The following is a 57,671-nucleotide window of genomic DNA, read 5'->3' as shown; positions in this document are numbered from 1 at the left end:
GCTGGCAGTACTGCGGGTGCTGCAGCACCTGTGCGCACTGGAAGTACCGGTTGCTGTGCTTCCCGGAGGTTAATTTAAAGTGTCCCTCAAGCATGGCATTGGTTTTTTCGAATATCTCGTATATTTGTTCCTGACTTAACATTATTTCGCTCCCCCGTTTATATGGATTCAATTTCTTTCACAATGGCCCTGGCAGCTTCCGCCGGGTTTTCCGCGGCGGTGATGGGCCTGCCCACCACCAGATATGTGGCCCCCAGCTTAACTGCCTCCGCCGGCGTCATAACCCGCCGCTGGTCGTTTTTCTCGCTGCCCGCGGGGCGGATGCCCGGAGTAACAATGGTGAAATTGGGGCCGCAGGTCTCTCTGATGGTTTTTATTTCCAGGGGTGAACAAACGACGCCGTGCAGGCCGGCCTGTTGGGCCAGCTTGGTCCAGCGCAGCACCTGTTCCTCCACCGTACCGGGAATATTCAGCTGGGTGTTTAATGTAATCTCATCCATACTGGTGAGTACAGTTACAGCAATAACCTGGGGCGGTTCTATACCCTGCACCGCCGCTTCATCCTGTACCGCGCTGGCCGCTGCCTGCATCATGGCCAGTCCCCCACCGGCATGGATATTTAAAATAGATACCCCCAACCTGGTCAGCACCCTGGTTGTCCTGGCCACAGTGGTGGGAATATCGTGCAGCTTCAGGTCCAGGAACACCCTGCCCCCCCGCCGGCGTATCTGCCGTACCACCTCCGGCCCGGCAGCATTGTAGAGTTCCATCCCCACTTTAAACATGCCCACATGGGAGGCCAGCTGATCTACCAGTGAAAGGGCCTTATCAAGGGAATCAACGTCCAAGGCCGCAATTAGTTTTCTCTTACCCATAAATTCCTCCTATTCTATTTGATAACCTGCGTGCACTTAATTAATAATTATTTACTGCGGTATTTAATTACCGTGTGCCGCTCCCACCAGCTCATTGACATCTTTAACACCATTATCAATTAAATACCGTTCTATTCCCGCTATTATATCCATGGTGGCCCTGGGATTGACAAAGTTAGCCGTACCCACCGCCACCGCACTGGCACCGGCCAAAATAAATTCCAGCGCATCTTCGGCGGTGCTGATACCGCCCATACCGATAATGGGCAGCTGTACTGCTTTGTAAACCTGCCATACCGCCCGCACAGCCACCGGTTTTACTGCCGGGCCGGAAAGTCCCCCCATTACGCTGCCCAGAATGGGGCGGCGGGAATTTATGTCTATGGCCATGCCCAGCAGCGTGTTAATCAGCGATAAGCCATCGGCTCCGGCTTCGGCCACCGCTTCCGCCACCGCTGTTATGTCCGTGACATTGGGAGACAGCTTTACCACCACCGGCAGTTTGGCTGCCGACTTAACCGCTGCCGTCACTTCCGCGGCCATGGCCGGGTCGCTGCCAAAGGCCATTCCGCCCTTTTTTACATTGGGACAGGATATATTCACTTCTAAGCCGGCTATTCCTCCTGCTGCGTCTAATTTTTCTGCTACTTTAGCGTAATCCTCTACTGTATCTCCCGATATATTTACAATTACCGGTACCCGCAGCGTTTTAAAGTAAGGCACGTAATGCTCTATCACGTAATCCACACCGGGGTTCTGCAGCCCGATGGAGTTCAGTATCCCCGACGGGGTTTCCACAATTCTGGGGGTGGCATTCCCCTCCCGGGGATGCAGTGTGGTGCCTTTGACAACCACAGCTCCCAGCTCATTGATGTCTATATACCGGCTGTACTCCGGGCCGAAACCAAAGGTACCCGATGCGGTGGTAACCGGGTTTTGCATGTCAACTCCCCCGATATTTACCGCCAGGTTAGGTTTGTTCATTCCCAGGCCACCTCCTGTGCATTAAATACCGGGCCGTCGGCACACACACGCTTGTAGCTGCTGCCCCCCGGGGTTTTTATTTTACAGGTGCAGGCCAGGCATGCCCCCACCCCGCAGCCCATGCGTTCTTCCAATGATACCTGGGTGGGAATATTATATTCCCGGGCCAGCCCGGCCACCGCTTTCATCATTGCCGCGGGGCCGCAGGTGTAAATCCGGTCTATATTTTTTAAACCCCGGGCCAGCAGTTCGGTAACCGGTCCCCGGTGCCCGGCACTGCCGTCATCGGTGGCCAGCTGAATCTCAACCCCCAGCCCTTTAATATCATCCACCGCCAGCAAATCCCGGCAGCTGCGGGCCCCGACAAACACTTTGACATCATTTCCCGCCGCTGCCACCTGCCGGAGAAGGAAAAACAGCGGGGCCACGCCGATTCCACCGGCCACCACAGCCACCTTTTCCCCCGGGTCGGGCAGTTGAAACCCGTTCCCCAGCGGTCCCATCACATCCAGCCGTTCCCCCGGTTCCTTGACCGACAGCAGTTCGGTTCCCCTGCCGGCCACCCGGTACAGCAGGCGCACCGTTCCCCGGTCTTTGTTTACGTCATGGATGGATACCGGCCGCCTTAAAAGGGGGTCGGTGGTGCGGCTGCACTTAACATGTACAAACTGCCCCGGGCGGGCGGTTTCAGCCAGTTCAGCCCCGCTGAATTCCAGTAAATAATAACCGCTGGATATCTGCCGGTGGGTTGTTACTTTAGCTTTTAATAATTGCGACATAGCATTTATCCTTTCGTATTACTTCAGAGTAAGCTATCCTCGAAACTCCTGCAGCGGTATAACATTGAATTCCCCACCTTCTTTAATCAGGCGCAGCACTTCAATTAACGCCCAGGTGGTGTCCAGCGACGTTAAACAAGGTATGCCGTGTTCCACCGCCGCCCTGCGGATGCGGAACCCGTCCCGCCGGGGTGCTTTGCCCCTGGTCATGGTGTTAATCACCAGCTGTATTTTGCCCGCTTTTATCAAGTCCGCGATATCCGGGCTGCCGGCACCAATCTTGTTTACCCGCTGCACCTCAAAGCCGTACCTGCTCAAGTAAGCAGCGGTACCGGAGGTGGCGCAGATGCTGTAACCCTGCTCCACCAGCTCCCTGGCCACCGCCAGCACCTCGGCCTTGTCCTTATCAGCCACTGTCAGCAGCACCGTACCCTGTTTGGGAAAGTTACTGCCGGCGGCAACCAGTGCCTTGTACAGGGCCAGGTTGTAATTGTAATCCACACCCATAACTTCACCGGTGGACTTCATTTCCGGTCCCAGGGATACATCCACATCCAGCAGTTTGGCAAAGGAAAACACCGGCGCTTTCACGCCCACCACTTTGGGCTCGGGCGCCAGCCCGCCTTTATACCCCATATCGGTGAGCCTGTACCCCAGGGCACACCTGGTGGCCAGTTTAACCATCGGTATGCCGGTGATTTTGCTTAAAAAGGGTACGGTGCGGCTGGACCGGGGATTTACCTCCAGTACATACAACTTACCGTTGTGCAGCACATACTGAATATTAATCATGCCTTTAACATTCAGCTTTTTGGCCAGCCTGGTGGTGTAATCCACAATCAAGCACTTAATGCGGTAGCTGATGGTTTGCGGTGGGTACACCGCTATACTGTCGCCGGAATGAACCCCGGCCCGCTCCACATGCTCCATGATACCCGGTATCAGCACCGTTTCACCGTCACATATGGCATCCACTTCCAGTTCCTGGCCCAGCAGGTACTTGTCTATCAGCACCGGGTGTTCCGGTGTCACCTTTACCGCATTGGCCATGTAGTTTAATAAATCTTCCCGGTTAAACACTATTTCCATCGCTCGCCCGCCCAGCACGTAGGATGGACGAACCAGTACCGGAAAACCGATCTCCCCGGCTATTTGTTCCGCCTCTTCCACCGAAAACGCGGTACGCCCCGGCGGTTTGGGGATGTCCAGCTCGGTGAGCAGCCGGTCAAAACGTTCCCGGTCCTCAGCGGCATCTATATCCTCCACACCGGTGCCGATAATGCTGTAACCGGCATCGGCCAGCGGCCGGGCCAGGTTGATGGCCGTCTGCCCGCCAAACTGCACCATAATCCCCTCCGGTTTTTCTTTATCCAGTATATTTAACACATCCCCCGGCACCAGCGGTTCAAAATACAGCCGATCCGCCGTGTCAAAGTCGGTACTGACCGTTTCCGGGTTGTTATTGATAATAACTGTTTCCACTCCCTCTTCCCTCAGTGCCCATACGGAGTGCACCGAGCAGTAGTCAAACTCAATTCCCTGGCCGATGCGTATCGGCCCGGAACCCAGCACCACAATTTTCCGGTTACCGCTTACCGCCACCTCGTCTTCTCCCTCAAAGGTGGAGTAATAATAGGGCGTGGTGGCTTCAAACTCCGCAGCGCAGGTATCCACCATTTTGTAAGTGGGCAGCACACCGTGCTCCCGCCGCAGTTTTCTTAATTCCGGCAGCGAAAGGCCGGTTATTTGGGCCAGCTGTTCGTCTGCCAGGCCAAATTTTTTGGCCCGGGCCAGCATTTCCCCATCCAAGCGGCCCTCTCTTTTCACCGCATCAGCCAGAAGTTTTTCCCAGCTTACTATTCTGCCCACAGCTTCCAAAAACCAGGGGTCTATCTTAGTCAATTGATGCAGCTTATCCGTGGATACCCCCCGGCGGATTGCCTCAGCCAGGGCAAACAACCGCTCATCATCCATGCGTAAAATTTTGTCTTCCAGTTCTTCAGCAGTTAAATTTTTCAATTCCGGCAGTTCCAGTGCCACCGGTCCAATGTCCAGTGAGCGCACCGCCTTTAACAGAGCGGCTTCAAAAGTCCTGTCAATGGCCATCACCTCTCCGGTGGCCTTCATCTGCGTGCCCAGACGGCGGTCTGCCATGCTGAATTTATCAAAAGGCCAGCGGGGAAACTTCACCACCACGTAATCCAACGCAGGCTCGAAGCAGGCATAGGTTTTTCCCGTTACGGCATTTTTAATTTCATCCATGGTTAAACCGCAGGCAATTTTTGCTGCCACCTTGGCAATGGGATAACCGGTGGCCTTAGATGCCAGGGCAGATGAACGGCTGACCCGGGGGTTGACTTCAATCACGTAGTATTTGAAGCTGTGGGGGTCCAGGGCAAATTGAACGTTGCAGCCCCCTTCAATTTGCAGTGCCCGGATGATTTTTAACGAAGCACTGCGCAGCATTTGGTACTCTTTATCGCTGAGAGTTTGGGAGGGGGCCACCACTATACTGTCCCCGGTGTGCACCCCGATGGGATCTATGTTTTCCATGTTGCACACTGTAATGCAGTTGTCCGCCCCGTCGCGGATTACTTCGTACTCAATTTCCTTCCAGCCGGCCACACTGCGCTCAATCAGCACCTGGCCGATGAGGCTGTATTTTAATCCCCGCAAAGTAGTGGCCCGCAGTTCCTCGTAATTGTGCACTATACCCCCGCCGGTGCCGCCTAAAGTGTATGCCGGCCGCACAATCAGCGGGAAGCCCGTTTTTTCGGCAAAGGCCAGCGCCTCCTCCAGTGATTCCACAATGGCGCTTTCCGGTACCGGTTCGTTAAGTTCAGCCATTAAAGCCCGGAACAATTCCCGGTCTTCAGCCTTTTTAATAGCCGTCAGCTGGGTGCCCAAAAGCTTTACCCCGCACCGTTCCAGCACTCCCTCTTCAGCCAACTGCATGGCTGTATTTAAGCCCACCTGACCGCCCAGGGTGGGCAGTAAACCGTCCGGTTTTTCTTTTTCAATTACTTTGGTTACAAATTCCGTGGTAATGGGTTCAATGTACACTTTATCCGCCATATTGGCGTCGGTCATGATGGTGGCGGGATTGGAATTTACCAGCACCACTTCCAAGCCCTCTTCTTTCAGTGCCCGGCAGGCCTGGGTACCGGCATAGTCAAACTCCGCCGCCTGACCGATGACAATTGGTCCGGAACCAATCACCAAAACTTTGCTGATATCATTACGCCGTGGCATTGACGTCCTCCTATCTGTAAATGAAATGTTCCGCTGTTATGCTCAATTCGCCTGCGCCCCCCTGCCGGAGATACTTAACGTTCCAGCAGTTCCATAAAAACATCAAAAAGATACTCCGAATCCTCCGGTCCCGGGGCCGCTTCCGGGTGATACTGTACAGAATACACCGGCAGGTGTTTATGTCTTAACCCTTCCACCGTATTGTCATTAAGGTTGATGTGGGACACTTCCACATCTCCGGGCAGGGAACCGGCATCCACCGCAAACCCGTGGTTCTGGGAGGTAATGTAAACCCGCCCCGTGGCTAAATCCTTCACCGGGTGGTTGGCACCCCGGTGCCCGAACTTCAGCTTATAGGTCTTACCCCCCAGGGCCAGACCCAGCACCTGGTGCCCCAGGCAGATACCGAAAATGGGCAGTTTATCAATTAGTTTTTTCACCGTTTCCACCGCATACGGTACATCCACCGGATCTCCCGGGCCGTTGGACAGCATCAACCCGGCGGGGTTTAACGACAGTATATCTTCCGCCGCTGTATCCGGCGGCAGCACCACCACTTCGCATCCCCTGTTATTCAAACAGCGGATAATATTCTGCTTGGCCCCGAAGTCCACCAGCGCCACCCTGGGTCCTTCCCCCGGCACGGTATAAATTTCCCTGGTGGCCACGGTGGGTACCAACCTTTGCCCGGTTAAATGGGGTGCTGCCTTAGCTTCTGCCACCAGCACTGCCGGGTCCTGTTCCTCGGTGCTGATAATACCCCGCATGGTGCCGTGATTTCTTAGTATTTTAGTCAGCTGCCTGGTATCTATGCCGGAGATACCAATCACCCCTTCCCGGGCCAGAAACTCATCTATTCTGCTGCTTACCCGCCAGTTGCTGGGTTTATCACAGTTTTCCCGCACCACAAAGCCGCGAACGTAAGACTTTTTAGCTTCAAAGTCCTCTTTATTTATACCGTAATTTCCAATCAGCGGGTAAGTCATTACCACAATCTGCCCGCAGTAAGACGGATCGGTTAAAATTTCCTGGTAACCGGTCATGCCGGTGTTAAAAACCACTTCGCCAAAGCGCTGCCCGGTGGCACCAAACGCTTTACCTTTAAAAACAGAACCATCTTCTAAAACAAGTAATGCTTGCATAGCAGAGACCTCCGTTTATTTATACAAATTTATAAATAATTATACACTCGATACTGTTACCCGTCTATCCTTCATTACAATTTTTCCTTTTACAATGGTCATCACCGGAAGTCCCTTTAACTTTCTGCCGGCAAAAGGAGTGTTTTTGCCCTTACCTGCAAAGCTACCGGGATCTACTTTTTCCAATGCTTCGGGGTCTATTATCGTTATGTCAGCCTGCTCGCCCACCGCCAGCCTTCCCCCCGGCACAGCCATTATCCGGGCCGGGTTGGTGCTCAACTTGGCCACAGCTTCCGGCACGGTAAGTATTCCCGTGTCCACCAGTTCGGTAAATACCAGGCCCACCGCCGTTTCCAGGCCCACCAACCCGAAGGGGGCATACTGGTATTCCACTTCTTTTTCATCCACCGTATGGGGGGCATGGTCAGTGGCAATTACATCGATGGTTCCATCCGCCAATCCCTGTTTAACCGCTGCCACATCCGCTGCAGTTCTCAGCGGTGGGTTTACTTTGGTATTTGTATCATATCCATTCACCGCTTGATCGGTAAGGGTGAAGTGGTGGGGGGTCACCTCACAGGTTACCTTTACGCCCCTCTTTTTAGCCTGACGCACCAGTTCCACCGCACCGGCGGTACTGATGTGAGCAATGTGCACCCGGCAGCCGGTGGCCTCGGCCAGTATTATATCCCTGGCCACCATCACCTCTTCTGCCTCCGCCGGCATTCCCGGCAGACCCAGCACTGTACTTTGATAACCCTGGTGCATTACTCCCTCCGCCACCAGGCTTTTATCTTCACAGTGGGAAATTACCGTCAAACCCAGCATGGAGGCATACTGCATGGCCCGGCGCATCACCCCGGCATCGTGCACCGGGACACCGTCATCGGACACAGCCACCGCCCCCGCTGCCTTTAAATCTGCCATTTCGGTTATTTCTTTCCCCTTGGAACCCTTGGTAATGGCCCCAATGGGATAGACCTTTACCGTTCCCTCCGCTGCCGCCCGGTCTAAAATAAAGCGTATCACCGGGGCATTGTCAGCAACCGGGTTAGTGTTGGGCATGCAGGCCACCGCGGTAAAACCGCCCCTGGCCGCCGCCATGGTGCCGGTGGCAATGGTTTCTTTATGTTCAAATCCCGGCTCCCTCAAATGAACGTGCATATCTATCAACCCCGGGCACACCAGTTTACCCCCTGCTTCCACCACTTCAGCATCACGCTCAGACAAACTGCTCTCCATGGCTGTAATTACTCCGTTTTCCACCAGCACATCAGCCTTTTCCAGCAATTGTTTTTCCGGGTTTACCAGTTTACCGCCTTTAATCAGCAGTTTCAACAGCTTCACCTCCGGTTAGTAGGTACAACAGGGCCATGCGCACCGCCACCCCGTTGGTTACCTGTTCATTTATTACCGACCGGGCACTGTCTGCCACCTCTTTGACAATTTCCACTCCCCGGTTTAACGGCCCGGGATGCATCACAATGGCATCCTCCTTGGCCAGGCCCAACCGCTCCCTGTTAATACCGTACAACCGGGAGTATTCCCGCAGGCTGGGAAAAAGCGCCTGCTTTTGTCTTTCCAGCTGTATGCGCAGCACATTCACCACATCTGCACCTGCCAGCGCCTCTTCCACCCTGGTACAAACCTTTACACCCATCTTTTCTATTTCCGGCGGCAGCAGTGTGGCCGGTCCTGCCACAGACACCTCTGCTCCCAATTTGGTCAGCCCCCAAATATTTGACCGGGCCACCCGGCTGTGCAAAATGTCACCGATAATTGCTGCTTTTAAACCGGAAAAATCACCCTTGTATTCTCTAATGGTGAACATATCCAGCAGGGCCTGGGTGGGGTGCTCATGAATACCATCCCCGGCATTAATAACCGAACACCGCACGTTATCGGCCACTATTTCCGCCGCCCCGGCGGCGGGATGCCTGATTACCAGCACATCCGCACCCATCGCTTCCACCGTGCGGGCGGTATCTATCAAACTTTCCCCCTTCCGGACACTGCTGCTGGAGGCACTTAACCCCACTGTGTCCGCACTTAAATATTTACCCGCCAAATCAAAGGATGTTTTAGTGCGGGTGCTGTTTTCGTAAAACAACGTCACCACTGTACGCCCCCGCAGGGTGGGTACTTTCTTAATGTCCCGGCGGATTATGTCCTTCATGGCACCGGCGGTATCCAGTATGGTCAGAATATCCTGTGCTGGGGTATGCTGTAAGCCCAGCATGTGTTTGCTCTGCAGACCCAAAATTATCCCCCCTTACATTTAAAGTAAACTGCCCTGAAAAATGCTGCGGTTCAAAGCCGGCGGCTTTTGCAACGTTCGCTTAAATTCCTTCGCCGGCCAAACTCAGCGCTCGGTCTGCCGGCTCCGGCTCAACCATAAACGATCACTTCTGCAAAAGGCCGCCTGCTTTTTATCCCCTGATGGTGCCGCACGGCGGCATTAAAAAAACCTCGTCCCGGATTAATCCGAAACGAGGCCAGCAAAAAAGAGCCAAAAATTTCAACCCTTCCTTTGCCGGCCTCACGGGACCGAATTAAAAGGAAGCTGCATCATTCTGGCAGTTCCATTATTACAACCCTATCCTCATTGTCAACTTCTTTCAGCCGTACCGAAACCACTTCTTTTTTAGAAGTGGGCAAATTTTTACCCACAAAGTCTGCCCTGATGGGCAGTTCCCGGTGTCCACGATCCACAAGCACCATCAGCTGTATTGCTTTCGGCCGCCCCAAATCCATCAGGGCATCAAGGGCCGCCCTTACAGTTCGCCCGGTAAACAGCACATCATCCACCAGCACGATGACCTTTCCTGCCACCGGGAATCCCACCTTGGTTTGGTGTACCTGCGGCTGCTGGGACAAAGTGGTCAGATCATCACGGTACAGCGTTATATCCAAGGTGCCCACCGGCACCTCCGCACCTTCAATTTCTTTAATCCGCCGGGCCAATCGCTCAGCCAGCGGTACGCCCCGGCGGCGAATGCCCACCAAAGCAACGTTTTCCACACCTTTATTTTTTTCAATAATTTCATGGGCTATCCGTGTCAGTGCCCGACGTATTCCGCTTTCATCAAGTATCTGTGCTTTTTCTTTGCCTATATGCACCGGATTCACCTCCGACAGTAAAAAACCTATTACCTGCTGGTAATAGGCATAGTTTGACCTGAAAAACCGTACTATGTTCCCTTACCAGCCTCACAGGACCGATTTCAAGGTAATTTTCATTAACTATTTTACAGCACCCCCACCGTGCTGTCAAGGAAAAACATATCATAATAACCATGCCCTTCTTAAAAATTACATAAAACGACAAGTTTGATATAGCAATATGTGGTTATATAATTTATAATATTAGGTACATTCAGGAACAATTGTAATTTGGGCCTAAAGTTTATTAAATATTTAAAATAATCAAAAGCAGCCGTGCTTGTCAAACATTTACCTAGTTTAATAAATTGTGAGGGGGTTATCATGTCAGAAAAAAACTGCTGGGAAGTACTTAATTGTCCCGAAGAACACATGAAAGACTGTCCCGCCTATACTGAAAACCGGGGAACTGAATGCTGGAAGGTTACCGGTACCCACTGCGGCGGCAAAGTCCAGGGCACCATGGCCCAAAAAATTACTCACTGCCGCAGGTGCGATTATTATAAAACCACGGCGGACAAAATTACAGTGAGCATTAAAACCAAAATCCGTGGAGCCTTTATTGCAGTGGTAATTCCAATGTTTATTACCTCGTTACTGGGAATTCATCACGCCTTTGAAATGGAAGATACCCAGGGAGCCATGATAATGATTTCCGGCGGGGCTTTAAGCTTTATACTTGCCTTCGCCGCTGCATATTGGCTGCGCAGAACCGTTGAAAACCCGGTTAAACAGCTGCAGAACTCCGCTGTACGTATTGCCGAGGGCGACCTGTCAGTGGAAGAACTGAAGATTATTCACCGGGACGAGCTGGGTGTGCTCACCAATGCCTTTAATCAGATGGTCATCACCATGCAGGATGTGGTACAGCAGCTGGCGGACAAATCCCAAAAGGTGGCCGAAGCAACGGAACGGCTCAATGCCACCTGCGAGCAGACTGCCGCCGGTACCGCTGATACCGCCAGCACCCTTTCCGAAGTTTCCGCCACGGTGGAGCAGGTGGCCCAAAACACTCAGGTGGTTTCGGCAGCCGCAGATCAAGCAAGTTCCCTTGCCGATGAAGGGCAGCAGGGCGTACAGCAGCTGCAGAATCAAATGACCGGCATTCATTCCGCCAGCAGTCAAGCAAGTACGGCCATAAATACATTAAGCAAAATTTCCAGCCAAATCACTCAAATAGTAGAACTGATCACCACCATAGCCGAGCAGACAAACCTGCTCGCGCTGAACGCCGCCATTGAAGCGGCCCGGGCGGGAGAGCACGGCAAAGGCTTTGCAGTGGTAGCCGACGAAGTTCGCCAGCTGGCAGAACAGTCATCCTCTGCGGCCAAAGAAATCCACGGGTTAATAAACAGCATTCAGCAGGAGGCCAATGCCGCCGTACTGGTGATGGAAAAGAGCTCGCAGGAGGTTGAAGAGGGCACGAAAATAGTCAGCCAGGTGGGCGACACCTTTAAACAAATCATCAGTACGGTACACAACCTGGCCGGGCAGATAAACGACGTAGCTGCCGCCAGCCAGCAGATGAGCGCCGGTGTTCAAAATATCACCGCCAGCGCGGAAGAACAATCCTCTTCCATGGATGAAATCAGCACAGCCCTCAATTCTTTAGCTGAAATAGCTGAAGAATTAAAAGCAGCGGCAGACAGATTCAAGCTGCGCTAAAACTAAAAAACTGATCTTCCGGGGCGTTTTAACGCCCTTTTTTATGTCTTGTTAACCCCAATAAAAATCAGCGCCACCCCGGCCGCAATGCATATCATTTTGCTGACCGGTATTTTCCCCGCCAAACCAATCAGTCCCAAAGAAGTTACAATTATCAATACGCTGGGGCCGATTAACGCCAGTAAGGCATTAATTTTAAATGCCGTTTCCACCCGGTTAAACTTTAACATTAACATCGCCGCTGAAAATTCAATTAATGACGATAAAAAACGCATGGCCGCCATGCCGAAAACAATTTTATCAAAAACGTGAAACAAAGCAGCATCATCCCTTTCCGGTTACCGATACATATTTTACCTACTCCATTTCTTATGCTGTCTTTGTTTCTTTAATGAATACCTTAACACCCAGAGAGGAAAAATACACTCGTCTGGTTATGAAAGGACGTGAAGGACGTGAAAGTTAAAAAATTCACTTTACCCGCACTGGCCGGGGTTCCTCTGATTATGGTGCTGGGCAACTCCCTGCTGATACCGGTACTGCCGGCAGTACAAAAGGCGTTAAATATATCTAATGTACAGGTTAGTTTAATTATTACTTTATTCTCGGTGCCCGCCGGGATAGTAATTCCCCTGGCCGGCTTTTTATCCGACCGTTTTGGGCGTAAAAAAGTGATTATACCCTCACTGGTACTTTACGGCCTGGGTGGCGTGGTGGCAGCACTGGCCGCCTTCTTTTTGAAAGAAAAAGCTTTTGCTGTTATCCTCGCCGGCCGGGTAATACAGGGAATCGGTGCCGCCGGCACCGCCCCCATTGCCATGGCGCTGTGCGGCGATTTATGGCAGGGTAAGCAGAGGGCCAAATCCCTGGGGGTAATAGAAGCATCCAACGGCATGGGCAAAGTCATCAGCCCCGTTTTAGGTGCCGTGCTGGGTACAATCCTTTGGTATGCTGCCTTTGTATTTTTCCCCGCCATTGTTATTCCCGTGGTTTTGGCCATGTGGATATTGGTCAAAGAACCGAAACAGCAGAGGGAACCTCCCCTGTTGAAAGAATATGCCCGGACCATTAAACAGATATTTAAAAATAAGTCCCCCTTACTGCTGTCCTGTTTTTTTGCCGGAGCCACAGCACTGTTTTTACTTTTCGGGGTATTGTTCTTTCTATCGGATTACCTGGAAAAAGTTCTGGTGTTAAACGGTGTAATTAAAGGCCTGGCACTGGCCGTACCGGTGCTTTTTATGAGTACCACCTCTTACATCACCGGTGCCTTTATCAAAAAACAGGTTGCCTTGATGAAAATACTGGTTGTAACCGGTTTAATTTTATTATCTGTATCCCTGGGTTTGCTGCCGCTGCTTAAAGGTGTGTACATGTTCTTTGCTGCCATTTCTGCAGCCGGCATTGGTACCGGATTGATTTTACCGTGTTTAAACATGCTGATTACCAGTACCACCGCCACCGAAGAGCGGGGCATGGTAACTTCCCTTTACGGCAGTGTGCGTTTTTTTGGAGTGGCCTTTGGACCGCCGGTTTTCGGATGGCTGATGAATTTCGGACAGCCGGTAATGTTTTGGAGTGCCGCAGCCCTGGCCGGAGCTGCTGCCGCTGTTTCATTTTTCTTTATCCGCATTAAGGCCATTAAAAACGCGCCTAATAAACACCGGGAAAAGGAGCAGTTAAAGAACAAAAGATACAGCGGATATTTGGCCCCAACCCCTGAACCAGCCAGAAAACCCCTCAATAACCATCATTATAAAGACCAGGTAAATAATGGTCAAAGAAATAACCGGTAACCAATAATAGTTGTTGCGAATACACTACACCTAGAGATGGAATCACGGGCAGCAGAACGGGAGGTGCCAGAAATCACCTTATTCAATGGTGATTATACCCGTGAAAGGAGTTGTGACAATGGCCCAACGCCATTCCGGCAGTAATTGGATGAGTATTTTAAAATTTCCACTGGGCAGCCGTACCAGCAAACCCAGAAAATCCGGCCTTACCATGGTTATTGACAAGGGGCTGGGACTGGGTGAAACCAGGGACCTGCTCAACCTGGCCGGGGATTATATCGATTACTTAAAACTGGGGTTTGGCACTTCTGCCTTTTATGCCACCGAGATTTTAGAGGAAAAAATCAATCTGGTGCGCTCTTATAACGTTGATATATACCCGGGAGGCACTTTTTTAGAAGTGGCCATACTGCAGGATAAACTGGAAGAATACCTGAATATGGTCAAACAGCTGGGATTTACAGCGGTAGAAATCTCCGACGGTACAATTACATTTGACAGTACCATGCGGGCCAACGCCATCAACATGGCGGCAGAAAAGGGGTTAATTGTCCTGTCAGAAGTGGGAAAAAAAGACACCGAAAGGCGGGCCCCATTAAGTCAACTAATTAAACAGGTTTTGTCAGATCTGAAATACGGTGCTCAAAAGGTCATTGTGGAAGGTAGAGAATCGGGCAAGGGTGTAGGCTTGTATGATTCCACAGGAAAAATAATCCAAACGGAAATGGAGGAACTTGTATCCGCCCTACCCGACCCGTCAGTGCTGATATGGGAGGCACCATTAAAAGACCAGCAGCAGGATTTAATCCTGCGTTTCGGTCCCAATGTAAACTTTGGCAACATCAATGCCCACGAAGTGCTGGCAGTGGAAGCACTGCGCGTGGGCCTGCGGGCGGACACCCTTAAATCTGTATGTGATTAAAGCATAAGCAAATTGTATACACAAAAACGGCTGCCGGCAGCCGATGACAGACCGCCCTGGCCAGGCGGTTTGTCTCTTTTTAGTTATCCCTTTGAGATAGCCTGCATATAAATTAGACAAACTTTTTTGAGAGGCGAAGTGATTTGAAGGCCGAAATGATGCTGGTAGCCCTGCTGCTGGTGGGGCTTATCTCCCGTTCCAACCTTATAGCCACCGCAGCTTGTGTACTGCTGATATTGAAACTAACTAACCTGAACTTTGTATTTCCCCTGCTGGAAAGACGGGGGTTGGAACTAGGTTTACTTTTTTTACTGCTTTCCATTCTGGTGCCAATGGCCAGCGGCAGGGTAACAGAAAAAGATTTAATCTATAACCTTACCTCAGTGCCCGGTATTATGGCCATCATCGGCGGAACGCTGGCCACCCATTTAAACCAGCAGGGTCTAAGATTATTACAGCTTGATCCGGAAATTATTTTTGGCCTGGTGCTGGGCTGCATCATCGGCATAGTGTTCTTTAACGGGCAGCCGGTGGGACCCTTAATGGCCGCGGGAATCGCGGCACTGTTTCTGGAGATATTCAGTTATTTTAAGTAGTTAATTTATTCAGCACCGCCTGAAAATGCCGGGGCAGCGGCGCTTCAAAGCACATGTATTCACCGCTGCCGGGATGTTTAAAACCCAGCACCGCAGCATGAAGCAGCTGGCCCGCCAGTTTAAACTCCCTGGTTTGACCGCCGTACTTGGCATCCCCCACCACCGGGTGCTTAATATAAGCCATGTGTACCCGGATTTGGTGGGTACGGCCGGTTTCCAACCGGCATTCCACCAAGCTGTACCGGCCGAACCTTTCTTTGACGGTAAAATGGGTGACAGCCGGCTTTGAGTTTTTATCGGTTACTGCCATTTTCTGCCTGTCCCTGGGGTCCCGGCCGATGGGTGCATCTATGACCGCACTGTCAACTTTTATATTCCCATGTACCAGGGCCAGGTAACGCCTGGTTACACTGTGCTCTTTCAGCTGCCGGGCCAAATCTAAATGGGCAGCGTCATTTTTAGCCACCATCAGCAAGCCGCTGGTATCTTTATCTATACGGTGAACGATACCGGGCCTCAATACACCGTTAATACCGGACAGGTCACGGCAGTGATACAGCAGGGCATTTACCAGGGTACCGGAGTAATTACCGTCGGCGGGATGCACCACCATTCCCTGGGGCTTGTTGACAATAATAATGTCCTCATCTTCATAGTATATATCCAGGGGAATATTTTCCGGCTCAACGGAAAGTTCCACCGGATCAGGCTGTTCCAGTTCAACGTTGTCACCGGGCTGCAGTTTATAACTGGCTTTAACCTTTTTCCCGTTCACACGGGCCATATTTTCATGCAGTAATTTTTGGATATAGGAACGGGTTAAATCATCTATTTCCCGGGCTAAAAATTTATCCAACCTCATGCCAGCATCATCTTTTGTCACCTGAAAACTGTGTATCTCCGGCATATTACTTTTCCCCCTCCATGTCCTGCTGTTCCGGCCGTCTCATTATCTCCAGTATCAGTAAACCCACGCCTATTACTATGGCTGTATCGGCCAGGTTAAATACCGGCCAAACGCGAAAATCTAAGAAATCTACCACCTTCCCGTACCTTATTCTATCAATCAAGTTGCCAACTGCCCCCCCGGCCACCATGCCCAGGGACAATTTCACCAGCAGTGTCTCCCGGGCAATACGCCGGTAAAAGAATACCACCCCTAAAATTAGTGCCGCGCTTACAGCCACAAAAAAAGAAGTTTTGTAAGCCAGCATACCAAAGGCAGCCCCGGGATTTAATATATACGTAATGTGAAAGATATTTTCTACCACCGGTATGGACTGGTACAATTCCATATTAGACTGCACGATATATTTAGATAACAAATCAATAGTTAAAACAACCAGCGCTGTAAAAATCAACGGCATCATTAACCCCCCCAGTATGTATATATTACCAAATAATATTAATATAGCATATTTGCACAAAAATACAAAGCCAGGGGGCATAAACACTGTCCCCCTGGCCCTTTGCTTTACACATAAACAATCTGCCAGCTCTTTTAATTCAGCTTAATCTGCAGCTGCATCAATATCATTATCCCCTCTATCTTCCTTCCGGTTCTGAGCCAAATTCTTTAACGGGAGAAAAGCTTTTATACAGCACCCCATCGTCCACTTCATAGGGTATATTTTCCACCGCTTCCACCGCCCCCTGAAGCTGTCTTTTATCTCCCTCCGGGTCTATGCTGTCCACTTCATATTCCGGGTCTGTTTCATAACTGGTGCTGTGCCTGGCCGCTTCCTGCCAGGTGTCTTCCCCGTCGTAGAAGTTTTTACCGCTGTTGTCATTGAATGTTCGTTCAAAGGGAGGCATCAATACATCCTCTTCCACCGGGCGGGGATGCCTCGGCGGTATGCTTTCCTCCGCCGCCTTACATTCCCTGCATATGGTGGTGTAGGGAACGGCCTCTAATCTCTGATAGGGAATCTCTCTGCCGCATACTTCACACCGGCCGTAAGTACCCTGTTTCATGGCTTTTAAAGCATTATCTATGGCCTGTATTATCACCCGGGCCTGTTCCTTTAATGCTGAATCTTTACTGCGTTCAAACATCTCAGTGCCCACATCACCGGGGTGATTGTCTATGGTGGAAAGCTCTCCAAAGGAGGTATCCATTGATTCACCCAAGCCGCCTTCATCTATATTTCTGATATTCTGCAGCTGCTGCTCCCGTTCTTCCAACATGCGCTGCTTCAAATACTCCATCTGCCTGGACCGCACCTTATCTCCTCCTGCTCATTTTAATGATTACTTTAATATGTACCCAGTCTGATCTGAACTATTTCTACTATTTGAGCAATAACGCTGCCAATCACCGGAATTGTAACCATGGATTTCAATATATAAATTATAACGGCACTTAAAACAGCAAAACCGACACCGATACCCAAACCCCTGGCCACACCGCTGATAAAATTGACATATAACAAACGCCAGGGACTTTCCAGCAGCCGCACGTACTCGGCCAGTTTCATTTTTTCCATGTTGGTGGCTAATTTATGAACCCGCTCTTCCAGGGCTTTTAAACTCTTGTCTGTCACTTCGGCCATGTTAAATTCTCCTGTGCTTGATATATTTACAAATTTAATTTACCCTGCCGGGCTGTTTTTTATTTAGTATTTAAAAGCCCGGGCAGCAGCAAAGGGGCCTGATAAAAATCAAGCCCCTTTTGTTATTAAAATTTTTAGTTTTTCAAGCTGTTTATCGGTGCCGGAATTCTGCCGCCTCTTTTTACAAAGTGGGCCGGTGAAGGCTGCTTTACCGGTATAATTGGCGCGTGCCCCAGCAGGCCGCCGAACTCCACCCTGTCACCCACTTTTTTGCCCGGCGCGGGAATTATTCTCACCGCCGTGGTTTTTTGGTTAATCATGCCGATGGCGGCTTCATCTGCAATTATGGCTGCTATCGTTTCCGCCGGGGTGTCACCCGGTACTGCTATCATGTCCAGGCCCACAGAGCATACACAGGTCATGGCTTCTAATTTTTCCAAGGTTAAAACGCCTTCTTGGGCTGCTCTAATCATACCCGCGTCTTCACTTACCGGAATAAAGGCCCCGGATAAGCCGCCCACGTAACTGGAGGCCATGGCCCCGCCCTTTTTCACCGCATCGTTAAGCAGCGCCAGCGCCGCTGTGGTACCGTGGGTGCCGCAGCGCTCCAAACCCATTGCCTCCAGCACCTCGGCCACACTGTCTCCCACCGCCGGGGTGGGTGCCAGTGAGAGGTCCACAATGCCAAAGGGCACATTTAATTTTTTAGCCGCTGCCCGTCCCACCAGTTCACCCATGCGGGTGATTTTAAAGGCGGTATTTTTTACCGTTTCCGCCAGTGTACCAAAATCTTCATCCTTTACCTTTTCCACTGCATTTTTTACCACCCCGGGACCGCTTACACCAACGTTTATTACACATTCCGGCTCACCTACCCCGTGAAAGGCCCCGGCCATAAATGGATTGTCCTCGGGTACGTTGGCAAATACCACCAGTTTGGCACATCCCAGTCCATCCCGGTCGGCGGTGCGCTTGGCTGTTTCCACTATCACCTGGCCCATGCGGTAAACGGCATCCATGTTGATCCCGTCTTTGGTGGTGGCCACGTTAACCGATGAGCACACCCGTTCGGTAACATCCAGTGCCTCGGGAATGGAGTGAATTAGTTTTTCATCCCCCGTGGTGGCACCCTTATGTACCAGGGCAGAAAAACCGCCGATAAAGTTAACTCCCACCTGGGCTGCAGCCTTATCCATAGCTTGGGCAAACATTACGTAGTTATCTGTGCTGCTGGCTTCAGCCACCAGGGAAATGGGGGTAACAGAAATGCGTTTATTTACAATGGGAATACCGTATTCCCGTTCAATTTCTTCTCCAACGGCCACTAATTTTTCCGCCCGGGTGGTAATTTTATCATATATTTTCCTGCAGGCCGCTTTGGGGTCAGCGTGAACGCAGTCCCGCAGGCTGATGCCCATGGTAATGGTACGAATATCCAGTTTTTCTTTTTGTACCATGCGGATGGTTTCTAATATTTCATTCATTGTAAGCATGGCTTATTGCCCCCTATCCTGAAAAATGTTATCTTCCTGAGCCGGTGGCTTTTCATCCCCTGATGGTACCGCAATGCGGCACGGTTACTGTATCCTGTGCATATATCGAAAAACATCTTCATGCTGGACATCAATGCGCACACCCAGTTCCTCGGCCTGCTCGTTTAAACGGTCTTTTAACGCGGCCAAATCCAAACTGCTTGCGGTCATATCTCCCACCAGTATCATGGTGAACAAATCCTGCATGATGGTCTGGCTGATATCTAAAATGTTAACGTTGGCATCTTTTAAAACACCGGATACGCCAGCAATGATGCCCACCCGGTCCTTACCGATGACAGAAATTATTACCCGGCTGCCGCCGCCGTCATCATTCTTAATGTGATTCATTGTTTAAGTCCCTCCTTGTTTTTCCAGTTAAATTAATTAAAAAAATCACGCGGGTTTTCCCGCGCAATCCCTGTATTATTAAGCTGTCGGCTTAACTGCCTTTTGGCGGCGTTTTTTATCCAGCATATCATACCACAAGGGGCTGGCAGTAAAGATGGACGAGTATGCCCCGCTGGTAACACCGATAATCAGGGCCAGCACAAAGTTGTTAATGGTTGTACCGCCGAAGAAGTAAAGAGCAGCCAGCACGAACAGCACAGTACCTGTGGTGTTGATGGAGCGGGCCATGGTCTGCCACAGGCTGATGTTAATTACGTCGGCAATCTTCATCCCTTTTTTCAGGGCCAGGTTCTCTCTTATGCGGTCAAATATTACAATGGTATCATTAATAGAATAACCAATTATGGTTAAAATAGCTGCCACAAAGGCACTGTTTATCTCCACCTGCATTATGGACAGCAGGCCCACTGTCACCAGTACGTCGTGTAATATGGCCGCAATGGCCGCAATGCCCTGTTTAAATTCAAAGCGCCAGGTAATGTATAGCACCATCAGTACCGAAGCCACTGCCAGGGCAAGCAGCGCCTGCCGGGTTAGTTCCGCACCAATGGTGGGGCCCACCTTGTTATTGCGCAGCAAAGTCATGCCGCCCAGTTCTTCATCCAGGGCTTTCAGCATCTTTTCATTTTCTTCCTCTGTCAGCACTTCGGTGCGGATTAAAAATACGCCTCCGGTACTTTTTTGAATGTATTTATCCGTTAAACCCTGCTCTTTAACAACTTCCCGTACTTGGGCAGTGGTTACATCCTTCTTGAATTTTACCTCGGTAATGTTACCACCCGTAAAGTCAATGCCCAGGTTCAGGCCCTGGATAAACAGGGAAATAAGGCCGGGGATGATAATTGCTGCCGAGATAATATACCACAGTTTGCGTTTATGAATTATATGAAACATTTACATTCTCCCCCTTATGCCCCGTAAAACTTGGTGTTTTTAATAATACGGGTATCTGCCGTCAGCTTTAACATCCACCGGGTTAGAGTAATGGCAGTAAACATGCTGGATAAAATACCGATGGACAGGGTTAGGGCAAATCCCCTGACCATGCTGGCACCGAAGTAGTACAGCACCACAGCGGCAATCAATGTGGTTACGTTAGAATCCAGCACCGCCACAAAGGCCCGTTTAAAACCGGCATCAATGGCCGAACGCAGGCTCTTGCCGTTTTTCAGTTCCTCTTTTATCCGTTCAAAAATGATAATATTAGCATCCACCGCTATACCCAGCGACAGAATGAATCCGGCAATGCCGGGCAGCGTCAGTACAACATCAAAGACCACAAATAACCCTAACACAATAATTGAGTAAATTAACAGCGCTATATTGGCAACCAACCCCGGCACACGGTAGTAGGTTACCATAAAGGCCAAAATCAAGGCCAGACCTATAATACCAGCCTTAATGGAGCGATCCAGCGAATCCTTACCCAGTGTGGGGCCAACGGTACGTTTTTCCATTACTTCCACTTTCACCGGCAGCGCCCCGGAACGCAGCAGCACGCCAATTTCATGAGCCTCTTCAAAACTGGCATAGCCATCTATGAATGCCTTCCCGTCTAAAATGGGATCTTTAACATACGGGTTCTGCAGCAGCTGCCCGTCCAGCACAATGGCTATGTTCTGATGCAGGTATTTTTTTGTGGCCTCGGCAAATTTTTTAGTCCCTTCCGGTGTAAATTCCAAATTAACTATGGCCTGATTGGTGTCCTGCCGTATTGATTCCACGGCATTCTCCAAATCGGCACCGGTAAGTATCACCTTCCCGTCGGGAGCAATAAATTCCAGGTAGGCAGTTTTAACAATAGAATCTACCGCCGCTTCAGGATCATCTATGCCGGCCAGCTCTACAACAATACGGCGCTCACCTTCCCTCTGTACAACCGGTTCCGATACACCAAAACCGTTTACCCGCCGTTCAATGGTAGCCAGCAGCTGATCCATTTTTTGGTCGTCTACTTTAATATCTTCTGTGTCCTTGGCTTCTAATACCACATGTACCCCGCCCTGCAAATCAAGCCCCAGGTCAATATCCCTGGTCAGCGGCAGCCAGGGTACTTTTCCCTCCGGAAACACCGGTTTAACAGCCAGCACCGCTATTACGGCCACCAGTACCAGCAGGCCGGCCAGTTTTATTGTACTGCCCCATCTCATTTTTTAATTTCCCCCTTTAAAACCAAAAAAAGATTACCTATTACCTCCGAAGACATGCCGGTCCAAAAACTGAACAAGCCTATTTACTTTCGGTGCCTGTACAATTTTTTCCCACAGGCCCGGCACTTTTCAGCCCAGCTGCTTTTTGAATCGGCAAAGCAGCATTTTCAGAGGTCAAAATACTTTTGATACACTGAACAAAAGTAATTATATACCTGTGGAGCGGGGCATGTCAATTAACAAACCTTAACATGAATTTTTAAAGTAATTTGGCACCGTTTATAACCAGTTCAAAGTTGCACCCCAGGTGATTGGCGGCCCGGCGGCATAAAATCATTCGATCCAGGAATATTTCAAAGTACTCCATCACCGGGGTAATGGATATGTCAATGGACAGTTCCATTGTGATAATACGATTTTTTTCATTTACATAGACAAAGGCATGTTCCGCCGCATAATTTACCCGGTCATGTATATCAAAGGTGGCAAAATCTGTATTGCGCACCCGCGACCGGTGCACATCGGATTTATCGGCAAGAATTAAAGCAGCGGCAATGTGATTCACCGGTTGGCCGTACTGCTCTTCGTGATTGGCGATGGCTGATACTACGGTACAAACTTCCTCCGGCGGCATACCCATCTGCAGCAGGATGGGAAAGGCAATGTGGGCACCGGAAATACCGTGATCATTGCGGCTTACCACATTGCCAATGTCATGCAGGTAACCGGCTATGGCTGCCAGCTGGGCGTCACGCTCCGGGTAGCCCAGCTTCCTAATAATACTTTCGGCAATGCTTGATACCAGGTTGACATGCCGGTAGCTGTGCTCTGTAAAACCCATGGAACCCAAAAATTCATTTCCTTTTCTGATACAGGTATCTATAACCGGGTTTGCTTTTACATCATCTAAGGTAACCAAAATCAATACGCCCTCCCTCGTAAATTAACAATTTAATTTAGAAAAAAGAGTAGACTGCGTCTACTCTTTTTTCTCATTATTTGACCCGTTTGCTTTTTTGCGTACCTGGCCAATAGCATTCTTTAAAAACTCCACCTTTACGTTGTCCCCCAGCCGCAGCACCACCGTTTCTTCTTTTATTCTTACCACGGTGCCGATAATACCGCCAACTGTGGCCACCTCATCGTGAACTTTCAGCTCGTTTATCATTTTTTGATGTTCTTTTTGACGCTTTTGCTGAGGCCTGATAAACAAAAAATAAAGCAACGCAAATAACGCCACTACGTAAATAACTGACACCACTTGTGGATTCAAAACAAAACCTCCCTTCAGTCAAGCAAAATTAATAAAAATGCTACTACCAGTTTCTGCTTAATAAGGTTTTTTTCCTGCTTTTATGCGGGTAAATTTTTTTATTTTTCCTGATATTGATCAAAAAAACGGTTGCGAAATTCCGGCAGCCGGTCATTTCTAATTGCTTCTCTTATTTTTTCCATTAATCCAAGGATAAAATACAGGTTATGCCAGGTTGTCAGGCGAATACCCAGCACTTCTCCCGCTTTTAACAGGTGCCTGATGTAGGCCCGGGTGTAGTTGCGGCATACGTAGCAGCCGCAGTCTTCATCAATGGGTCTGAAGTCCCGGGCATAACGGGCATTGCGTATATTTAGTTTGCCGTACTGTGTAAATACCGTACCTGTACGGGCGGTACGGGTGGGCAGCACGCAGTCAAACATGTCTACCCCGCGCATAACCCCTTCTATCAAACAGTCCGGTGACCCCACGCCCATTAAGTAGCGGGGCTTCTCCACCGGTATAAGGGGAATGGTATATTCCAGCATTTCGTACATCAGCGGCTTTGGTTCTCCCACCGAAAGGCCCCCGATACCGTAGCCGGGGAAGTCCATTTCAATAAGCTCTTTGGCACTTTGTTCCCGCAGGTCTTTATATACCGACCCTTGAATAATACCAAACAGCGCCTGATCCTCTTTATGATGGGCTTTTTGGCAGCGCTTGGCCCAGCGGGTGGTTAACTCCAGGGATTTCTTGGCATAACTGTAATCACAGGGGTAAGGGGCACACTCATCAAAGACCATTGCTATGTCTGCCCCCAGGGCCATTTCTATCTCCATCACCTTTTCCGGTGTAAAAATATGCTTTGAACCATCTATGTGGGAACGGAATTCAACCCCTTCTTCAGTAATTTTGCGCAGTTCCCCCAGGCTGAAAACTTGAAACCCCCCGCTGTCTGTAAGAATTGGGCCGTTCCAATTCATAAAACGATGCAGTCCCCCGGCCTGCTGTACCAAATGGTGGCCGGGGCGCAGGTACAGGTGGTAGGTATTGCTCAGCACCAGGCGCCCACCCACCTCTCGCACTTCATCCGGTGTCATGGTTTTTACTGTAGCTCGGGTTCCCACCGGCATGAAAATGGGTGTTTCCACCTCCCCGTGGGGAGTATATAAACGGCCCAGCCTGGCCCTGGTTCTGGTGTCCTGTTTTATGATTTCAAATCTTACCGGTGATTTCATAACGCCCTCCATATCAAATTATCAGCATAGCATCGCCAAAACTAAAAAACCTGTATTCTTTTTTTACTGCCTCCTGGTAGGCGGCCATGATTTTTTCTCTGCCTGCAAAGGCTGATACCAGCATCAGCAGTGTTGATTTTGGCAGGTGAAAATTGGTAATTAACCCGTCAATACATTTAAATTTATATCCCGGGTAGATAAATATATCCGTCCATCCTTTGGCCGGGTGAATTTCGCCATCTTCACCGGCCGCCGTTTCCAAAGTTCGCACACTGGTGGTACCCACTGCTATAACCCGTCCGCCCCGTTCTTTGGTTTTGTTTATTATCCCGGCAGTTTCCGGTGTAATTTCGTAATACTCCCGGTGCATTTTATGTTCCCTGATATCCTCCACCTTTACCGGTCGGAAGGTGCCAAGGCCCACATGCAGCAGCACCCTGGCCACGTTTATTCCCTGCTGCTGCAATTGCTGCAGCAGTTCACGGGTAAAGTGCAGCCCGGCAGTGGGGGCCGCCGCCGAACCCTCCCGCTGTGCATAAACTGTCTGGTAACGCTGTTTATCCTGCAGTTCTTTTTTTATATAGGGCGGAAGGGGCATTGTGCCGATGCGATCCAGCAGTTCCAAAAACTGCCCGCTGTAGGTAAACTCCAGTACCCTTCCACCGGTATCGGTACTGTCTATTATATCGGCTTCCATTAAAACCCGCCGGCCGTCATCAAATACAATGGTATCGCCCACTTTAGCCCGCCGGCCGGGTTTCACCAGTACTTCCCATCGGCTGCCTTCCAGCTGTTCAAGCAGCAGCACTTCTATTTTGGCCCCGGTATTTTTGCGCCGGCCGTATAACCTGGCCGGCAGCACCTTGGTATCGTTAATAACCAGCGTATCTCCCGGCCGCAGGTACTCTCCAATGTGATTAAACTGCCGGTGTTCAATTAACCCGCTTTCCCTGTGCAGCACCAGCAGTCTTGACCGGTCGCGTTTACTAAGGGGTTCCTGGGCTATTAGTTCTTCCGGCAGGTGATAATCATAGTCTGTGGTTTTATACATACGCTCTTTTACACTCCATAGTTGTATTCTAAATTTACACCACTGTAGTAGTATTGCAAAATATCCTGGTAACTATAACCTTCCAGCGCCATTGCCCTGGCACCATATTGACTCATTCCCAATCCATGGCCCCAGCCGCTGCCGGTAAATGTAACTGACCTGAGGTTTTTATCCTGGTCATACTGCTTATCCATGGTAAAAATGCTGCTTTTCAGCCCCAGCAGGTAGCGTACCCGGTCGGCATTATAGATCTCTTCTTCTTTTATTTTTCCCTCCCGGTCGATGCCTTTAACGCGCATCACTTTAACCCTTGCTCCCACTTTATCCCGCTGCACTTCTTCTATGTCCAGCACTTTAGTGTAAGGATATCCCTTGGCAGTAAACCGTTCAGCCAGTTGTTCGGCAGTTAAGTTAACTGACCAGTTGTAGTGTTTTTCGTTATAATCATAGGGGTCTTTTTTCGCCTTTAAATAGGGAATGTCTTCTTTCCAAACTTCAGCACAATTACCTGTATAGCCCCCACTGCTGGAGTGAAACACAGCCAGTATTAACCGGCCTTCGTAGGTAAGAACTTGTCCCCTGGTTTGCTGCACTGCCATTGTGGTTTCCGGTGTTTCGTGGTCATAGCCATGGTACACCTGGTTGTACTGGTTGGCCAGAATGTCAAACCCGTACGCCAGGTACTGTCCCCTGGAATATAGGGCGTAGGTGCGGGCCACCACCGCCTGGGCCTTCAGCGCTTCCTCCGGCCACTTATGGGGCATCTCGCTGGGCACCACACCGTAAAGGTATTCCTCAAAGGGCAGGTCATTAATGGCTGTGATGCCCTTTTCTCCCAATCGAAAATCGAAATCACCCCGGTAGCGCCCTGCTTTATCCCCTGTATATAATGTAACCAATTGTAATTCATCGTTAACCCGCAGGCTGCTCAAACCGCCGGCAGACAGCAGCGTATATTTGGACATATCTTCAGGCAGCGGGGTTATTTCCCCGCTGGCGTCGATAACGGTTAAGCCCCTGCCGCCGGTTCTTTTGGCCAGCGCCCCGCTGCCGCTAAGAATACTGGCTTCCCGGTTTATTTTCTGCACCACCAGCGGGCCGCTGTAAACACCTATCTGCCGGCCATCACAGCTTAATTTAATCAGCGGTTCTCCACCCCGGTCAATCATTTCCACCGTGTAACGCCTGTTAGGTTCTGCCAGTGCAATCATTTCACCATTGTAGCCGTTTAACAGCCTGTATTTGCCCTGTACGGCAAACTGCAGTTTCTCTGCTTCCCGCACTATTCCTATGCGAATGGTTTTAGGAATTACTGACACCCCCCGGCCCTCGGCGGCGGGTTCTTCCCTGGTTAAATAAATAACTGACAAAGCTGTGATTATCACAAATAGACCTATATATGTAAAAAAATTTCTTTTCATTTTTCTACCCCCATTTGATAATGCTGGCATTTAAAGCATAAGCTTAATACTTCGACAAATGTTTCCTGTTTCCTTGCAGAGGTAGAAAAATCAAGGCTGCAAACCGCCATGGAAAAATTATCCTGCTTAAGCCCGTCTTTATTCCGTTCGGCAGCTGCGCACTGAAAAATGCTCGCTTGGCGCTGTGAATATTATCTTGTGAATATTATCTTCTAAAAAATATATTTGCCAAAAAGGTAAGCAGCAGGCTTAGAAGTATCATGCTCACTACCGGAAAATAAAAAGTAAAGTTTCCTTTTTGTACGTAAATGTCTCCCGGCAGCCGGCCGAAGTTTAAAAACTTCCCCGCTCCCATCATCAGCCCGCCAATAATTATTAGAAACAGCCCCAACACCAGTACCATTTTACCCATAGACTGAAGGGGATCCAAGCTGCTTCTCTCCCTTCTTTTTCTTATTCTTAGGCATGTAGCGCTCCTTTTCGCTGTATATGCAGCCGCAGTACTGCTGGGTATAGTGTCCCGTTTCCTTGGCTTTCATATAGGCCTCTTTGAACCCGGGTCTAAAATCCACGTAGTAAAAGGGTACGCCATATTTTTCGCCCACCGCTTCGCCTATCTCTTTCAGCATTTGGTGTTTTTGAAAGGGACTTACCAAAAGGGTGGTGGTAAAGGCATCAAACTTACCCCTGCGGGCGATTTGCGCTGCCCGGTTCAGGCGCATGCTGTAGCAGTACCGGCAGCGATTGGCTTCCCGGTGCACCACGTTTTGCAGAAAACCTTCTAAATCGTAGTCATCTTCAATAATGCTTTTTATTCCCTCTTTTTCCATAAACCACTGGTAGTTGTCTTTTCTTTTCTGCCATTCTGTATATGGATGGATATTGGGATTGTAAAAATGTCCTACAATGTCAAAGTTTTCGTTACGCAAATATTCCAGCGGGTAAATGGAACAAGGCCCGCAACAGCTGTGCAGTAGAATTTTAGGCATGATGGAATCACCTTTCTTTTTTACATTTGCACACCGCTTAATCCCACAATTTACGCTGCCCGTCATGCTGCTTGGGCAGCGGTATCCCCAACTGGCGGTAGGCATTTGGAGTGGCCACCCTGCCCCTGGGAGTTCTGGCCAGCATTCCCACCTGTAACAGGTAAGGCTCCAGCACATCTTCCACAGTGCCCGGTTCTTCGCTTATTGACGCGGCCAGGGTATCCAGTCCCACCGGCCCGCCGCCAAATTTTTCTATTATCGCCCTCAGCAGCCGGCGGTCAGATTTGTCCAAACCTAAAGAATCCACTTCTAAAAACCGCAGCGCTTCATCCGCCACTTCTGCAGTTATCACTCCACCGGCCCTAACTTCCGCGTAATCACGAACACGTTTCAACAGCCTGTTGGCTATTCTGGGAGTGCCGCGGGACCGGCGGGCTATTTGTTCCACCCCGCCGTCACCTAATTTAATATTTAAAATACCTGCCGACCGGCGCAGTATCTCAGCCAGTTCTTCCGGCCGGTAAAAATCCAACCTGCTGATTACCCCAAACCGGTCTCTGAGGGGCGAAGTTAACAACCCGGCTCTGGTGGTGGCTCCCACCAGTGTAAACCTGGGCAGATCCAGGCGGATGGAACGGGCACTGGGTCCTTTCCCAATGATTATGTCCAGGGCAAAATCTTCCATGGCCGGGTATAAAACTTCTTCCACCGAACGGCTCAACCGGTGAATCTCATCTATAAACAGCACATCCCCGGGATTAAGGTTGGTTAAAATAGCAGCCAAATCACCGGGCCGTTCTATGGCCGGGCCGGAGGTGGTGCGCATACTTACCCCCATCTCGTTGGCTATAATGCCTGCCAGTGTGGTTTTCCCCAAACCCGGGGGACCAAACAGCAAAACGTGATCCAGCGTTTCCCCCCGCCCCAGGGCAGCCTTTATAAATATATCTATGGTTTCTTTAACCTTTTGCTGTCCTATATATTCCCCCAGCCGCCGGGGCCTTAACCCGTTTTCTATTTCTTTGTCTTCGCCCCCCGCTGTCGGGGATACCAGGCGCTCATCCCTTTCAATCATTAAATTATCACCTACTCCGGAAAGGTTAATTTTACCGCTGCTCCTTCATCAAATATTTAAGGGCTGATTTAACCAGCGCTGAAACATCAGGCGGATTGCTGCTGTCAGCGCAGGCCAATTTTACCGCCTCCGCCGCTTCAGATTGGCTGTAACCCAGGGCCATCAAGGCAAATTCCGCATCTCTGTGCATTGAACCCTGATGTTTTATGTTTGGTGCTGTCTTTTTCGCCGCCGCTGGTATGCTGCCCAGTTTATCCTTCAGCTCTAAAATAAGCCGCTGGGCAGTTTTTTTACCGATGCCGGAAACTTTGGTCAGAGCGGTTACATCTTCATTAGCCATAATTTCTCTTATACTGCCCGGTTGATACGTTGAAAGCAGCGACAGTGCCCCTTTGGGGCCCACCCCGGAAACCCCCAGCACCGCGGTAAAAATGAATAACTCTTCCTCTGTTTTAAAACCGTACAGCTGCATACTGTCCTCCCGCACCACCATATGCGTATGCAGAAAAACTTCCTCCCCCACCGGAGGCATGTCGGCCAGGGTGGCGCTGGAAACCAGCAGCTGGTATCCCACACCGTTAACATCCAGCACCACTTTCCCCGTTGACTCTGCTGCCAGCTTACCGCGCAGAAAAGCAATCATAACGACACTCTCCCCACATTTTTAGCATGGTGAGCATGACAAACGGCCACCGCCAGGGCATCTGCCACGTCGTCGGGTTTTGGCACCACAGCCAGGTTGAGCAGTGTTTTAATCATGTATTGAACCTGTTTTTTGTCAGCACGCCCATACCCCACCACCGATTGTTTCACCTGCAGCGGTGTGTACTCAAAAACCTTTAACCCGGCATTGGCACCGGCTAAAAGCGCCACTCCCCGGGCATGCCCCACCGCCATGGCGGTACGGGTATTTTTATTAAAAAACAATTCCTCCACCGCATATTGATCCGGTTTATGCCGCTTTATCAGTTCAGTTAAATCGCTGTACAGCGTATGTAAACGGTCATATAACGGCAGCCCCGCCTTGGTGCGAACAGCACCGCATTCCACCAGCTTAAAACTGTTACCGCAATAATACACCAGCCCGTAACCGGTAATGGCGGTGCCCGGGTCAACTCCCATAATTAACATCAAACACATTCCTCCATCAGTCAGTTAAAAAGAACAGTTGTTCAGGTACATTATACCACCTGCCGGGAAACACTGCCACCAATCATTTTACGGCCGTCAGCTCAGCTCATCAATATTTTCTAAAACGGCATACAGTTCTTTATCCCCTGCAAATTCCAGCTCCTGTTTTAATTTAGCCTGCAGCTCCGGTTTCTGTTTGTCAAATTCCATACCCTGTTTAAGCTTTTGGTATAATGGCCGGGAAAGTTTTTCCACCGGTTTGTTTTCAACCACATTTATCAACAGGGTATTAACCCCCAGCGGCCCTTGAAATACCGCCAGTTTGCCGTTGTAAATGCCCAGATGGCGGTAGTGCCGGTGCCGGGGACAAAGTGCATTAACCTTTCTGGCCAGCACCAACTGGTACGGGGAATCAAAGCGCACCTGCCAACCGTCGGCAGCAGAAAACATGTTTAACAAATCATCTTTCCCCATGCCCACCAGTGCATCTCCGGATTCAACCGACAGCTCTGCCGCATCGCCGCACAAATAAATATTTTGTTTATAAACTTTTGTTCTTTTTGTTACCACCAGGTTTTCCAACGCCGCTTCCTCGGTGGCCCAGGATGGATTCACCACAGTATTATTTGTCCAGTTAAATATCGCGTTGGTTGCCAGGTAGGCCGAGGTTACCATTACCCCCACTAAAAAAGCACTGACCGCAGCCAAAATTAACCTACGCCACAACACGGCTGAATACCCCCTAAGAATGCCATTTATCTAATTAGGTATTATTATTTCCAAATATCTTAGGGTTGATACAGTTCTTTAAAATCCCTTAACATAGTACAGGTTGTTAGAATACAGTAATTAAAAATCAGCACTTTGTGGGGGAAAAGAACATGCTTAAATTCATTTTTAAGTTCCCACCTCTCACCATTCTGGCCTGGCATATTAAACAAGTTTTTAGAAAAAAATAAGGGCTCGCCATCTTTGAGCCCTTATTAATTCTTATTTTTCCATTTCAAAGTTGGAGTACACGTCATCCACATCATCGTGCTCCTCCAGCACTTCCAACAGCTTCATCATTTTTTCCGCCTCTTCACCCTGCAGTTTGACGGTGGTTTGAGGTATCATGGTTATTTCCGCTTCAGCCACCGGTATATTTTTAGCTTCCAGGTTTTTATATACCTCGGTAAAATCATCCGCTGCGGTATAAATCTCGTAAACGTCATCTTCAACCTTCATGTCTTCCGCCCCGGCTTCCAGCACCATCATCATCAAATCATCTTCTTCTATTCCGGCATTTTCTTTTTCCACCACCAGCAGACCCTTGCGGTCAAACATCCAGGATACACAGCCGCTTTCACCAAGGTTGCCGTTATGCTTGGAAAAAATATGACGTATTTCACCGGCAGTGCGGTTGCGGTTATCGGTGGTGATATTCATCAGCACCGCCACGCCGCCCGGACCGTAACCTTCGTATACAATTTGTTCCAAATTGGAAGCACTGAGCTGGCCAGTACCTTTTAAAATAGCTCTCTCTATCTTATCTTTTGGCAAATTGGCCTCTTTAGCCTTTTCCAACGCTGCCTTTAATCTCATGTTTCCGGCGGGGTCGCCTCCACCCAATTTAGCTGCCAAAATAATTTCTTTAGTTAACCTGGTAAATATTTTGCCTCGTTGAGCATCTACTTTGGCCTTTTTACGTTTAATATTAGCCCATTTAGAATGGCCGGCCATAGCAACCTCATCTCCCTACTTTGTGAAAATTTTTTCTTTCCTATTTATATATACATTACTGCATATCTATATTTTATTTTATTATAGATAACTAAGTAACTCTGTAATTCTAATTTGCTGTAACCGGCAGAAACAAAAATGCCGTTACAAAAATGTATTTATGGCTATTAGGGTTTAAAATTCCGGTGGAATGGGGGGCATATGTCTTTTATGCTCACTTTGACGGTGCAGTTGGTCCACTATTCTTTTTACCCTTGGTTCCGCTTCACCGGTGAGAATATAGCGGTCCAATTCACGGTAAGTTACACCCATCTCTTCCTCATCGTCATGTCCATGCCATAAACCGGCAGAGGGTTTTTTATCTATAATTGGCTGCGGCACTCCCAAGTACCTGGCCAGTTCGTACACCTGGGCCTTTACCAAATTGGCTATCGGTAAAAGATCGCATCCTCCGTCACCGTACTTGGTATAAAATCCAACGGTGATTTCCGCCTTGTTGCCCGTTCCCACCACCAGACCTTTATATTTTGATGCATAAAAGTACAGGGTAGTCATGCGCAGGCGCGGTTTAATATTAGCAAAGGCCAGATTTTGTTTGTTTTTTTCATAAGGTTCATCGGTTAATCTTGCCACCAATGCATCAAAAACCTCATCCAGTACAACCTCTTTAACCGGTATGTTAAAAGCCTCAGCAACCATTCTGCCGTATTTGGCATCATCCGGATTGCTGTGACAGGGCATAATTACACCATAAGTGTCATTTGGTCTAACACGCTGACAAAGCCCCGCAACCACGGCAGAATCAACCCCACCGCTTAACCCTACTATAAAACTCTTGGTACCCGATTCCTTCAGCTTGGCCTCCAGCCATGCCGAAAGCTTGTCTGCCACTTCATTTACTACCAAGGCAAACCCCTCCACCATTTTTCGATTTACAAAGATAATCTTAACACAGCCCGTACTTTAAGTGCAATTAAAAATAATTATATTTGTATTTAGTATGTGACATTGTGCCAAGCGCTAATTCACAGCATGCTAAATACCATTTTCTTTACAAGCCAAATTACGCTAAAAAAAGGGGTTGCTTAAACTCTTAACTAGCAGTACAATAATACTAAATTGGGAACTGTTTGAAAATTTAAATTTAATTTAATTTGTTGAAAATTGTTTTCCATTTGACATTTCGGCATCTCTATATCTGCATCGATTTTTTGACAGCGGCTGTCCCTGGAAGCATGTACATCTTACCCTCCTCAATTTAAAACATCCAGTTAGCCAGAGGGTTGCATTAAATTTTGTCATGAAAGGTGGTGTGAACCGGCTGGAAGTTAATTAGTCAACCAGTAACAAGTAGTGTACCAGCACTAATTTAAATTTAAGCGGAAGATGCAAGAAAGGGGGATCTGACTGCATGGGTGCAGAATGCAACTGCAATTGTCAGGCTGATTCCAACAAAAAAATTGATGAACTGATTTTAAAATACCGTGGTAATCCCAATGGCCTGATTGTGGTATTGGCAGCCATTCAACAGGAAATGGGTTATCTGCCAAAGGATTTAATGATTAAAGTAGCTGAAGAATTAAATGTCCCGCTTACCGATGTTTACGGCGTTGCCACTTTCTATGCCGCTTTCACCTTAAGACCCAGGGGTAGGCACAGCATTAACCTCTGTTTGGGAACGGCATGTTACGTAAAAGGTGCCCCTGAAGTACAGGCAGCCATTGAAAAGGAACTTAAAATTAAAGCGGGTGAAACCACTGAAGACCGTCGTTTTACCTTTGATGTTGTCCGCTGCCTTGGTGCGTGCGGTATCGCTCCGGTAATGACAGTGGACGGCGAAGTACACCCGCGTATGACTCCGGAAAAAGTTTCCGAAGTGCTATCAAAATACGAATAAAACCTCCAGGGAGGTGAAGATATACAAATGACATTTCAAGAACTGGAAGAAATTAGAATTAAAGCCAAAAAAGCTTTAGCCGCTCGTTTAGGTGAAGAACCTACCGATGAATACAAGTATCATGTACTGGTTTGCGGTGGTACGGGTTGTCACTCCTCCGGTTGTCAAGCAGTGGCGGATGCGCTGGAAAAAGCCCTGGCAGATGAAGGTTTGAAAAACTCTGTCAAGCTGATTCAAACCGGTTGTATGGGGGCTTGTCAATTGGGACCTGTTGTAATGGTATACCCCGGTGCATACCATTACTGCAGTGTTAAGCCGGAAGATGTGGCAGACATAGTTAATGAACACTTGAAAAACGGCAGGTTTGTTGAGCGCCTCTGCTACCGTAACAGCAAAGGCGAGCTGCAGGCAACCATGCCGGAAATGGATTTCTTTAAAAAGCAGCATAAGATTGCCCTGCGCAACTGCGGTTTAATTGATCCCGTTTCAATAGAAGAATATATCGGCATGGATGGTTTTGCCGCCCTGGCCAAAGTTCTGAAAGAAATGAGCCCGCAGCAGGTTATTGACGAAGTGAAAAAATCCGGCTTACGCGGCCGCGGAGGTGCCGGTTTCCCCACCGGTTTGAAGTGGCAGTTCATGGCCGATCAGCAGGCCGATCAAAAATATGTAATCTGTAACGGTGACGAAGGTGACCCCGGTGCCTTTATGGACAATGCGGTACTTACCGGCGACCCCTACTCCGTAATAGAAGCGATGACCATTTGCGGTTATGCCACCGGCGCCACCAAGGGCTACGCTTATATCCGTTTAGAATACCCGCTGGCCATTAGGAATTTCAAAAAGGCCTTGGAAGTTTGCCGTCAAAAGGGACTGCTGGGCAAAAACATTTTAGGCACTGACTTCAGCTTTGATATTGAAATTCGCGAAGGTGCCGGGGCCTTTGTATGCGGTGAAGAAACCGCTTTAATGGCCTCCACCGAAGGTAAACGCGGTGAGCCCAGACCCCGTCCGCCGTTCCCCGCCGTTTCAGGTTTATTTGGCAAGCCTTCCAATATAAACAACGTGGAAACTTGGGCCAATATCTGCCCCATTATTTTAAAGGGTGCTGACTGGTACTCCGGTATCGGCGTGGGCAAGTCCAAGGGTACTAAGGTATTTGCCTTGGCTGGTAAAGTTGTTAACTCCGGCCTGGTGGAAGTTCCCATGGGAATTAAACTGCGGGAGGTCGTAGAAGAAATCGGCGGCGGTATAGCCAGCGGTAAGAAATTTAAAGCAGCCCAAACCGGCGGACCCTCCGGCGGCTGCATCCCGGCTGAGCATTTTGATACCCCGCTGGACTACGAAACTCTGGCCTCACTGGGTTCCATAGTTGGATCCGGCGGACTGATCATCACCGACGAAGACACCTGCATGGTAGACCTGGCCAAGTTTTATCTCGGTTTTACCCAGGATGAATCCTGCGGTAAGTGTACACCCTGCCGCATCGGTACCAAGCGGATGTTGGAAATTATGGAACGCATATCCAAAGGGCTGGGACGTGAAGGCGATATTGAACTGCTGGAAGAACTGGCATATATGATTAAACAATCTGCACTTTGCGGGTTAGGTCAAACAGCCCCCAATCCCATTCTCAGCACTTTGAAATACTACCGGGATGAGTATGAAGCTCACATTAAAGATAAAACCTGCCCGGCTGGCGTGTGTAAAATTAGAGGCGCTAAAAAAGCCACCTCGTAGGATAGGAGGGAAAACTAGGCATGGCAACAGTAACTTTAACCATTGATAACCAGAAGGTGGAAGTTGAACAGGGTACTACCATCCTGGAAGCGGCCAAAAAAGTCGGCATCGAAATACCCACCCTCTGCTACATGAAGGACATCAACGCCATCGGTGCCTGCCGCATCTGCGTGGTGGAAGTGGAAGGTGCCCGCGCACTGCAGGCTGCCTGCGTAACCCCGGTAGCTGAGGGTATGGTAGTGAAAACCAATTCCGAACTGGTTCGGAAATCACGTAAAATGACGCTGGAACTGATTCTTTCCGACCACCCTGCCGAGTGCCTTACCTGCTTAAGAAACACAAACTGCGAACTACAGGCCCTGGCAGAAGCCTTTGGAATAAAAGAAGTGCGCTTTACCCGCGGCGCTGCTAAAAGTGCCAAAATCGAGGATATTGACGACTCTTCACCTTCAATTGTTCGCGATCCGCGCAAGTGTATACTTTGCCGCCGCTGTGTTGCCGTCTGTGAAAAGGTACAGGGCGTTAAAGCCATCGGACCGGTTAACCGCGGCTTTGAAACGATAATTGCCCCGCCCTTCGGACAGGGGCTGATGGATGTTAACTGTACTATGTGCGGGCAGTGCTCGCTGGTGTGCCCCACCGGTGCCATCACCGAAAAAGACGACACCGACAAAGTATGGGCCGCCTTATCCGATCCCAATAAACACGTTGTGGTACAAACAGCCCCTGCTACCCGTGTTGCCATTGCGGAGGAATTCGGTAAGGAACCCGGCACCATCAGCACCGGCAAAATGGTGGCCGCATTGAGACGCCTGGGCTTCGACAAGGTATTTGACACCGACTTTTCCGCCGACCTGACTATTATGGAAGAGGGTACGGAGTTAATCCAGCGCATCACCACCGGCGGTACATTACCGATGATTACCTCCTGCAGTCCCGGTTGGATTAAATACATTGAGCATTACTACCCAGACCTGCTCCCCCACCTCTCCACCTGTAAGTCACCGCAGCAAATGCTGGGAGCACTAATTAAGGACTATTATCCCAAACATGCTGGTATTGCCGCTGAAAACATTTACAGTGTGTCCATTATGCCCTGCACCGCCAAAAAATTCGAAGCCCAGCGGGATGAAATGGCAGACAGCGGGTACCAGGATGTTGATGTAGTTCTCACCACCCGGGAACTGGCCCGCATGTGCCGCAACGCGGGTATCGATTGGGATTCCCTGCCGGAGGAAAACTACGATGACCCGCTGGGCATATCCACCGGTGCCGCAGTTATCTTCGGGGTTACCGGCGGTGTTATGGAGGCCGCCCTGCGCACCGCTTACGAGTTAATTACCAAAGAAGAACTGCCTGACATTAACTTCACTGCTGTACGCGGTATGGAAGGTATTAAAGAAGCCACCGTTAAAATTGGCGACCTGGATGTTAAAGTGGCGGTGGCTCACACCCTGGGCAACGCCCGCAAGCTGCTGGATCTGATTAGAGAGGGCAAGGCCGATTACCACTTCATCGAAGTTATGTGCTGCCCCGGCGGTTGTATCGGCGGCGGCGGCCAGCCCATTCCCACCAACCTGGAGGTTAGGTTGGCCCGTATCGCCGGAACTTACAAGATAGATGAAGACCTGCCTATCCGCAAGTCCCATGAAAACCCGGCCATCACCGCCCTCTATAAAAACTACCTGGGTGAGCCGCTGGGCGAACTGTCCCACAAACTGCTGCATACCCACTATGTACCCCGGGGTGTATATCGCAAGCCGGAAGGAATACCGGAAGGCAGCGATCACTAACCGGTCAGCTGTAAATAAAGTGTTTAAAAGCCCGCCATCATCCGGCGGGCTTTTACATCAGCAGCTCATCCACAAACTGTCAATTATTTAAACACCTAAATTGAAAGGAATTTTTTTAATTCTATCGAATAATGTAGTCAATTTATTTTTTATAAACACTTGTCCACTCATCAAGGAGGTGGTTCTCTACAGGCTCTATTTATCACTTTAATATAATAAATATAAGAGTTATATAATGAGGAGGTATTTTAATTGGCAAAACGTGAACAATGGGGTACCCGGGCCGGGTTTGTTCTGGCTGCAGTGGGTTCTGCCATCGGTTTGGGCAACATCTGGCGCTTTCCCTACATGGCAGCGGAAAATGGCGGTGGAGCGTTCTTTATTCCTTACTTATTTGCCCTGTTAACCGCGGGAATTCCTATTTTAGTGCTCGAATTTGGTATCGGTCATAAATTCCGCGGCTCTGCTCCTCTCACCTTAGCCAAGTTAAACCGCAGGTGGGAATGGCTCGGTTGGTGGCAGGTTTTGGTATGTTTCTTTATTGCGGTCTATTACGTAGTTATTATTGCCTGGGCTATTTCCTACGTGGGCTACTCTTTATCCCAGGCTTGGGGAGATGACCCGGGAGGTTTCTTCTTCGGTCAATTCCTTGGTTTAACCGAAGGGCCCTTTGATCTGGGCGGACTGCGCACTAATATTTTATTACCCCTGTTAATAGCGTGGGGTGTTACCTTCTTGGCCCTGTTTGGCGGCGTAAAAGGCGGTATTGAAAAGGCAAATAAAATTTTAATGCCCGTTCTTTTCATCATGACCATATTAATGGCCGTTCGCGGCGTTACACTGCCCGGTGCTGCGGAAGGTTTGAATTACTTATTCCAGCCGGATTTCAGTAAAATTTTAGATTATAAAATTTGGACCGCAGCTTATGGACAAATTTTCTTTACCCTAAGTATTGCTTTTGGTATTATGATCGCTTATTCCAGTTACCTGCCCAAGAAATCCGACATTGTCAACAACGCGTTTATGACCGCATTCATTAACTGCGGTTTCAGTCTGCTGGCCGGTATTGCCGTATTTGGTGTTGTTGGACATATGGCCCTTATCCAGGGAAAACCGGTGGCAGAAGTAGCAGGCAGCGGCGGTGTTGGTATGGCATTTATCTCGTTCCCTGCCGCCATTAGCACCCTGGGCAGCTTGGCACCGTTATTCGGTATTTTATTCTTCCTGTCTTTAACCTTTGCCGGCTTGTCTTCGTTAATATCCATTAATGAAGCTGCCATAGCCGCTTTTATGGACAAGTTTAACTTAGCCCGCAAACCAGCTGTAATTATTTATACCGCAGTGGCCACTACCTGCAGCCTGCTGTTTGCCACCGGAGCGGGGCTGTACATTCTGGACATTGTAGACCACTTTATCAACAGTTTCGGCATTGTATTTGGCGGCTTAATCGAAGTTATTCTCATCGGCTGGTTGTTTAATTTGAAGTCCATTCAAGATCATGTCAACCCCATTTCCGAACTCAAGGTGGGCAGCTGGTGGCAGTTTGCCCTGAAAATTATTACACCGGTGGTACTGGGTTACATGGCAGTTATGAACCTAAAGGGAGATTTAACCACCCCCTACGGCGATTATCCCCAAGATGCCCTGTTATGGTTCGGTTGGGTTGTAATGGTTGTTGTAATAGTTGGTGGTTTCCTCCTGTCTGCCTTGAAGTGGAAAGACGAGCAGTCTTTAATTAAGGAGGTAGAATAATATGTCCGGTAGTGCCATCGTCATGATGATATTTGCCATGGTTATGCTGTGGGGTGGTGCCGCGTACTGTATCAACGTGGCTATGAAAAACAGACATAACTAGTAATCGAAACCCTGATCAGTAATTTGATCAGGGTTTTTGATATTATTAAAATTATTTTTCCAGCATTGTTTCACTTAAACTGCCGCCCCCAAGCAAACCACCCGGTATGCTGACCCAGGTTTCCGGCACATCACCCACAATAATACTTTCGGTCAGGGGAACAACGGTATGTACATTAATGTCCCTTTGGTAAAAGGGAACGGCAATTGCTACTCTAGTTTTTAAATCCAATGTTATTTGATGCCTGGTCTGGTTAATACCGGTGGAATCAAATTTATCTGATACAAGAACATTAACACTTCCCACGGGCAAAATGCTGACATTAATGCGCGGGCCAAAGTCTGCTAAAAAGTGGCTGCCCATGGTTTGGCCCAATGATATTTCTATGTTTTCATGTTCAATCTGCCGCAGTGCCTTGTCCACTTCCAGCGTTATGTCGGTGGCCAGCTGGTTTATTCGTATCGTGTTGGCCTGCATCATTACAATTTTGCCGCTGCTGTCTTTATGTAAATTGATTAAATCTTCATAGCACACATTTTCTTCCGCCACTTTTTGCTGCACCGCTTCACTTACCACATCATTAACCATCAGGTTGGCTCTGGATTCAGCAATGGCAATGATGCTGGGGCGCAGATTTTTATCCACATACCAGTATATCAACCCAACGGAAACTATCAGCAGGACAATAAAAAAGGTTGTACCGGAGATCCGCCGCCTTCTTTTAAACATGCACTCACCTCCAGTTTATATATATGTGCGTTTAGTTCTTAACGTGATAGTTTTGCGGCATAAAAAATAAGGAGTTGTGAGCTGCCGCGGGCACAAGGCTGCGCGGCTTCCAGTGGTAACTCCAAGCCTTCTGTATGAAACAGCGGCTTCTCGTTTATTGACATTTAAGATGGCGATAGTATAATAAAGGCAAACCTAAAATAATACATGGAGGTTTACCTTTATGGAAAAAATAATCGGAATTAACGAGGCTCGACCTAAATTATCGTCATTAATTGAAACTTTGGATAAACCAGTAATAATAACGGTAAATTCGGAACCTAAAAGTGTTCTCTTGCGATATGACGAATACATCAGGCTTTACAAGGCAGAAAAAGAGAATAAACAGTTAGTTTTGAAGTTAGCCGTTGAAAAGGCTAGGGGGCAAGCTGAAGATGCCGGATTAACCGAATGTGATGTAGCAAAAGAGATAGCGAACTATAGAAAGGCAAAAAGAGGTAAGAATGAATGAAGGTTGTAATTGATACCAACGTACTAATTTCAGGACTTATTTCTTCTAAAAGCCATCCTGCCCAAATTTTGGATTTATGGATGTCTAATTGTATTATTGTATGTATAACTGCAGAAATAGTTGAAGAATACATTTCGGTTTTATTAAGACCAAAGTTTAAAGGCATAGGCTCGCCGCAAGAAAGGTACGAAATAATATCCGGATTAGTTGAGTTGGAGCACACCAGCGTAGTTAATCCTGATTTTCGTATAAAAGCTATTGTTGAAGACCCGGATGATAATATTTTCTTAGAGTGTGCGTTAGAGGCCAAAGCAGAAGTAATTATTTCTGGCGATGAGCATTTGTTGAATTTGAAAGAGTTTGAAGGCATAAAAATACTTAAGCCAATCGAATTTTTATCCAAATTTTGTTAGTTTTAGCCAGATAACGGCCTCAAACCATTAATATACCTGCATTTTTGCGAAGAGTAAAGGGGGGGTTAGGGGAAAAACCCCCCGGCGGTGCGAAAAAAACGCTTGTCAATGCAGGTTAATTTGGGTAAAACTATTGTATATATTTAACACATGCAAAGTCACGTGCCTTAGTAATCCTTATACCAATTTAACAAACTTCCTCTTCCCTACTTTGATAACGGTTCCCGGTTCCGGGGTGAATCTCAGGTTGGGATCCGTTACCAACTGCCCGTTTATCTTAACCGCATTTTGCTTAACCATTCTTCTGGCCTCGCTGCTGCTTACCACCAACTTGGCCTGCACCAGCAGTTTGGGCAGCACTACCTGGTCACCTTCTTTTACCTCACCTGTTACTTTAAACTGCGGAATTTCTTCCGGCAGTTCCCTCTTTTGGAACACCCGCTTGAAGGCTTCTTCTGCCTGCCGGGCTTCTTCTTCTCCATGGTAAATGGTAACTATCTCCCTGGCCAGGCGCATTTTTACATCCCTGGGATGCAGGCGTCCATCTTTTAAACCCGCTTCTATCTCCCGTACCTCTTCCACCGGCACCCGGGTCACCAGTTCAAAATAACGCACCAGCAGTTCATCGGGCATAGACATAACTTTACCGTACATTTCGCCGGGGGCTTCATTAATACCGACATAGTTGTTCAAACTTTTACTCATTTTATTGACGCCGTCTAAACCTTCCAGTATCGGCATCATTAAGGCCACCTGCGGTTCCTGCCCATATTCCTTCTGCAGGTGCCTGCCCATCAGCAGGTTAAATTTTTGATCCGTTCCCCCCAGCTCCACATCCGCTTCCAAAGCCACCGAGTCGTAACCCTGCATTAACGGGTAGAAAAACTCGTGAATACTGATGGGCAAATTATTCTTATAACGCTTGTGAAAGTCATCCCGCTCCAGCATCCGGGCCACGGTATATTTGGCAGACAAATTAATTACATCCGCAAAGGTTAACGGTGCCAACCATTTGCTGTTGAATTCCACGCGGGTTTTCTCCGCATCAAGAATTTTAAATATCTGTTCTTTATAAGTACGGGCATTGGCCAGCACCTCTTCTTCCGTCAACTGCTTTCTGGTTTCAGACTTACCGGTGGGATCACCAATGCGACCGGTGTAATCACCAAGGATGATAATCACCTGGTGGCCAAAGTCCTGAAATTGACGCAGTTTCTGCAGCACCACCGTATGTCCCAGGTGAATATCCGGTGCAGTGGGATCCAAGCCCAGTTTTATTTTCAGCGGCTTATTGTCCCGGATAGACTTCTTTAACTTTTCCACCAGCTCATTTTCCGGTATAATCTCCACCGCCCCACGGCGAATTTCTTTTAACTGTTTTTCTAAATCCTGTTCTATGTTAGGCATAACAGCACCGGCTCCTTTCAGATTAACATTGCCAAAATGCTAAACATAAAACATTATACCAAAATGTTACAAGCCGTGACAAGGCAGGTAAAAATTATCTACAAAATATTTGTACCGCTGTGTTATAATCGATTATGAACGATACCAGGCCGAAGGAGGATTTACCTTGGCTAAGAAAAAACGCCGTAAAAAACTCAACGTCATGCGTTTGGCCTTATTAATTTTATTTTTAGTTATTATGGCCGCCAGTGGTGCCGCTGCTGCCCTGGTCTACAGCAGTGTAACCGATATGCCCACCTTTAATCCTGAAGATATAAACTTTTCTGCTTCCACTGACATTTACGATGAAAACGATAATTTCGTGGCCAGAGTGGGTGTGGAAAACCGCGAACCGGTGGACATCGACGATGTGCCGGAAATAGTTAAGCAGGCTTTTTTAGCCGTAGAAGACAATCGTTTTTATAAGCATCACGGTATAGATCCATACCGCATCCTGGGTGCAGCTTGGGCTGACATTAAGTCCGGCAGTCTTAAAGAAGGAGCCAGTACCATCACCCAGCAGTTAGTTCGCCAATCCATTGACATCGGCAACGCTAAAAGTTTTAAACGCAAAATCCAAGAAGCTATCTTAGCAGTGCAAATGGAACGGCATTTTACCAAAGATGAAATACTGGAGAAATATCTCAACGGTATTTACTTGGGTGAAGGGGCCTACGGCATTCAAGCCGCCGCGCAAACCTACTTCAGCAAGGACGTAGGCCAGTTAACACTGGAAGAAGCGGCGCTGCTGGCCGGTCTGCCCCAGGCCCCCAGTGCATATAACCCTTTCCAAAACCCTGAAGACGCCAAAAAACGGCGCAATATTGTACTGAATCAAATGGTAAAATGCGGCTATATCACCGCCAGTGAGGCCGAAGAGGCCAAGAAGAAAGAAATTGTATTAAATGAAGGTAAGGTTTCCCCGGTTAATTATCCATACCCTTATTTTATTGATTACGTTATCGATGTGCTAACAGATCCCAACGGGAAATTTAAACTGAATGCCAATGAAGTGTATAAAGGCGGCCTGCGGGTTTATACCACTTTAAATCCTAAAATGCAGGAAGCAGCTGAACAGGCCATGGCTAATGACAACAACTTCCCGCCGGCATACGAAAAAAATGGTGAACTTATCAAACCAAACGGTGCCGCCGTAATTTTTGAACCCAAAACAGGTTATGTTAAAGCCCTGGTGGGCGGCAGGGAGCATCAGAACCGGCGGGCTTGGAACAGGGCCACTAAAGAACAGCGCCGCCCGGGCTCCATCTTTAAGCCCATTATCTCTTACAGTCCGGCCATTGAATTTTTAGGCAAAGGACCGGCTTCCATTATTGACGACGCGCCGTTAACAGGAAAATATGCTCCGCCAAACTACGATAGGCGCTACCGCGGGCTGATTACAATGCGTAAAGCATTAACCAAGTCCATCAACGTGGTATCGGTAAAATTATTGAAAGAAGTGGGCACGCAAAGGGCCTTTTCCTACGCCCAGGGCCTGGGCTTTGGTAAAGAACACTTTGCACAGGCGGGCTTATCTGCCGCGCTGGGCGGTTTAACCCACGGGGTAACACCGCTGCAGATGGCTGCTGCCTATGGCGCCTTTGCAAACAACGGTATTTATACCGAACCCATCGTAATAAGACGGGTGGAAAAATTAGATGGCACGGTGCTGTTTGAAAATAAACCGGAAAAACACTGGGCCATGAAGCCAACCACCGCTTGGTTAATCACCGACATGTTAAAAGATGTTGTCCGGTACGGCACCGGCACCGGGGCCCGTATAAACGGACGCATCATGGCCGGTAAAACAGGTACCGTTGATGACGGTAGAAGAGGTACTTCCGACATCTGGTTTGCCGGGTATACCCCGGATCTGGTAGGGGTCACCTGGATAGGTAATAAGGATCAGAGAAATCCCTTAAGAAGAGGGAAGTTTACACCCTTTGGCGGTACTTATACCGCATTTTTATGGAAGGAAATGATGACCAAGGCGTTGGAAGGAATCCCCAACCGGGACTTCCCCATGCCCCAGGGATTGGTTAGAGCAACGGTGGACAGCAAATCAGGTAAGCTGCCCGGTCCCCATACCCCGGATGAGCACAAGGTTACCGATTGGTTTGTCAAGGGCACCGTACCCACCGAGATAGATGATACCCATGTATTAATGGAGGTTTGTGCCGAAACCGGCAAGCTGCCCAATGAATTCTGTCCCGACAGGATAACCAAAGTATTTGTTAAGCTGCCTTATACAGTCAGTGAAAAGGTAGAAGATTATGCGCTGCGGGCTCCCACTGAAATGTGCGATGTTCATACGGCAGAAAATTCAGCAGGCTGGCTGCCGGGTTTAGATAACCCGTGGGCCCCACCGGCAGATGAATTGGAAACATCAAAGGGGCACAGCAGCCAGGCAGTAGAAAATCCTGCTTTCCAAAATAAAAAGAACCGCGGTAAAGATAAAGATATAAATACAGAATAAAGGCAGGCCTTAAGGGCCTGCCTTTATTCTGTATTTATATTTTGAAAAGGTTATCTTACTGAGCCGCCTGCTTTTCATCCCCTGGTGGTGCCATCTATAGCATGAATGTCTGCCCTGAAAAATGCTGCGGTTCTAAGCCGGTGACTTTTGCAAAATCGGCGAATAAAAAAGCCGGCACAAGAAATCTAACGTGCCGGCTTTTTTATTCACGGTAATTATCCTCTAAGTCAGCCAGGATGCCAGTTTATCCGGATCAGCGATGATAATATTCCTGTTCTCCAGTACAATGCTCTTTTCCCTTTTGAAGGTATTGAGCAGGCTGGTTACAGTTTGCCTGGAGGCGCCAATCATACTGGCGATTTCCTCATGGGTAAGGGGCAGGTTGATTTGAATACCATTCTTGGTTCGTACCCCCGCCCGTTCTCCCATTTTCAACAGCATCAGGGCCAATCTGCCGGGAGTCTGCCAGGCCACCATTTCGTGAATGATGCCTTCGGCATCCCTCATTCTGGCTGCCAGCAGTTTGGATATTTTTATTCCCAGAAAAGGCTGCCGGGCTAACAGTTCTTCAAATTTATTCTTGTGCAGTACCACCAGGGATGAATTTGTAATCGCCCCGGCAAAGCACGTTCTTTCCGTTCCCAGCAGCGTTTCTGCCAGTCCCATCAGTTCCCCGGGACTGCGCATGCTGCCCACCGTTACCCTTTTGCCGTCTGCAGACAGCCTGTAAATTTTCACATAACCGCTCTCTATCAAATATACACGGTCGGAAACTTCCCCGGCTGAAAAAATATTATGGCCTTTAGAATAATATACCGTTGTACCTGCTTCCCGAATCATCATTTTTTCTACATCGGTTAAATCCGGTGGTGCTTCTACGATACTGCTGCCGTTAATGCTCATTTTGTCAACATCCTCCCGTGATTTTCCTTACAAGTAAATTAATGTCATATAATACACCTTAAATTATTATAGCACATTGTTTACTTTTTACCTCCAAAATATAAAAACCCGGTTGTTAACAACCGGGAACTGGTTATTTCATTTGCCTTAATCTTCTCACCCGATCTTCAATTGGCGGGTGGGTACTGAACAGCCTGGCCACTGAAGCACCAGACAGCGGGTTGACAATAAATAAATGTGAGGAAGCGGGGTTAACCTGCATTGGTACACTGTGAGCAGCCCGCTCCAGCTTCAGCAGGGCATCGGCTAAGCCATCGGGACTGCCGGCAATTTGGGCTCCGGTGGCATCGGCACCATATTCCCGGGAACGGGATATGGCCAGCTGGATTATCGTAGCTGCAATGGGGGCTAAAATAGCCAGCACCAGCGCGGCAATACCTCCCACGCCTCCTTCTTCTTCATCATCGCTGCTCATCCCGCCAAATATAGCCGTCCACTGCAGCATGTTGCCGATCATAGTGATAGCCCCGGCAAAACTTGCAGCAATGGTGCCCACCAGCACGTCGCGATTTTTAATGTGGGCCAGCTCGTGGGCGATAACTCCCTCCAGCTCTTCCTTATCCAGCATTCTCAATAATCCTTCAGTTATGGCCACAGCGGAATGTTCCGGGTTGCGGCCGGTGGCAAAGGCGTTGGGCTGCTGGGAAGGGGTGAGGTAGAGCCTGGGCATGGGCAAACCCGCCCGGTTTGCCAACCTGCGCACCATGGCATAAAGTTCCGGCGCCTGCTGTTCGGAAATGGGCTGTGATCCGGTCATTTTAATAGCCACTTTGTCGCTGTTAAAATAACCGAAGAAATTAATTCCCAAAGAAATTAGGAAAAACAGAAGCGCCCCTGACTTCCCCCCAATGGTATTCCCCAGCAGAACCAAAAGAATGCTCAATGCACCCATTAAAATGAATGCTTTAGCGTTGTTTATGACAGCTCCCTCCTTAATAAAATATTTAAAATTTAATTATTTACACAACTTCACATATTAATTGTACCATAAAAATTTAAAAATAAAATCCCTAATTAATATTTTTTAATAACAATTCCGGGGTTATATTGTTCATATACCGGCGGTAGGCGCTGCTCTCTGCCAGCATGTCTTTTATTTCCACCGGCGGAGCAGTTTTCAAGCCCGCCCCCCGTTTTAATTTAACAGACAGTCTACCCTTTTCCATTATCCCCACCTCCAGCAGGCCGTTATCCCTTAATAATCTTATTACCGCCATCACCAGCAGTTCCGTCTGCCCGGTGATTGCTGCCAGTTCAAAAACAGTGGTTTTGCCGCCCAGTTTTTTATCCACGTATTTAATATAGCTCATAACCCGCTTGATACACTCTGCCGGTGAGAGGTCGGGCAGTGGTGAATAGGCCAAAACTAAATTTTCAGCCCCGGAAAGGGCAATAATTTCTTTAAAAATTTGATTACTAGGCGGGCAGCTCAACAGGACCAGATGCCCGGCCCTTGTTATTGAATAACGATCAGCGGTGGGATGGGGAAAATCCTTTAACGGCAGACCTTCATAAAAGTATACCGCGCCGGCAAACTGAGGCGGTTTCTCCCCCAGTTCCCGCCACCGCCGGCAATCCAGTACCCGTTGAATAAATATAGTTTTTCTCTCGTTTACCGGGGGTGCCGCCGGTGTTATAAGTTCATTCACCACTAACTGCACCTTTTCTTCTCCCCGCCAGCGGTTAACAGCAATGCTGTACAGCAGATCTCCCTGCTGCACACCGCTGTCCGCACCCCACCAGTGAATGGCCGGCACCCTTTGCCCCCGGTGTTCCAGTACCAGCCGCAGGTGTTTTTTACCGGTGGTAAAGCGGGCAGACAGTACATTAACACCGGGGCAGTACAAAAGGGGCTGGGGCCACCCTTCTCCATAGGGGGCTAAAGTTTGCAGTTGGTAGAAAAGTTCAGCGGTTGCCTGGGCCAAAGGCATTTCTAAATCATACTTTATTTTCCCCTTCCCTTTTATTCCCGCCAGTTTTTCAGTTAGTATCCTCTTACATATCTTGGTAAAGGCCGGCAGTTTATCCCGGTGCAGAGATAATCCCGCCGCCCCGGCGTGTCCACCGTACCTGTCCAAATAATCTCCACACTGCTGCAGCACCTCAAAGATGTGGATACCCTCCACCGACCTGGCGGAACCCACCACTGTTTGGCCGTCTTCCTTCCGACCCATCAATATCACCGGCACCCGGTATTTCTCACAAAGCCTGCCGGCGGTAATACCGATAATACCGTGATGCCAGTGCGGTTGGAAAAGTACAATGGGCCCCGTCTCCTCACCCTGCAGCATGGCTTCCGCCTCTTCCAGCATCCGGTGGCCTATCTGCTTTCTTGCTTGATTTAGTTCATCCAGTATGCCGGCCCATTTTTTGGCCCCGTCAATACCGGTACTTAAAAGCAGTTCCACTGCATACCGGGCTGTTTTCATGCGCCCGGCGGCGTTAAGACGGGGAACCATCTGAAAACCGATATCTTCTTCCGTTATGTTCTCCCGATCCAGACCGGCCACTTCTATTAACGCGGCAATACCCGGCCTCCCGGCCCGGCGTATTTCCGGCAGCCCCCTTTGTACAAAATAACGGTTTTCCCCTTTTAAGGGCACCACATCGGCAATTACACCCAACGCCACCAGGTCTATAAACTGCTCTGCTTCCCGCCGGCGATGATACCGTTCCAGCAGCGCTTGAGCCAAAAAGTAAGCCACCGCTACCCCGGGCATATATTTGGCCCGGTGACCGTCGGGCAGCATTTGTGAGTTTACAATGGCATCGGCGCCGGGCAGTTCCGGCGGTAAATGGTGGTGATCGGTAACCACCACCTGCATGCCCAGGTCCCTGGCCAGTGCAATTTCATCACCATTAGCAATGCCGCAGTCACAGGTAATAATCAGGTTAACCCCCCGGTCCCAAAGCTTTTTAATTACCCCGGCATTTAACCCGTAGCCCTCTTTAAACCGGTCAGGAACCTTATAAATCACATCGGCATTTAAGAGTTTTAACACCGACACCAGCAAAACGGTGGAAGTAACTCCATCCACATCGTAATCCCCGTATACACAAATTTTTTGCCCTTTATCCAGGGCCTGCTTAACAATATCCACCGCCCGGCTTAAACCCGGTAATTCTTCCGGCCCGGTGGGGGTATATTTTTCCCAGTTTAAAAATCCTTCCAGTTCCCCGGGAGTAATACCCCGCTTTAATAATATCCGGGCTAAAATTTCACTGCCGCCCACAGCATGCAAATATTCAGCCGGTATGTGCCGTTTATTCAAAGAGCATTTCATCAATGTCATCCCAATCTATATCCAATTCTTCTTCAACTTCTTCAGATAAGTCGGCAGCCATGGGCCTGCCGTGGCAGATGGGCGAATACTCACAATGCCGGCATTTTTTTTGATCACCGGTGGCATAAAACTGATCATAGTCCCTGCTCTCAATTTCTTTAATCTTCTTCTCAATCATATCCGCATCCCTCTGGTATTTGTCCTCTGAATAGGCCAGCGGCTCCACCAGCCTGGGATAGCGGGGATTCCAGTAAATCATAGAAATGTCTGCAGGAGAAAACGCCCCCCGGGGGGAAAGAAAACCGCCGGCTTTAACCAGCAAATAGCGGTAAACAATGGTTTGAATATGCTGCCGATAATACTGGCTTTTGGGCCTGCCCAGGGCAGTCTTCCAATCATATATCACCGCCCGGCCGTCGGGCAGTACCATCAGCAGGTCGAACTTAGCCACCAGCCTAATCCCATCCTGGTGGCAGCGCAGTTCCTGCTCCGGCAGAAATACCGCCCCAGCGGTGAGCGGGCGAAAATTCTGCAATTCCTTAAACCAGCTGCTCACCGGTTCCGTTAAATACCTTTCCAACTCCCCCATTGCTATGCCGCAGTAGTAACGATGGGCCAGCAGGTGAAAAAGCTGCCCCTGTTCCACCATCTCCCTCTTTTCGTTATCTGTTACCCAGCTGCCCGGCCAGTACAACCCATCAATATAGCGGCGGCGGAATTTAAGGCTGCAAAAGTCATAAGTGCTGAAAGAGTTCTGGCTGAAATACATTTCTTTAACGTCACACGTTATCATTGGCTGCACGCTCCTTTGATATATGATCCATCAGTGCTTTCAGGACCAGGCTGGGGCCAATCCGCTGGTTAAAAACATTTTTATCGTGATAGGTTATTAAAAGATTTTTCTTTGCCCTGGTGACAGCCACATAGAGCAGTCTCAAGCGTTCGCATATTTCATCAATTTTAAACTGGTACAGCGGGTCAGTTACCCTTTCACCGGTTAAAGACTTCAGCTCTGCTTTAATTAACGCCAAGGGATTGTTTAAATCTTCCTTCAAGTACCACATCTCACTTTTAAACCTGTCTGTTCTTGAAGAAGGATATTCCGCCGCAGTAACTCCGGTCAAATAAACGGTATCCCATTCCAACCCCTTGGACTTGTGGGCAGTAATCAGCGATATCACCCCCGGGGTGGGTTCAAACCCCTGCTGTTCATTGACCACCCGCAAAAAATGACGCACCGAACTTTTTAGGCTCGGTAAATCCAAAGCAATGTCGTACAGCCGCCAGTGGGGATGCTGGTACATTTTTTGCCTGATTAACAAGGCTAAATTATGGGCAATGCCCAGCTGTTCCATATCTAAATCCATATCCTCCGCCAGGTACAGCACCAATTCATCGGGCGGCAGCTGTACACTGGCCGCCAGCCATTTTTGTATGGTTTTTAACCCCTCCACAAAACCGGTGTAAATGGCCGGGTCTGACAGCTCATCGGGCATCTCCAGCCACGGCAGCTGACCGCCAATGGGATAAAGCACCTGCTGCAGGGTATATTTTTGAAACAATTTAGTTAAAAATTTGCCTTCCTCTGCACTTAACTGGCTGAGAAATACGTTTTTAACCAGCGCCACCAGCAAATTGACCCGGTGCGGTTGGGCCAGATACTCCAGAGCCCTTTCCACATCGACAATGGTTTTCGCCTGCCGGTTAGTTATTTTACCCACTTCCTCGAAGGGAACATTTAATTCAGTTAACACCTGGGCCATATCCTGCTGCACGTACCGGTTGGATACCAGTATGGCCACGGTATCCCGGGGGGTCCTGTTGATATAATCACCGGCCAGTTGGGCCACCAGCTTAATTTCGGCGGCCTGATCCTTAAATCCCCGCACCCCAATGGTGTATCCCTTTGTGCTGGGGTTGGGGTAGGGGGCACTTTTGTCCACCGGGTGAATATGCCGGTTTTCCAGCGCCTCCCGGCATTCCTGCTGGGGATGGCAGTTATTTGTCCAGTCCACCAGGTAATTGGCCAGGTTAATTATTTGTACTGTGCTGCGGCTGGAATATAAAATTGATTCCTTTTTTACATCTTCCCGGGTACAATAGCGGCGAAATATTTCCGGTTCCGCCGCTGTAAAGGTACCCAAAATAGCCTGGTTGGAATCCCCCACCCGCACCAGGTTGCCGGATTTTTCAGCCAGCAGCATTAAAATCTCTTCCTGCAGCGGGGTGGAATCCTGGGCTTCATCTTCAAAGCAAAAGGTCCAGCGATTTTGCAGGCGTTCCAGTACCCCGCCGTCTTCTTTTAACAGGCGCAGGGCCTGTACAATTAAGTCGTCAAAATCCAGCAGTCCTTCCCGGTTTAATACCTGGTTATACCGCTGATAAATGCTCAGTACCCAGCTTAAATACGACCTTTCATCCAGCCGCTGCTGCAAGTTTCGCACCTGTTCCGCCGTTAAACCGGTGGATTTAACGGTGCTCACCCCGCTGCAAAATATATTGGGCAGGTCCTTCTGCTCCCACCTCTCTAAAGCCCTTTGATACCACCGGTCATTTTTCTTAATTTTAATGGGCTCTTTCCATAAATTTTTGTTTGTGATCATCCACTCTTTAACTAAATCATTTAACAGTTCGTACCGGCCGCCCTCGTCAATAATCCGGAAGTTTTGGTTAATCAGTAAAAATTCCGGTTTTTCTTTCAATATGGTCATGGCCAGGGAATGCAGCGTTTTAACTTCATACCCTTTACCCCGGGGCAGCCCCCGCTGCTGCAAAAAATCCCCAATGCGGCTGCGAAAATTAGCCACCGCAGAGTTCATCACCGTTACAATGAGAATTTTACCCGAACCGCTGCATCCCTCTTGTATCAAATCCGCCGTTAGGTGAGCCAGCACAGTGGTTTTTCCGGCCCCCGGCACCGCCGGCACCGCCAGCAGCCCGCCCCGGTACCGGGCCACTTCCTTTTGCCCCGGTCTTAAACTAATCACCTGCTTCCCTCCCCTGCTGCACGCTGTCAAAAACATCCACCAGTAACCCGTTTTGTTCCCAGCCCTGGCTGTTTATTTCACTGTAAGCAACAAATATACCTTCGCTGCATTTGCCCAGCAGCGCCCTGACCAGGATGCCCAGTTTTTGCCGGCGGATATTTTGATCCACACCGTCATCCCACACCTGGTGACCGGTCCAGCGCCGGGACAGCACCCAGGGATTGGCCAGTTCCTTGGCCATGCCCCTCATCCACTGGTTACCCCCGATATCCAGCCAAAATTGATACTTAACCCTTTCAATATAGGGGTTTAATATAAAATTCAGCGGAGAAGTAAGAATAACTTTATTCCGGTGGGCAGGCGGGCGGTAGAGCACCTCCGCCGCCAGCGTTCCCTTTTGAATCATGTCAATAAAGTTATGCCCCAGGGGGGCGTCATTATAGCAGCTTAACACCCGGCGCAGTTTAACCGCCGAATCAATCATCTGGCGGCAGGCCAGTAAATCCTCTTCCCCGGGCAGCAGGGGCGAAAGCAGCTCTGCAAAGGCCTGTTGAAACAGCAGTTCCAAGTCCGGTTTGTCCTGCCGTCTCCGCTCTACCCACTGCCTCAGTTCCTGGTAATGTTCCGCGTACCGGTAGCCAACCTGTTCCCTTAAATTCAGCTCATCCAGGTCGGGCAGCTTTAAATCATTTTTAAAGGTTTCTTCCGCCAGTAAAGATGCCCGTACCGGATCCGTCTTTAACAACAAACACAGCGTCTGAACCAGGGATGAAAAATTTATTTCCGTCTTCCAATCCGGATTGGCCAGCACCGCCAGTGTGATCATGGCATTGGCAAAGGGTTGATCCAACAGCCTTTTAGAACGGGATAAATTAGCAATACCTATCTCCCGTTCTGCCAGCTTATTATGCAGACTAAATTCCAGCACCTTGTCCACCACCGGCGCTATAACCGCTATTTCTTTGGGTTTTGTACCGGAAGCAATTAACCGTTCAACCTGCCCAACCACCTTTTCCAGCATTTCTCCCCGCAGGACGGTAACAATCTGTCCCTTAAGGGCCGGCGAACCGGTCATTTCCCTTGCTTTACCGGTAATAACCCGGACCAGATTTGCGGCCAATTCCCTGGTTTGCTCTCCCCCCGCCGGTTTTAATTCTTTAATCTCACACCGGGGCAGTATTTTTTGCCTTACCCCTTCGGGGTAAGCGCCAAAAAACACCGTATGACCGCCTTCGGGGTCATACCCCATGTAAGCACCTGCAGCATCATTGAGCAGGTATAATATTAAATCCTGGGCGGTGGGTACCATTTCTTCAATGTCATCCACAATAATATAACGCCACTGCTCCTTTAAATATTTAAGGAACCGGCAGTCTGACATCAAAATACCGTTAAACAATTCCACCGCCAGGGAATAGTCAATACTACGGGTTTGAAGACACTTTTCCCGGAATTGTTTCATCACCGTGATGGCATCAAGGTAAGCAGCTGTTTTTTCTTCACCGCCGCTGGAAACGGCCAGCATGTGCAGCCGCTTGGCCGCCGCGGGTAAAGATATGCCGTTTACCGCCGCCTGGTTCAAGTTATCAATTAACTGAATGGCAATATTTTCAGTGGTGGACTTGACCTCCGCAAAGCCGCCGCTGTGGCGCACTTCCTCCACCATGGTACTTATTAAGTAGTGAGACGCCTCCACCGTCATAAAAACCGGCTGCAGCAGTTTACTGGTGCCGGGCAGCTTTGATTCCACCAGCGGCCAAAACTTAGTCAGCTGATTTTGTACCAAACCGAAATAGGTGTGAATATGTAAAGTGCCGCTGACGGGAATTTTTAAGGTTTTTCTCCATTTATCCTCATCCAGTGATGAGCGAACCATAACCAGTATATTGTCCGATTTAACCCCGCCGGCAATTAAATGCCGGTATTTTTCTTTCAAGGCACTGGTTTTCCCACTGCCCAGCGGTCCGGAGATAACTTGTTTCAAGTTCAAACACCCCGTATTTTTTTATTTATATCTTATTTCCATACCCGAAAACTATTTCCCTTTATTAACCACCGGGCCAATGTTACATAATATATCATATTTCGGAAACATTAGAATAACGAGGTAAATAACGGTAAAGGGTGTTTTCATATGTTCAATAAACTTTTTAATACCGCTCATTTAAAGCTGACCAAATCCATTGATCAGAACATCTCTTTATTTCAAAAAATTTTTTCCCACGACCGGACTATTATTTTCAGGCATTTTAAAGCCGGTTACAAAAACATAAAATGCTGTCTGATCTATGTGGATGAAATGGCAGATCGCGAAATCATCAACGAAAACATCATGCAGCCCGTTATGTACCTGGATGAATATGAAAACATCCCGCAAAGCAAAATACTGGATTTCATTGTCAATAAAGTGCTTATTTCCGGTAATGTTAAAAAATCCTCTGACATCAGCTGTTTAGCAGAGGCAATATTATACGGGGATACAATGCTGCTGGTAGACGGTTTTAGTGAAATTTTAATCATCGACACCAAGGGATGGAAGGTAAGATCAATAACCCCCCCGGAAACAGAAAAAGTAGTCCGGGGGGCACGGGAGGGCTTTACCGAATCTATCATTATCAATCTTTCTTTAATCCGCAGAAAGCTGTTAACCACAGATTTGAAATTTGAATTTAAACAGTTGGGCACCCGTACCAAAACCACCATCTGCATATGCTACATAGAAGGGCTGGCCCCCGCAAAAATAATAAACGAACTGGAAAAAAGGCTGGACAATATAAACATAGACGGTGTGCTTGATTCCGGTTATATAGAAGAATTAATAAAAGATTCGCCCCTGTCACCCTTTAAAACAATCGGCAGTACCGAGCGCCCGGACACGGTGGCCGGTAAGTTACTGGAAGGAAGAGTTGCCGTTGTATGCGACGGCAGCCCCTTTGTTTTAACCTTACCCCATATATTTATAGAAGCCTTTCAAGTAAACGAAGATTATTATAATAACTTTATTTTTGCTTCAATCAACAGAATGCTGCGCTACTTTTCATTTTTCTTAACCATCAGCGTGCCGAGCATTTTTTTAGCCTTAACCACCTATCACCAGGAAATGATACCCACGCCGCTTTTGCTCAGCATCGCTGCTTCCAGGGAAGGAGTGCCCTTTCCCACAGTGGTGGAAGCAGCGGCCATGCTGGTCACCTTTGAAATGCTGAGAGAAGCAGGAGTCCGGTTGGCAACCCCCATCGGCCAAACGGTAAGCATCGTGGGGGCGCTGGTACTGGGAGAGGCAGCGGTTACCGCTAAGTTTGCCAGCGCCCCCATGATTATAGTGGTGGCCTTAACCGGCATCACCAGTTATTTAATCACAGAAATGCTGGGAGCTTTAATTCTAGTGCGAATAATCCTTTTACTATTATCATCTGTTTTAGGATTGTACGGTTACATTTTCGGCGTAATCGGCCTGTTTATTCACTTAATGTCCATGCGCTCTTTCGGTGTTCCCTACATGTTAAATGTCAGCTCCATAAACGTACGGGACTTGAAAGATACGGCAGTAAGGGCCCCCTGGTACGCCATGTATTTTCGACCAAAGTTAATGACCAAAAACATGCTGCGTAAATCCGGCCCCAGGCTTATTGAAAGAAGGTAGTATCATTGCGGAAAGCAAAAGTAATGCTTCTTACCTTCATGCTGCTTGTAAATATGCTGATACCGGCAGGCTGCTGGAATTACAAAGAAGTGGAAGATTTGGCTATAGCAGCCGGCCTGGCGGTAGATAAAGACCCCAAAGACGGCAAATACCTTTTAACGGTAGAAATCATCAAACCCCAGGCCCAGGAAAAAGAAATGCAGATAAAATCAACTACTGTAAAAATGAAGGGTGATACAATCTTCAGCGCCATACGCAACTTCATCGCCCTCACAGGTAAAAAATTATACTGGAGTCACGCCAAGGTAATTATCGTCAGTAAAGAAATTGCCCAGGAAAATATTGTCCCCATTATTGATTGGATAAACAGAGACGCGGAGGTAAGGCCGGATATGTTTTTAATTATCTCCAGGGAAAAAACCGCCGGGGAAATATTAGAAAGCAGCGTGGAAATAGAAAGTATTGTTTCATTTCAACTGGAAGATATGTTAAAAAACAAAAAAAGCTTATCCACGTATCCCTCCTTTGAGTTATGGGAATTTATAAACGACCTGTCTGCCAAGGGCATTTCAGCCGCCGCGGCCACCGTTAACACCGTAACGGTTAAAGGAAAAACAAAGCCTCAAATGCACGGCACAGCAATTTTTAAAAAAGACACACAGGTGGGTTGGTTTAACGGTTCTGAAACCAGGGGGTTGTTATGGTTGAGGAACGAAATGAAGGGCGGCGCGCTGATAGAAGAATTAGCTAACATCAAGGGCAAGCAGACAAAGATTACCTTGGAAATATTTGACGCTAAGACTAAAATAAAACCGGTTTACAAAGATGACCGGCTTGTTATGAATGTTAATATAAATATGGAAGCGGCCATAGCAGAGATTGATGCCGCCGGCGCGGATCTCTTAGATAAAAAGGTAGAAAGTGAAATAAAACAGGCCGTCGTTGAAGAGATGAAAAGGCGCCTGCAAAACGCCATCAAAAAAGCACAAAGTTACCAAAGTGATGTATTTGGCTTCGGCCAACTCATACAAAGGGAAATGCCCTCATTATGGAAACAAATGGAGCCCAATTGGGATGAAATATTCCCCCAGCTGGACACAGACATAAATATAAACATTGATATCAGGAGCAGCGCTTTAACATCAAGGAGCATTAAAGTGGGAGATTGATTTATGTACCTGGTAATAACGCTGGCTTACCTAATACTGGGATTTATAGAAATATTCCCCCTGTATAAAAATAATCAAAAAAAGGAAGCAGCCTTTAATACTGCCGTGTTTTTATTCTCTCTAATAATCAGCCTGCTGCTTAATTCCGGTATTAAAATTCCCAGTGCGGCCCGTGTAATTGAACAGTCCCTGTCATTATTTATTGGAGGAATCAGCGGTGAATAAAGAAATAATCTCGCAAAAGCAGGGCATCACCCTGGTTACCTTTGTAATCATCGGCGATTCCCTGGTATTTACCAGCGGGATAACGGCAGAAAAGGATTTTTGGCTGGCCATTTTATTAGCCGTTCTGCCGGCTTACGCTGTACTGTCCGTTTATGCCAGAATTCTCTCCCTTTACCCGGGAAAGGATTTATTTGACATTGCCAAAATAGTTTTCGGTGCTGTGATAGGTAATTTAATCAGCCTCATTTATATTTGGTTTGCCCTTTTGTTAGGAGCCCTTGTTTTAAGAACTTTCACCGAGTTTATCACTATCGTGGCTTTTCCGGAAACCCCCATGCTGGCTCCCCTGGCGGGACTGGTTATTTTATGCGTCTGGTCATTAAAAGAGGGCATTGAAGTATTGAGCCGGGTGGGAGAATGTTTCCTGTGCATAATGATAATAATGATCATTTTTACCATCCTGCTGATGGTCCCGGAATGGGAAATAAAAAATATCCGCCCGGTGCTGTACAACGGGATGGCGCCGGTTTTAAAAGGTGCCTTTTCCACCTTCTCCTTCCCGCTGGCTGAAGCGGTAATATGTATGATGGTCTTTTCCGGGTTGAAAAGTAAAGCCGCCCATAAAGTTTTCACCTTAGGCTTAATGATCGGCGGGGGGCTGCTGCTGGCCACTTCCCTGGCAGAGGTTTTAACCATCGGGGTGGAGTCAGCTTCGAGCAACTATTTTCCCGCCCATAACGCGGCACAAAGATCGAGTAGGGTAACGCCGCAGTAATTTGCTACGGCGTTATCCCTCTCACAGAACCGTACGTACGGGCCTCGTATACGGCTCCTGATAAACCT

Annotated in this window: 55 protein-coding genes (1 of these 55 running past the window's edge); 16 read left to right on the top strand and 39 right to left on the bottom strand. The window is 48.6% G+C overall.

Annotation, left to right across the window (positions count from 1 at the left end; translation table 11 throughout):
- From pyrE to pyrR, 9 genes are all read right to left on the bottom strand, one after another.
- Nucleotides 1-142: the 5' portion of an orotate phosphoribosyltransferase gene (gene pyrE, locus JOC37_RS07525; protein ID WP_204617632.1), read on the bottom strand. 431 nt of this gene lie to the left of the window's left edge; 142 of the gene's 573 nt are visible here — the first part of the coding sequence; the start codon lies at nucleotides 140-142; its stop codon lies beyond the left edge, outside the window.
- Nucleotides 143-158: 16 nt separating this feature from the next.
- Complete coding sequence (pyrF, locus tag JOC37_RS07520) at nucleotides 159-875, bottom strand: orotidine-5'-phosphate decarboxylase (protein WP_204617630.1); 717 nt, start codon at nucleotides 873-875, stop codon at nucleotides 159-161.
- A gap of 63 nt (nucleotides 876-938) precedes the next feature.
- Nucleotides 939-1,859: a dihydroorotate dehydrogenase gene (locus JOC37_RS07515; RefSeq protein WP_204617629.1), complete on the bottom strand. Its 921-nt coding sequence runs from the start codon at nucleotides 1,857-1,859 to the stop codon at nucleotides 939-941.
- Nucleotides 1,856-2,638 carry a dihydroorotate dehydrogenase electron transfer subunit gene (locus tag JOC37_RS07510; protein ID WP_204617627.1) on the bottom strand — a complete coding sequence of 261 codons (783 nt, stop codon included), beginning with the start codon at nucleotides 2,636-2,638 and terminating at the stop codon, nucleotides 1,856-1,858. The genes JOC37_RS07515 and JOC37_RS07510 overlap by 4 nt, the downstream gene beginning before the upstream one ends.
- Nucleotides 2,639-2,671: 33 nt before the next feature.
- Nucleotides 2,672-5,890 carry a carbamoyl-phosphate synthase large subunit gene (gene carB / locus JOC37_RS07505; protein ID WP_204617625.1) on the bottom strand — a complete coding sequence of 1,073 codons (3,219 nt, stop codon included), beginning with the start codon at nucleotides 5,888-5,890 and terminating at the stop codon, nucleotides 2,672-2,674.
- 74 nt (nucleotides 5,891-5,964) lie between these two features.
- Nucleotides 5,965-7,032: a glutamine-hydrolyzing carbamoyl-phosphate synthase small subunit gene (gene carA, locus JOC37_RS07500; protein WP_204617623.1), complete on the bottom strand. Its 1,068-nt coding sequence runs from the start codon at nucleotides 7,030-7,032 to the stop codon at nucleotides 5,965-5,967.
- 39 nt (nucleotides 7,033-7,071) lie between these two features.
- Nucleotides 7,072-8,370 (bottom strand): dihydroorotase, encoded by a 1,299-nt coding sequence (locus JOC37_RS07495; protein WP_204617621.1) that lies wholly within the window; start codon nucleotides 8,368-8,370, stop codon nucleotides 7,072-7,074.
- Nucleotides 8,354-9,292 (bottom strand): aspartate carbamoyltransferase catalytic subunit, encoded by a 939-nt coding sequence (locus JOC37_RS07490; protein WP_204617620.1) that lies wholly within the window; start codon nucleotides 9,290-9,292, stop codon nucleotides 8,354-8,356. Before JOC37_RS07490 ends, JOC37_RS07495 begins: the two co-directional genes overlap by 17 nt.
- 308 nt (nucleotides 9,293-9,600) lie before the next feature.
- On the bottom strand, nucleotides 9,601-10,146 hold the full coding sequence (gene pyrR / locus JOC37_RS07485; protein WP_204617648.1) for a bifunctional pyr operon transcriptional regulator/uracil phosphoribosyltransferase PyrR: 546 nt from the start codon (nucleotides 10,144-10,146) through the stop codon (nucleotides 9,601-9,603).
- 372 nt (nucleotides 10,147-10,518) lie between these two features.
- Here pyrR and JOC37_RS07480 point away from each other — a divergent pair, with 372 nt between their 5' ends.
- Entirely contained in the window at nucleotides 10,519-11,859 is a 1,341-nt protein-coding gene (locus JOC37_RS07480) for a methyl-accepting chemotaxis protein (protein ID WP_204617618.1), read from the top strand.
- 41 nt (nucleotides 11,860-11,900) lie between these two features.
- On the opposite strand, the gene JOC37_RS07475 is transcribed toward JOC37_RS07480, so the two are convergent.
- The gene (locus JOC37_RS07475) at nucleotides 11,901-12,176 is read right to left on the bottom strand and encodes a YqhV family protein (RefSeq protein WP_204617616.1); all 276 of its coding nucleotides are present in this window, start codon (nucleotides 12,174-12,176) and stop codon (nucleotides 11,901-11,903) included.
- A gap of 138 nt (nucleotides 12,177-12,314) precedes the next feature.
- On the opposite strand from JOC37_RS07475, the gene JOC37_RS07470 reads away from it, so the two are divergent.
- The 3 genes from JOC37_RS07470 (at nucleotide 12,315) to JOC37_RS07460 (ending at nucleotide 15,173) form a co-directional block, all read left to right on the top strand.
- Nucleotides 12,315-13,655: an MFS transporter gene (locus tag JOC37_RS07470; protein ID WP_338017360.1), complete on the top strand. Its 1,341-nt coding sequence runs from the start codon at nucleotides 12,315-12,317 to the stop codon at nucleotides 13,653-13,655.
- A 118-nt stretch (nucleotides 13,656-13,773) separates the two neighbouring features.
- On the top strand, nucleotides 13,774-14,577 hold the full coding sequence (gene comA, locus JOC37_RS07465; RefSeq protein ID WP_204617644.1) for a phosphosulfolactate synthase: 804 nt from the start codon (nucleotides 13,774-13,776) through the stop codon (nucleotides 14,575-14,577).
- A 158-nt stretch (nucleotides 14,578-14,735) separates the two neighbouring features.
- The gene (locus JOC37_RS07460) at nucleotides 14,736-15,173 is read left to right on the top strand and encodes a DUF441 domain-containing protein (protein WP_204617642.1); all 438 of its coding nucleotides are present in this window, start codon (nucleotides 14,736-14,738) and stop codon (nucleotides 15,171-15,173) included.
- Here the strand turns inward: JOC37_RS07460 and JOC37_RS07455 are convergent.
- The 21 genes from JOC37_RS07455 to nadE form a co-directional block, all read right to left on the bottom strand.
- Complete coding sequence (locus tag JOC37_RS07455; protein ID WP_204617615.1) at nucleotides 15,166-16,080, bottom strand: RluA family pseudouridine synthase; 915 nt, start codon at nucleotides 16,078-16,080, stop codon at nucleotides 15,166-15,168. The two genes, JOC37_RS07460 and JOC37_RS07455, sit on opposite strands and share 8 nt — an antisense overlap.
- Before the next feature lies 1 nt (nucleotide 16,081).
- On the bottom strand, nucleotides 16,082-16,543 hold the full coding sequence (gene lspA / locus JOC37_RS07450) for a signal peptidase II (protein ID WP_338017359.1): 462 nt from the start codon (nucleotides 16,541-16,543) through the stop codon (nucleotides 16,082-16,084).
- A 175-nt stretch (nucleotides 16,544-16,718) separates the two neighbouring features.
- The gene (locus JOC37_RS07445) at nucleotides 16,719-17,396 is read right to left on the bottom strand and encodes a TraR/DksA C4-type zinc finger protein (protein WP_204617613.1); all 678 of its coding nucleotides are present in this window, start codon (nucleotides 17,394-17,396) and stop codon (nucleotides 16,719-16,721) included.
- A 32-nt stretch (nucleotides 17,397-17,428) separates the two neighbouring features.
- Nucleotides 17,429-17,725 (bottom strand): DUF5665 domain-containing protein, encoded by a 297-nt coding sequence (locus JOC37_RS07440; protein ID WP_204617612.1) that lies wholly within the window; start codon nucleotides 17,723-17,725, stop codon nucleotides 17,429-17,431.
- Between the two features lie 134 nt (nucleotides 17,726-17,859).
- On the bottom strand, nucleotides 17,860-19,218 hold the full coding sequence (locus JOC37_RS07435) for a PFL family protein (protein WP_204617610.1): 1,359 nt from the start codon (nucleotides 19,216-19,218) through the stop codon (nucleotides 17,860-17,862).
- 84 nt (nucleotides 19,219-19,302) lie between these two features.
- On the bottom strand, nucleotides 19,303-19,608 hold the full coding sequence (locus JOC37_RS07430; RefSeq protein WP_204617608.1) for an ACT domain-containing protein: 306 nt from the start codon (nucleotides 19,606-19,608) through the stop codon (nucleotides 19,303-19,305).
- A gap of 78 nt (nucleotides 19,609-19,686) precedes the next feature.
- A complete protein-coding gene (gene secF / locus JOC37_RS07425) occupies nucleotides 19,687-20,562 on the bottom strand; it encodes a protein translocase subunit SecF (protein ID WP_204617607.1) in 876 nt (291 codons plus the stop codon).
- A 14-nt stretch (nucleotides 20,563-20,576) separates the two neighbouring features.
- A complete protein-coding gene (secD, locus tag JOC37_RS07420) occupies nucleotides 20,577-21,818 on the bottom strand; it encodes a protein translocase subunit SecD (RefSeq protein WP_204617605.1) in 1,242 nt (413 codons plus the stop codon).
- 259 nt (nucleotides 21,819-22,077) lie between these two features.
- A complete protein-coding gene (locus JOC37_RS07415) occupies nucleotides 22,078-22,740 on the bottom strand; it encodes an HD domain-containing protein (protein ID WP_204617638.1) in 663 nt (220 codons plus the stop codon).
- 57 nt (nucleotides 22,741-22,797) lie between these two features.
- A complete protein-coding gene (gene yajC / locus JOC37_RS07410; RefSeq protein WP_204617603.1) occupies nucleotides 22,798-23,091 on the bottom strand; it encodes a preprotein translocase subunit YajC in 294 nt (97 codons plus the stop codon).
- Between the two features lie 98 nt (nucleotides 23,092-23,189).
- Nucleotides 23,190-24,308, bottom strand: coding sequence for a tRNA guanosine(34) transglycosylase Tgt (gene tgt, locus JOC37_RS07405; RefSeq protein ID WP_204617601.1), 1,119 nt, complete (start codon nucleotides 24,306-24,308; stop codon nucleotides 23,190-23,192).
- A gap of 13 nt (nucleotides 24,309-24,321) precedes the next feature.
- Nucleotides 24,322-25,359, bottom strand: coding sequence for a tRNA preQ1(34) S-adenosylmethionine ribosyltransferase-isomerase QueA (gene queA / locus JOC37_RS07400; protein WP_204617599.1), 1,038 nt, complete (start codon nucleotides 25,357-25,359; stop codon nucleotides 24,322-24,324).
- 8 nt (nucleotides 25,360-25,367) lie between these two features.
- Nucleotides 25,368-26,780, bottom strand: coding sequence for a SpoIID/LytB domain-containing protein (locus JOC37_RS07395; protein WP_204617598.1), 1,413 nt, complete (start codon nucleotides 26,778-26,780; stop codon nucleotides 25,368-25,370).
- A 205-nt stretch (nucleotides 26,781-26,985) separates the two neighbouring features.
- Nucleotides 26,986-27,210 (bottom strand): DUF2905 domain-containing protein, encoded by a 225-nt coding sequence (locus JOC37_RS07390; RefSeq protein WP_204617596.1) that lies wholly within the window; start codon nucleotides 27,208-27,210, stop codon nucleotides 26,986-26,988.
- Nucleotides 27,185-27,769, bottom strand: a complete 585-nt coding sequence (locus tag JOC37_RS07385; protein ID WP_204617594.1) for an epoxyqueuosine reductase QueH — start codon at nucleotides 27,767-27,769, stop codon at nucleotides 27,185-27,187. The genes JOC37_RS07390 and JOC37_RS07385 overlap by 26 nt, the downstream gene beginning before the upstream one ends.
- 37 nt (nucleotides 27,770-27,806) lie before the next feature.
- Nucleotides 27,807-28,844: a Holliday junction branch migration DNA helicase RuvB gene (ruvB, locus tag JOC37_RS07380; RefSeq protein ID WP_204617593.1), complete on the bottom strand. Its 1,038-nt coding sequence runs from the start codon at nucleotides 28,842-28,844 to the stop codon at nucleotides 27,807-27,809.
- 31 nt (nucleotides 28,845-28,875) lie between these two features.
- The gene (gene ruvA, locus JOC37_RS07375; RefSeq protein ID WP_204617591.1) at nucleotides 28,876-29,487 is read right to left on the bottom strand and encodes a Holliday junction branch migration protein RuvA; all 612 of its coding nucleotides are present in this window, start codon (nucleotides 29,485-29,487) and stop codon (nucleotides 28,876-28,878) included.
- On the bottom strand, nucleotides 29,484-29,975 hold the full coding sequence (ruvC, locus tag JOC37_RS07370) for a crossover junction endodeoxyribonuclease RuvC (RefSeq protein ID WP_204617636.1): 492 nt from the start codon (nucleotides 29,973-29,975) through the stop codon (nucleotides 29,484-29,486). The genes ruvA and ruvC overlap by 4 nt, the downstream gene beginning before the upstream one ends.
- 96 nt (nucleotides 29,976-30,071) lie before the next feature.
- Nucleotides 30,072-30,704: a BofC C-terminal domain-containing protein gene (locus JOC37_RS07365; RefSeq protein WP_204617590.1), complete on the bottom strand. Its 633-nt coding sequence runs from the start codon at nucleotides 30,702-30,704 to the stop codon at nucleotides 30,072-30,074.
- Between the two features lie 261 nt (nucleotides 30,705-30,965).
- The gene (locus JOC37_RS07360; RefSeq protein ID WP_204617588.1) at nucleotides 30,966-31,697 is read right to left on the bottom strand and encodes a YebC/PmpR family DNA-binding transcriptional regulator; all 732 of its coding nucleotides are present in this window, start codon (nucleotides 31,695-31,697) and stop codon (nucleotides 30,966-30,968) included.
- A 174-nt stretch (nucleotides 31,698-31,871) separates the two neighbouring features.
- Nucleotides 31,872-32,603 carry an NAD(+) synthase gene (gene nadE, locus JOC37_RS07355; protein WP_338017358.1) on the bottom strand — a complete coding sequence of 244 codons (732 nt, stop codon included), beginning with the start codon at nucleotides 32,601-32,603 and terminating at the stop codon, nucleotides 31,872-31,874.
- 505 nt (nucleotides 32,604-33,108) lie between these two features.
- On the opposite strand from nadE, the gene nuoE reads away from it, so the two are divergent.
- The 5 genes from nuoE (at nucleotide 33,109) to JOC37_RS07330 (ending at nucleotide 38,982) form a co-directional block, all read left to right on the top strand.
- Entirely contained in the window at nucleotides 33,109-33,594 is a 486-nt protein-coding gene (gene nuoE, locus JOC37_RS07350; protein WP_204617585.1) for an NADH-quinone oxidoreductase subunit NuoE, read from the top strand.
- Nucleotides 33,595-33,621: 27 nt separating this feature from the next.
- A complete protein-coding gene (locus JOC37_RS07345; protein WP_204617583.1) occupies nucleotides 33,622-35,334 on the top strand; it encodes a NuoF family protein in 1,713 nt (570 codons plus the stop codon).
- A 20-nt stretch (nucleotides 35,335-35,354) separates the two neighbouring features.
- Nucleotides 35,355-37,127: an NADH-dependent [FeFe] hydrogenase, group A6 gene (locus JOC37_RS07340; protein ID WP_204617581.1), complete on the top strand. Its 1,773-nt coding sequence runs from the start codon at nucleotides 35,355-35,357 to the stop codon at nucleotides 37,125-37,127.
- Nucleotides 37,128-37,379: 252 nt separating this feature from the next.
- Entirely contained in the window at nucleotides 37,380-38,879 is a 1,500-nt protein-coding gene (locus tag JOC37_RS07335; RefSeq protein ID WP_204617580.1) for a sodium-dependent transporter, read from the top strand.
- Between the two features lies 1 nt (nucleotide 38,880).
- A complete protein-coding gene (locus JOC37_RS07330; RefSeq protein ID WP_204617578.1) occupies nucleotides 38,881-38,982 on the top strand; it encodes a methionine/alanine import family NSS transporter small subunit in 102 nt (33 codons plus the stop codon).
- A 51-nt stretch (nucleotides 38,983-39,033) separates the two neighbouring features.
- Here JOC37_RS07330 and yunB read toward each other — a convergent pair whose 3' ends face one another.
- Nucleotides 39,034-39,711 carry a sporulation protein YunB gene (gene yunB, locus JOC37_RS07325; protein ID WP_204617576.1) on the bottom strand — a complete coding sequence of 226 codons (678 nt, stop codon included), beginning with the start codon at nucleotides 39,709-39,711 and terminating at the stop codon, nucleotides 39,034-39,036.
- Nucleotides 39,712-39,934: 223 nt separating this feature from the next.
- Between yunB and JOC37_RS07320 the strand changes: the two genes are divergently transcribed.
- Together JOC37_RS07320 and JOC37_RS07315 are read left to right on the top strand one after the other, a co-directional pair.
- On the top strand, nucleotides 39,935-40,222 hold the full coding sequence (locus JOC37_RS07320) for a type II toxin-antitoxin system Phd/YefM family antitoxin (RefSeq protein WP_204617574.1): 288 nt from the start codon (nucleotides 39,935-39,937) through the stop codon (nucleotides 40,220-40,222).
- Complete coding sequence (locus JOC37_RS07315; protein ID WP_204617572.1) at nucleotides 40,219-40,635, top strand: putative toxin-antitoxin system toxin component, PIN family; 417 nt, start codon at nucleotides 40,219-40,221, stop codon at nucleotides 40,633-40,635. Before JOC37_RS07320 ends, JOC37_RS07315 begins: the two co-directional genes overlap by 4 nt.
- 177 nt (nucleotides 40,636-40,812) lie before the next feature.
- Here the strand turns inward: JOC37_RS07315 and tyrS are convergent, their stop codons facing one another.
- Entirely contained in the window at nucleotides 40,813-42,042 is a 1,230-nt protein-coding gene (gene tyrS, locus JOC37_RS07310) for a tyrosine--tRNA ligase (protein WP_204617570.1), read from the bottom strand.
- A gap of 166 nt (nucleotides 42,043-42,208) precedes the next feature.
- Here tyrS and JOC37_RS07305 point away from each other — a divergent pair, with 166 nt between their 5' ends.
- Nucleotides 42,209-44,557: a transglycosylase domain-containing protein gene (locus JOC37_RS07305; protein ID WP_204617568.1), complete on the top strand. Its 2,349-nt coding sequence runs from the start codon at nucleotides 42,209-42,211 to the stop codon at nucleotides 44,555-44,557.
- Nucleotides 44,558-44,779: 222 nt separating this feature from the next.
- Here the strand turns inward: JOC37_RS07305 and JOC37_RS07300 are convergent, their stop codons facing one another.
- The 6 genes from JOC37_RS07300 to JOC37_RS07275 form a co-directional block, all read right to left on the bottom strand.
- The gene (locus tag JOC37_RS07300) at nucleotides 44,780-45,460 is read right to left on the bottom strand and encodes a Crp/Fnr family transcriptional regulator (RefSeq protein ID WP_204617566.1); all 681 of its coding nucleotides are present in this window, start codon (nucleotides 45,458-45,460) and stop codon (nucleotides 44,780-44,782) included.
- Between the two features lie 133 nt (nucleotides 45,461-45,593).
- Nucleotides 45,594-46,439 (bottom strand): M48 family metalloprotease, encoded by an 846-nt coding sequence (locus tag JOC37_RS07295; RefSeq protein ID WP_204617635.1) that lies wholly within the window; start codon nucleotides 46,437-46,439, stop codon nucleotides 45,594-45,596.
- Nucleotides 46,440-46,530: 91 nt separating this feature from the next.
- Nucleotides 46,531-48,804, bottom strand: a complete 2,274-nt coding sequence (gene recJ / locus JOC37_RS07290; RefSeq protein ID WP_204617564.1) for a single-stranded-DNA-specific exonuclease RecJ — start codon at nucleotides 48,802-48,804, stop codon at nucleotides 46,531-46,533.
- A complete protein-coding gene (locus tag JOC37_RS07285; RefSeq protein WP_204617562.1) occupies nucleotides 48,785-49,597 on the bottom strand; it encodes a PD-(D/E)XK nuclease family protein in 813 nt (270 codons plus the stop codon). Before JOC37_RS07285 ends, recJ begins: the two co-directional genes overlap by 20 nt.
- A complete protein-coding gene (locus tag JOC37_RS07280; protein WP_204617560.1) occupies nucleotides 49,584-51,791 on the bottom strand; it encodes a UvrD-helicase domain-containing protein in 2,208 nt (735 codons plus the stop codon). Before JOC37_RS07280 ends, JOC37_RS07285 begins: the two co-directional genes overlap by 14 nt.
- Nucleotides 51,784-53,775, bottom strand: a complete 1,992-nt coding sequence (locus JOC37_RS07275; protein ID WP_204617558.1) for a UvrD-helicase domain-containing protein — start codon at nucleotides 53,773-53,775, stop codon at nucleotides 51,784-51,786. The genes JOC37_RS07280 and JOC37_RS07275 overlap by 8 nt, the downstream gene beginning before the upstream one ends.
- 150 nt (nucleotides 53,776-53,925) lie before the next feature.
- Between JOC37_RS07275 and JOC37_RS07270 the strand changes: the two genes are divergently transcribed.
- Genes JOC37_RS07270 through JOC37_RS07255 form a run of 4 tightly spaced genes read left to right on the top strand, consistent with a single transcriptional unit; the run spans nucleotide 53,926 to nucleotide 57,603 of the window.
- Complete coding sequence (locus JOC37_RS07270; protein WP_204617557.1) at nucleotides 53,926-55,434, top strand: spore germination protein; 1,509 nt, start codon at nucleotides 53,926-53,928, stop codon at nucleotides 55,432-55,434.
- A gap of 5 nt (nucleotides 55,435-55,439) precedes the next feature.
- Nucleotides 55,440-56,603: a Ger(x)C family spore germination protein gene (locus JOC37_RS07265; RefSeq protein WP_204617555.1), complete on the top strand. Its 1,164-nt coding sequence runs from the start codon at nucleotides 55,440-55,442 to the stop codon at nucleotides 56,601-56,603.
- A gap of 3 nt (nucleotides 56,604-56,606) precedes the next feature.
- Nucleotides 56,607-56,828, top strand: coding sequence for a hypothetical protein (locus tag JOC37_RS07260; protein ID WP_204617553.1), 222 nt, complete (start codon nucleotides 56,607-56,609; stop codon nucleotides 56,826-56,828).
- The gene (locus tag JOC37_RS07255; protein WP_204617552.1) at nucleotides 56,821-57,603 is read left to right on the top strand and encodes an endospore germination permease; all 783 of its coding nucleotides are present in this window, start codon (nucleotides 56,821-56,823) and stop codon (nucleotides 57,601-57,603) included. Before JOC37_RS07260 ends, JOC37_RS07255 begins: the two co-directional genes overlap by 8 nt.
- The last annotated feature ends 68 nt before the right edge of the window (nucleotides 57,604-57,671 follow it).

The sequence above is a fragment of the Desulforadius tongensis genome (assembly GCF_016907915.1).
In the GTDB taxonomy this organism is placed as follows: domain Bacteria; phylum Bacillota; class Desulfotomaculia; order Desulfotomaculales; family Desulfohalotomaculaceae; genus Desulforadius; species Desulforadius tongensis.
This window is presented reverse-complemented; position numbering and strand designations above follow the sequence as displayed.

Coding starts and splice junctions, on each gene's coding strand:
- pyrF (WP_204617630.1), bottom strand. CDS start 875: ATGGGTAAGAGAAAACTAATTGCGGCCTTGGACGTTGATTCCCTTGAT.
- JOC37_RS07515 (WP_204617629.1), bottom strand. CDS start 1,859: ATGAACAAACCTAACCTGGCGGTAAATATCGGGGGAGTTGACATGCAA.
- JOC37_RS07510 (WP_204617627.1), bottom strand. CDS start 2,638: ATGTCGCAATTATTAAAAGCTAAAGTAACAACCCACCGGCAGATATCC.
- carB (WP_204617625.1), bottom strand. CDS start 5,890: ATGCCACGGCGTAATGATATCAGCAAAGTTTTGGTGATTGGTTCCGGA.
- carA (WP_204617623.1), bottom strand. CDS start 7,032: ATGCAAGCATTACTTGTTTTAGAAGATGGTTCTGTTTTTAAAGGTAAA.
- JOC37_RS07480 (WP_204617618.1), top strand. CDS start 10,519: ATGTCAGAAAAAAACTGCTGGGAAGTACTTAATTGTCCCGAAGAACAC.
- comA (WP_204617644.1), top strand. CDS start 13,774: ATGGCCCAACGCCATTCCGGCAGTAATTGGATGAGTATTTTAAAATTT.
- JOC37_RS07460 (WP_204617642.1), top strand. CDS start 14,736: ATGCTGGTAGCCCTGCTGCTGGTGGGGCTTATCTCCCGTTCCAACCTT.
- JOC37_RS07455 (WP_204617615.1), bottom strand. CDS start 16,080: ATGCCGGAGATACACAGTTTTCAGGTGACAAAAGATGATGCTGGCATG.
- lspA (WP_338017359.1), bottom strand. CDS start 16,543: ATGATGCCGTTGATTTTTACAGCGCTGGTTGTTTTAACTATTGATTTG.
- JOC37_RS07440 (WP_204617612.1), bottom strand. CDS start 17,725: ATGGCCGAAGTGACAGACAAGAGTTTAAAAGCCCTGGAAGAGCGGGTT.
- JOC37_RS07435 (WP_204617610.1), bottom strand. CDS start 19,218: ATGCTTACAATGAATGAAATATTAGAAACCATCCGCATGGTACAAAAA.
- JOC37_RS07430 (WP_204617608.1), bottom strand. CDS start 19,608: ATGAATCACATTAAGAATGATGACGGCGGCGGCAGCCGGGTAATAATT.
- secF (WP_204617607.1), bottom strand. CDS start 20,562: ATGTTTCATATAATTCATAAACGCAAACTGTGGTATATTATCTCGGCA.
- secD (WP_204617605.1), bottom strand. CDS start 21,818: ATGAGATGGGGCAGTACAATAAAACTGGCCGGCCTGCTGGTACTGGTG.
- tgt (WP_204617601.1), bottom strand. CDS start 24,308: ATGAAATCACCGGTAAGATTTGAAATCATAAAACAGGACACCAGAACC.
- queA (WP_204617599.1), bottom strand. CDS start 25,359: ATGTATAAAACCACAGACTATGATTATCACCTGCCGGAAGAACTAATA.
- JOC37_RS07395 (WP_204617598.1), bottom strand. CDS start 26,780: ATGAAAAGAAATTTTTTTACATATATAGGTCTATTTGTGATAATCACA.
- JOC37_RS07385 (WP_204617594.1), bottom strand. CDS start 27,769: ATGCCTAAAATTCTACTGCACAGCTGTTGCGGGCCTTGTTCCATTTAC.
- ruvB (WP_204617593.1), bottom strand. CDS start 28,844: ATGATTGAAAGGGATGAGCGCCTGGTATCCCCGACAGCGGGGGGCGAA.
- ruvA (WP_204617591.1), bottom strand. CDS start 29,487: ATGATTGCTTTTCTGCGCGGTAAGCTGGCAGCAGAGTCAACGGGGAAA.
- ruvC (WP_204617636.1), bottom strand. CDS start 29,975: ATGTTAATTATGGGAGTTGACCCGGGCACCGCCATTACCGGTTACGGG.
- JOC37_RS07360 (WP_204617588.1), bottom strand. CDS start 31,697: ATGGCCGGCCATTCTAAATGGGCTAATATTAAACGTAAAAAGGCCAAA.
- nuoE (WP_204617585.1), top strand. CDS start 33,109: ATGGGTGCAGAATGCAACTGCAATTGTCAGGCTGATTCCAACAAAAAA.
- JOC37_RS07345 (WP_204617583.1), top strand. CDS start 33,622: ATGACATTTCAAGAACTGGAAGAAATTAGAATTAAAGCCAAAAAAGCT.
- JOC37_RS07340 (WP_204617581.1), top strand. CDS start 35,355: ATGGCAACAGTAACTTTAACCATTGATAACCAGAAGGTGGAAGTTGAA.
- JOC37_RS07330 (WP_204617578.1), top strand. CDS start 38,881: ATGTCCGGTAGTGCCATCGTCATGATGATATTTGCCATGGTTATGCTG.
- yunB (WP_204617576.1), bottom strand. CDS start 39,711: ATGTTTAAAAGAAGGCGGCGGATCTCCGGTACAACCTTTTTTATTGTC.
- JOC37_RS07320 (WP_204617574.1), top strand. CDS start 39,935: ATGGAAAAAATAATCGGAATTAACGAGGCTCGACCTAAATTATCGTCA.
- JOC37_RS07315 (WP_204617572.1), top strand. CDS start 40,219: ATGAAGGTTGTAATTGATACCAACGTACTAATTTCAGGACTTATTTCT.
- tyrS (WP_204617570.1), bottom strand. CDS start 42,042: ATGCCTAACATAGAACAGGATTTAGAAAAACAGTTAAAAGAAATTCGC.
- JOC37_RS07300 (WP_204617566.1), bottom strand. CDS start 45,460: ATGAGCATTAACGGCAGCAGTATCGTAGAAGCACCACCGGATTTAACC.
- recJ (WP_204617564.1), bottom strand. CDS start 48,804: ATGAAATGCTCTTTGAATAAACGGCACATACCGGCTGAATATTTGCAT.
- JOC37_RS07285 (WP_204617562.1), bottom strand. CDS start 49,597: ATGATAACGTGTGACGTTAAAGAAATGTATTTCAGCCAGAACTCTTTC.
- JOC37_RS07270 (WP_204617557.1), top strand. CDS start 53,926: ATGTTCAATAAACTTTTTAATACCGCTCATTTAAAGCTGACCAAATCC.
- JOC37_RS07260 (WP_204617553.1), top strand. CDS start 56,607: ATGTACCTGGTAATAACGCTGGCTTACCTAATACTGGGATTTATAGAA.